This window comes from Microbacterium sp. GXF6406, assembly GCF_054798215.1.
This window is the reverse complement of sequence record NZ_JBSJZH010000005.1, coordinates 1-57101: the sequence shown is the minus strand read 5'-3', so window position 1 is coordinate 57101 and position 57101 is coordinate 1. Positions and strand designations below refer to the sequence as shown.

Here is a 57101-nt window from a genome sequence, read left to right as displayed (position 1 = left end):
CGGGGGCACCGCCTGGATCGGCCCCTACGAGGGGTCCTTCATCGTCGACGTGACGCTGCCCTGGCAGGAGCGTGTCGCAGGCTCCTCGTCCGGGGCGAACTGAGCGATGCCTGTCGAGGCCCGCGTGGTAGTCTTGGCCCACTACATCCCCCACGCCTCTCGGAGAAGCGCACTTGGGGGATTTTTTCGTATCCGGAGTTTGGGAGCGCTGGCGCGATGAACCGACCGGAGCGCGTGCCTCGTCCGCGCGGAGTACGGCACTACGACAAGCCGGCGCTCGAGCCCACGGCGCTCCTGGACCGATTCGTCGCACGCGGCATGAGCATTGCGGATCGAGATCGTGCACTCCGTTACCTTCGGCACATCGGCTACTACCGGCTCTCGCCCTACGCGATTCCCTTCCAGCGCAGTCACTCGGATCAGCTGATGCGGGAAGGTACATCGTTCGACGATGTTCTCGACCTCTATGTATTCGATCGCGCGCTCCGATTACTGGTGATCGATGCTCTGGAACGGGTCGAAGTCGCCGTGCGAGCCGCTCTCACCGACCACATGGCGACGACATACGAGGATCCGCATTGGTACGCAGACGCCTCGCATTTCTCGGATGCTCGCCAGCATCACGGCCTGGTGAGGATTGTCCGAGCAACGTCGGAGAGTCGACTTCTCGCTGTTGCCGAGCCTGCTCGGACGGAGAATGCGGGCTCCGCGACCATCACCCACAGATCAGCGCTCGAGCACTATCTCACGACCTATGGGAGGCCCGAGCTGCCACCGTCGTGGGTGATGGTCGAGGGGCTCACGATTGGGCAGTTGGCCAGCGCCTACCGCAATCTCATGCGCCGCTCTGACCGGACGGCCGTGGCTGCGAGCCTCGGCGTGACTGGTCCGGTGCTCGAGTCATGGATGCAGACATATGTGCGGGTGCGCAACGTGTGCGCGCACCATGGCCGCCTATGGAACCTCGGGCTGGGGGTGTATCCGATGATTCCGACTTCGCGGAGCATCGCGTGGTTGCGCGCGTCGGATTCGCTCCCGGAACGTTCGCAAAAACGGCTGTATCCGGTGCTCGTCTCGTTGCAATCGATTCTGAGCACCGTGTCGCCGGGGAGCGGATGGGCTGTTCGTCTGCATGAGCTCATGGAGACGCGACCGCTCATGAACCTTGCCGGCATGGGGATGCCATCGGACTGGTCTCGCGACGAGTTCTGGCGCAGGCGCCTGGAGTGAAGTGGTCGACGTGACGTTGCTCTGGCAGGAGCGTGTCGCAGGCTCCCTCTAGGCTCAGGACGTGGACTCCTCTCTCGAACAGAACCAGCCGCCCGTGCGTGTGCTGATCGTCGATGACGAGCAGCTCGTCCGGTTCGCGCTGCGCGCCATCCTCACGTCGGATCCATCCATCGAGGTGATCGGTGAAGCATCCGATGGGGCGGCCGCCATCGAGCAGGTACGGATGCACCGTCCGGACGTCGTGCTCATGGATGTGAGCATGCCGGGGGTTGCGGGTCCGCAGGCCACCGAGGCGATCATCGCCCAGTCGTCGGCGAAGGTTCTGGCGATGACCGGCCTGCGGGCGGAGGAGCACATGCTGCAGATGCTCCGCGTCGGCGCGAGCGGGTACCTCCTCAAAGACGAGCCTCCGCAGCGGATCATCGAGGCGGTGCGGCGCACGGCCGCCGGTGAACCCGTGCTGTCGGCGGTCAACGCGGCACAGCTCGTCCGGCTCGTCGTCGCGGACGAGGGCGGTACCGAGCGCGGGGCGGCTCTCGCTCGGATCGAGGGTCTCACCGAGCGGGAGCGCGACGTCGCGCTCGGAGTGGCCGCTGGCGCGACGAACCAGGAGATCGGTGCGCGACTGCACATCGCTCCGGGAACGGTCAAGACGCATCTCGAGCAGGTCTTCGTCAAGCTCGGAGTGCGCGGGCGGCTGCAGGTCGGCATGCTGGTGGAGCGTGCGGGACTCGGGCCGGTCGATATCTGAGCCATCCGGATGAACGGGTATAGTCCCGTGGGGTCCTGAGGGCTTCATCCACTCCGAGCGCTGCAGCGCTCAGCGAAAGGCCGCACAGCAATGATCGAACAGGCTTCCGGAGCATCCGCTCCTGCCGTCCCGCAGAACCCGTGGCCGGCGCTGTGGGCGCTCGTCATCGGGTTCTTCATGATCCTCGTCGACACGACGATCGTCTCGGTCGCGAACCCGGCGATCAAGGCGGCGCTCGACCCGGCGTCGAACAACCTCGACAACGTCGTGTGGGTGACGAGCGCGTATCTGCTCACGTATGCGGTGCCGCTTTTGATCACGGGCCGTCTCGGCGACCGCTTCGGCCCGAAGAACATCTACCTCATCGGCCTGACGATCTTCACGCTGTCGTCACTGTGGTGCGGCCTGTCGGATTCGCTCGGGATGCTGATCGCCGCCCGTGCCGCGCAGGGACTGGGCGCGGCGCTCATGACGCCGCAGACGATGGCGGTCATCACGCGGATGTTCCCGCCGCAGCACCGTGGTGCGGCGATGGGCTTGTGGGGTGCGACGGCCGGTGTCGCGACGCTGGTCGGGCCGCTCGCGGGCGGTTTCCTCGTCGACGGCCTCGGCTGGGAGTGGATCTTCTTCGTGAACATCCCCGTCGGCATCATCGCCTTCGTCGCGGCGTGGATCCTCGTGCCGCAGCTCGAGACCCACAAGCACCGCTTCGACGTGCTCGGGGTCCTGCTCAGCGCGCTGGCGATCTTCCTCATCGTGTTCGGTCTGCAGGAGGGTGAGACGTACGACTGGGGTGCCATCTGGGGGCCGATCTCGGTGTGGGGTCTGATCATCGCCGGCGTCGTGGTGCTCGCGCTGTTCATCGTGCAGCAGGCGCGCACGAAGAGCGAGCCGCTCGTGCCGCTCGGGCTGTTCCGCGACCGCAACTTCTCGGCCTCGAACATCGCGATCGCCGGCGTCGGGTTCACGATCACGGCGCAGACGTTGCCGCTGATGTTCTTCCTGCAGACGGCGCGTGGGCTTACGCCCACCGAGTCGGCACTGCTGATGATCCCGATGGCGGTGATCTCGGGCGTGCTCGCGCAGCCGGTCGGCAAGCTGCTCGACCGCGTCGACCCGCGCGTGATCCTCGTGCCGGGGCTCGTCCTCGTCTCGGCGTCGCTGTTCTGGTACGCGGCGCTGTCGAACGTGGACACCCCGATCTGGATGTTCCTGCTGCCCTCCGCTGTCATGGGCATCGGCAGCGCGGGTATGTGGGGTCCGCTCGCGACGACGGCGACGCGCCGGCTGTCGCCGCGGGATGCCGGTGCCGGATCGGGCATCTACAACACGACCCGCACGGTCGGGTCGGTGCTCGGCTCCGCCGCGATCGCGGTGTTCATGCAGGCGCGTCTCGAGGCGAATCTTCCGGGGTCGGCGGATGCCGCGGGATCGATCAGCGGCGGCACGCTGCCCGACGTCGTCGCGACCGGTTTCGCCGCGGCCATGGGGCAGGCGATCCTGCTGCCCGCCTGCGCGATCCTGCTGTCGCTCGTCGCGTGCCTGTTCCTTCGAGGCAACCCCGCGAAGCAGCGGGCCTGACCCGGATTTGGGTGGCGGAAGCCGGTGGCGGAAAGATGGGCGGATGAGTGTTCGTCTGATCCGTCCCACCGCTGAGCTCTTCGACTCCTGGTCATCCGCCGTCACCGAATTCGACGGCGTGCACATCGACGGATCGGGTACGACGGCGCCGGTCGCCGGCGATCGCGAGACGCTGGACGCACTCATCGCGAAGGCCGAGCAGATGGCCGATACGAGCATCCCCGCGCCGGAGGGGTACGTGCACAACGACCTCTACTGGATCGTCGATGCCGATGAGGTCGTGGGCTTCGTGTCATTCCGGCACGAGTTGAACGACTGGCTGCGCCGCATCGGCGGGCACATCGGCTACGCGGTGCGCCCGACCCGTCGCCGGCAGGGATACGCGCGCACGGGCCTCGCCCTGGCGCTCGACCGTGCTCGCGAGCTCGGGCTCGAGCGGGTCATGCTCACCTGCGACGACGACAACCCCGGATCGTTCCGCACGATCGAGGGCGCCGGCGGGGTGCTGGAGGACAAGCTCGAGATGCCCGAGGAGGGCCACGCGCTGCTGCGCCGCTACTGGATCACCCTGTAGCGGCGGCCCGCTTCATCACCCGACCCACCGTCGTGACTGACACTTGTCCGTCTGAATGACGGTTGTCGGCGCATCCGCCCGTTCTGGACTGACATGTGTCGAATCCGCTGACAACTGTCAGCCAGCCCGTCCGAAAACGCCGACGGCCCGCCCCGGACAGTGCCGGGGCGGGCCGTCGAACGATGCGCGCTTACTTCGCGACGCGCGCCGCGATGTCGGTGCGGAAGTGCCCGCCGTCGAGGTCGATGAGGCCCATGGCTTCATAGGCCCGTGCCCGGGCGGAGGCGAAGTCGGTCCCCGTCGCGACGACGTTGAGGACGCGGCCGCCGGTCGCCAGCAGGTCGCCGCCCGGGGCGTCGGGGCCCGCGGTCGCGGCGTGCACGAGGCGCACGCCATCGATGGCGGCAGCGGCGGCGAGGCCGGCGATCTGGCGTCCGGTCTGCGGTGCTTCCGGGTAGCCCTCGCTGGCGAGCACGACGGTGATCGCGACGTCGTCGGAGAAATCGGGCTGCGGCTGGTCCTCGAGGTTTCCGGATGCTGCGGCGAGGAGCAGCTCCGAGAGGGGCGTGCGCAGACGCGGCAGCACGACCTGGGTCTCGGGGTCGCCGAAGCGGGCGTTGAACTCGATGACCTTGATGCCTGCGGGGGTGAGGATGAGCCCCGCGTAGAGGAGGCCGATGAAGGGGGTGCCCTCAGCATCCATCTGGCGGATGACGGGGAGCGCGACGGTCTCGGTGACCTCTGCGACGAACTCCTGCTCGCTGCCGAACTGGTCGGCAAGCCACGGCAGGGGCGAGTAGGCGCCCATGCCGCCCGTGTTGGGGCCCGCGTCGCCGTCGTAGGCGCGTTTGAAGTCCTGCGCGGGGCTGAGCGGGCGGACCGTGTCGCCGTCGGAGAGGAAGAACAGGGAGACCTCGGGGCCGGAGAGGAACTCCTCGACGAGAACGGGGCCTGCGGGCAGGTACTGCTCGGCGTGCGCGAGGGCTGCGGCGCGGTCGTCGGTCACGATGACGCCCTTGCCGGCGGCGAGGCCATCGGCCTTGACGACGTAGGGGGAGCCGAGGTCGTCGAAGGCGGCTTCGACGTCGGCGATGGATGCTGCGCGCACCGCGCGTCCGGTCGGCACTCCCGCGGCATCCATGATCCGCTTCGCGTAGGCCTTCGAGCCCTCGAGCTGGGCGGCGGCCTTGCCGGGGCCGAACACGGGGATGCCGCGTTCGCGGAGCGCATCGGCGACACCGGCGACGAGAGGGGCCTCGGGGCCGATCATGACGAGGTCGATGCCGTTCTCGTTGGCGAACGTCGTGACGGCGCCGCCATCGAGCTGATCGAGGGCGACGAGCGTCGCGTCCTGCGCGATGCCGGCGTTGCCGGGGGCGGCGAAGATCTCGTGCTGAGTGTCTTCCGCCCGCAGGGCGAGGATGATCGCGTGCTCACGGGCACCGGAACCGAGGACCAGAATCTTCACGGCTCCAGACTACCGACGCGCGCGCGGCCCGCGTACCCTCGTTGCCCCGATGAACGGGTATGCGTCACAGCATATTGATAGGCTCGCGACACGTGGGGGTGCGCTCCGGATGCCACGCCCGGAGGGAGCATCGATGTCCGACCAGCAGCCGTACGAGCCGCCGCAGCCGCACCAGCCGACGCCGACTTATCAGCCGCCCGCATCCGCCGGTGCAGAGAATTCGACGGATGCCTCGCCCGCAGCCGCGGTGCCCGCATACCCGTCGGCACCCGCCTCTGTACCTGCCCCAGCACCCGGTTTCGGCGCGGCGCCCGCAACCCCGACCGCGCCGACGTATCCGGGAGCCCCGCAGGCATTCCCCGGTGCGCAGCCGACCCATCCGGGTGCGCAGCCCGGGTACGCCGCACCCCAGCAGGCCTACGCGGGGGCGCAGCCCGGTTACCCCGCCGCCCACCCCGGCTACCAGGGGCACGCGGCGGCCGGGTACGGCGCCCCCGGTTATCTGGGTTATGTGCCTGCTGCGCCGCGCGGTGCGAGCCACCCCGATGATCTGACTCTGCCGCTGTACGGTGCGACGTTCGGTCAGGCGCTCAGCCGCTTCTTCAAGAAGTACGCCACTTTCTCGGGCCGTGCATCGCGCAGCGAGTACTGGTTCGTGCAGCTGTTCGTCGTGCTGGTGTCGGCGGTCGCGGTCGTTCTCGGTTCCATTCTCCTCGGCACCTCCGCCGCGCAGGAGTACAACGGAGGTGGCAGCGGCGTGACTGCCGGCATCGCGGTCATCATCTTCATCGCCATGGGGATGTTCAGCCTGGCGATCATCGTTCCGAGCCTCGCGATCAGTTGGCGCAGACTGCACGACGCGAACTTCGCCGGCCCGTTCTGGTTCCTGTCGCTGACCTCGGCCGGCGCCCTGGTCGTGCTCGTGTTCACGATCCTGCCGTCCAACCCGCAGGGGGAGCGCTTCGACCGCTGAGTCGACCGCGACGTGAGAGGACGGATGCCGCACGGCGTCCGTCCTCTCATGTCTTCGGATGTCGCGCTCTCAGCGCGTGATCGGACGCTCCACGCTCTCGTCCCACGGCACGGACCACCCGCATGCGTCGAAGATGCGATCGAGCACCATGGCGGTGAATCCCCACACGATGGTGCCGTCGAGATCGAACGCGGGTCCGCGGAAGGCGATGGCCCCGCGGCGGGTGACCGAGCGGAACCGGTTCGCGGGATCGAGGAGTTGCGCGACGGGCGCGCGGAAGACGTCCACGGTCTCGGCATGATCGACGGCGGCGACCTTCGAGGGGCGCGTCCACCAGCCGAGCACGGGTGTGACCCGGTGGTTGCTCGCGGCGAGGGGTAGTTCGGGGAGCCGCGCGAGGATCTCGACGCCGGTCGGGTCGAGTCCGGTCTCCTCTTCGGCTTCGCGCAGGGCGGTGGCGATGGCATCCGAGTCTTCCGCATCGCGTCCCCCGCCTGGGAAGGACACCTGTCCCGGATGCGACGACAGGGTCGGCGAGCGGCGCTGCAGCAGCACGTCGAGGTCTTTCGCGACGGGTGTGTGGCGGGTGCCGGCCGGGATGCTGTCGAGCACACCGAACAGGATGAGCACCGCGGATTCGCGGGCGGCGGTCCCCTGAGGGATCTGCGGGAGGATCCGTGGCGTCCAGTCGCCGGTCGCCACGGCGTGCAGCAGATCGTCGCGCGCTCCGTGCGAGTCAGGACGCATGCTCATGCTCCGAGGCTAGCCCGCTCTGCAGGATTGCGGCCCGAATCGGAGCGGACGCTTGCCGCCTACGCGTCCGAATGACGAGGCGACGTACTCTGGGCTGATGGCCAAGAAGATCGACATCGCCGACGGACGCGCGGCACTGGACGCTGTGCGCACCGCGACGGCGGCGGGCGAGAAGCCGGCCCGCACGGCGTCGGCGACCGCGGTGCGGTATCTGCTGCAGCTGCTCGATGAGAAGGCGCCGGGCAACAGTGTTGAGGTTCGGGTGCCGCCGTTCGGTGCGGTGCAGGTCGTGCAGGGGCCGCGGCATACTCGCGGGACGCCTCCGAACGTCGTCGAGATGGATGCTCCCACCTGGGTCGCGCTCGCGACGGGCGCCGAGGCGTGGGCGGATGCCGTCGCCGCCGGCCGCGTGATCGCCTCGGGCGTGCGCGCGGATCTGTCGGACCTGCTGCCGCTGCGGCCGTAGGGCCGGCGTCGACTCCTAGCGGCGCGGAACCACCAGGGGCACGCCCGTGAGCGGGTGCGGGAAGGCGTCGACGGGTTGGCCGTAGACCTGCTCGATCCGCTCGGCGGTGAGCACCTCGGCGGGGGTGCCCGAAGCGATGACCCGGCCGAAGGCGAGGAGGGTGAGCCGGTCGGCGTGCGCCAGTGCGGCATTCAGGTCGTGGAGGACGACGGCGACGGTGGCCCCGGCATCCGCGGTCGCGCGCACGATCCGCATGACGTCCTCGTGGTGCTTGAGGTCGAGCGCCGCGGTGGGCTCGTCGAGCAGCATGATCGGGGCCTTCTGCGCGAGCACCCGGGCGAGGGCGACGCGGGCGCGCTCGCCGCCTGACAGTGAGGAGACGGAGCGGTGCGCGAGGCCGTCGACCTCTGTGGCGCGCATGGCCTCGAAGACGATGGCGTCGTCGTGCTCTTCGTGTTCGGTGCGCGCCCAGGGGGCGCGCCCCATGCGCACGACCTCCTCGGCCGAGAAGGGGAACGACACGGCATTCTCCTGCAGAAGCACGGCGCGCAGGCGTGCGAGGTCGCGCGGGCGGATGTCCGAAACGCGGCGCCCGTCGAGAAGGACGTCGCCGGATTCGGGGGTGAGGTCACCGGAGAGAACGCTGAACAGCGTCGATTTTCCGGCACCGTTGGGGCCGACGAGGGCATGGATCTCGCCCGGATTGACCTCGATCGAGGCATCCTCGAGGATCGCGCGTCCGGCGGATGCCGGGCGCACGGTGATGGCGGATGCTGTCAGGCGAGCGGTCATGCCCATCCTCCCGAACGACGACGCGTGCGAACGAGCAGCCACAGGAAGAACGGCCCTCCCACGAGCGAGGTGATCATGCCGATCGGCATATCCGCCAGCGGCACCGCGGTGCGCGCGACGAGGTCGGCGAGCGCGATCAGCAGTGCGCCGCCCACGGTCGAGGAGATGATCAGCGGCAGGTGCGCGGGGCCGATCGTCATGCGCATGAGGTGCGGGATGACGAGACCCACGAATCCGATGATGCCCGCGAAGGCGACGGCCGCGCAGACGAGCACCGCGACGGTGACGATCACCACGATGCGCAGTGCTTCGACGTTGACGCCGAGGTGTCGGGCGGTGCGCTCGCCGAGGGCGAAGAGGTCGAGGCGGTGTGCGACGGCGATCGCTGCGATGATGCCGACGACGGTCAGCGGGGCGACGATCGCGATGTTCTGCCAGAGGGCGCCGTTGAGGGAGCCGAGCTGCCAGAACACGATCTGCTCGCGCGTGGAGGTCGTTCCGAGGAAGGTCAGGAATGCCATGCCGGCGCCGCCGATCGCGTTGATCGCGATACCGGTCAGCAGGAGTGTGACGACTTCGGTGCGGCCTCCGGATCGGCTGATGAAGTAGACGGAGAAGACGGCGACGAGGCCGCCGATGAAAGCCATGCCGGGTGTCGTCCACATCCCGAACGTCGACAGCCCGAAGGTCAGGCTCGCGGCGGCTCCGAGGGCGGCTCCCGATGAGACGCCCACAACGCTGGCATCCGCCAGCGGGTTGCCGAAGATGGCCTGCATGAGCACGCCCGACACGGCCAGGGCGGCGCCGACGAGCACGCCGAGCACGAGCCGCGGCAGGCGGATGTTGAAGATCACACCGGTCGCGGGCGGGTCATCGGAGTTCCCCAGCAGGATGCCGATGATCTCGCCCGGGGATAGCTGGTACTGCCCGCTGCCGAGGGATACGAGGCACGTGATGACCAGTGCCGCTGTCAGCACGATCGTGACGACCGTGAATCGCAGCCATCTGTGCCGAGCGGGAGTCGGTGTGACGACCTCGCCGCTCATTCGGCGGGCTCGGCAGCGGTGGTCTCGCCGGAGGCGGGGGCGTACAGGGCGCGGGCGATCGCACGCACGACCTCGGGCGATCGGGGCCCGAAGCTGAGGATCTCAGCATCCGCCATGTCGATCACGCGCTGGTTCCGACCGGCCGGCGTCTCGGCGACGGCCGGCACGCGCTCGATGAGACCGGTCAGGCCGCCGACGGATTCGAGGCCGTCGGTCATCATGACGAGCACGTCGGGCTGCGCGGCGGCGAGGGCCTCGGCGGTCATGGGCTTGTTCCCCTCCCAGCCGATCTCGGTGGCGACGTCGATGCCGCCGACCGCGTCGATGAGGGAGTCGGCGCCGGAGTCCTTGCCGAAGATGTAGTAGACGTTGGCGTTGCCGCGCACGTAGAGGAACAGCATGCGGGCCCGGTCGTCCTCGTCGGCGGGGATGACCTCGGCGATCTCGGCGAGGGCCGCGTCGAGCTGCGTGTCGACCTGCTCGATGAGCGCGGCGCCGCGGGTGGGGATGCCGAGCGCGGTGGAGACCTCGGTGACGAGCTGGTCGGTGTTGTCCAGGCGCAGGTCGTCGGAGATCACCACGATGGGGATGCCGGCGTCGCGCAGCTGCTGGCGGACCTCCTTCGGGCCGATCGTCGTGTCGGTGAGGATGACGGTCGGGGCGAGCTCGAGGATGGCCTCGGGGTTCAGCGAGTGCCCGGTCTTCGTGACGACGGGCAGATCTTCAGTGCCGTCGAAGGCCGTCGATGAATCGCGACCGACGACGTTGTCGCCCATGCCGAGGGCGAAGACGGTCGAGGCGATCGTGCCCGAGATGTCGATCGCGAGGATGCGGCTGACGTCGGTGACCTCGACCTCGCGGTCTTCGGCATCGATGACGGTCACGGGAAGTTCGGGCGCGGTGGTGTCGGAGACCGGGTCGATGGCGTGCGCGGGCAGGCAGGCGGTGGAGCCGCCGGTCGCCGCGCGCACGTCGTCGACGAGATCGAGCTCGGAGAGCTGGAGGGCAGCCGCAGGGCAGAAATCGGATGCTTCGCCCTCTGCTCCGGCGTTCGCCGCAGGGGACGCGCACCCGGCGAGGCCGATCACGAGCGCGGCGGCGACGAGCAGGGGGAGCGGAGAGCGCATAGGGAAGCCTGTCCTAATCTTTGACGCGACAGTCTCGAGCAGGATAAAGTTCGAGATGGAGGTTAGCTAAGCCTAACCAATTTTACCCATTGCATCGGCCCGGAAGGGTCTCATCGGCTGTGCGCCCGAGCGCAGCCGTATGCCAGGAGGCATCCGTGAATCACACCGAGTCCCGAGCGATACAGCATCGCTCACGCGCAGCAGTGGCGGCTCTCATCGCCGTGCTCATGGCGCTGTTCACCACGATCACCGCGCCGACGGCGATGGCCGCCGATGGCGCGAGCATCGCGACCAGCGTGAGCGCATCCGAGAGCGGCCTCGAGATCGCGGTGAACGCCACGGGGCTTCCCGAGGTCGCGGGTCTCTATGGTGCTTTCATCGAGCAGGGCAACGACGCGGCGCTGAACGAGCAGTCGTACGTCGCCTTCGCGCTGCCGTTCCCCTCGGTGAAGGATGGTGCCGCCTCGTTCGTGCTGAACGCCCCGGCCGAGAAGCTGGACCGTGAGCGCTCCTACGAGGTCGTGCTCTGGAAGCAGCACAGCGCTTTCACTCCCGAAAACCTCTATGGCCGTGCGACCGTCGGGATCACGGCGGCGCAGTGGGATGCCGTATTCCCCCCGGCTGAGCCGGAGCCGACTCCCGAGCCGACCGCGCCGGTCGACCCGGAGCCCACGGACCCGGAGCCCACGGAACCGGAACCTACAGACCCGACGACCCCGGTCGAGCCGGAGCCGGCGGTTCCTGCGCTGAGCGTTTCGAAGACGGAGGGTTTGAACCCGGCCGGTGAGTCGATCACGGTCACGGCGGAGAACTACGACGGTTCGGCGGATGGCAAGTACACGCCGGGTAAGGCCGGTTTCTACCTGCAGGTCGGGTGGCTTGCTGAGGATTGGCGTCCGTCTGAGGGTGCTGCGTCGGCGAATCGTGCGAATGCGTTCTCGACGTGGGTGTCGGATGAGGCGGCGACGGCCGCTCCGACGAAGTGGACGGTGAACGCGGACGGCACGGTGAGTGCTTCGTGGACGGTCGAGATCGATCAGGCGTCGTTGGATGAGGCGTTGGCGGCGAAGCCGATTCCGGGTGCGAGGCTTGCGGTGTTCTCGATTGCTGCGGGTGGTGCGACGGTCGCGGGTAATGAGCTGGCTGTTCCGATCGCGTTCGCGGATGAGGCTGTTCCGTCGTTGACGGTGTCGAAGACCGAGGGGCTGAACCCGGCCGGTGAGTCGATCACGGTCACGGCGGAGAACTACGACGGTTCGGCGGATGGCAAGTACACGCCGGGTAAGGCCGGTTTCTACCTGCAGGTCGGGTGGCTTGCTGAGGATTGGCGTCCGTCTGAGGGTGCTGCGTCGGCGAATCGTGCGAATGCGTTCTCGACGTGGGTGTCGGATGAGGCGGCGACGGCCGCTCCGACGAAGTGGACGGTGAACGCGGACGGCACGGTGAGTGCTTCGTGGACGGTCGAGATCGATCAGGCGTCGTTGGATGAGGCGTTGGCGGCGAAGCCGATTCCGGGTGCGAGGCTTGCGGTGTTCTCGATTGCTGCGGGTGGTGCGACGGTCGCGGGTAATGAGCTGGCTGTTCCGATCGCGTTCGGCAACGGTGGCGGCGAGGACCCCAACGGCCCCGACAAGCCCGAGGTGCCGAACAAGCCCGAAACCCCGGCGAAGCCGACCACCCCGCCGGCTTCTGTCGCGGGCGGTTCGATGCGCTGGGCGATCTCGTCGTCGTTCGTGAGCTACATCACGGGTCGCATCGCGCAGGGCGAGATCAGCGTCTTCAACGGCGCGACGCGCTCCGGCGGACTCTTCCAGTTCGGCCAGGCCGCGGGCAGCACGTACAACGTGAAGACGGGTCTCGGATCGGTCGGATACACCGGATCGGTGCGCTTCACCGGACACCACGGTGTGCTCGACGTCACGGTGTCGAACCCGCGGATCGAGATCACCTCGGCATCCAACGCGACGCTCTACGTCACGCACGGCGGATCCCGCGTCGCCTTCGCGACGGTCAACCTGGCCGCCGCGACCAAGACGACGGCGAACGGTGCGGTGACCTACACCGCCGCACCGACCGCGCTCACGGCCGCAGGCCAGAGCAGCGTCCTCAACGGCTACAGCACGGTGCTCGACCCGGTGACCTTCACCGTCGGCACTCCCGCAGCAGCACCGGGCGGCACGGTCGGCACGGTGGCCGCGGCATCCGTCGCGCCGAAGGCGACGCTGCCGGCAGCACCGCCGGCGAGCCAGGGCGTCATGATCGACGCCGAGAACCTCGAAGCGCTGCAGACGGGCGAGAAGGCGACGGTCTCGGCCGATGGCTTCCAGGCCGGCGAGCAGGGCATCAAGGTCGTCGTCTACCCGACGCCCGTGCTGCTCGACACGGTGACCGCCGATGCGAACGGCGTTGCGAGCTGGACGGGCACGCTGCCCGCCACGCTCGAGAACGGTGCGCACACGATCACCTTCCAGGGGTCGGTCGACCGCGGGCTCGAGTTCACGCTCGAGCGCGAGACGGCGGCCGTCATCGGCCAGTGCACGGTCGAGGGCGCCACGCTCAACTGGGGTTACAAGGAGAGCTTCCGCAACTACATCGAGGGCATCGCCCACGGTGGGTGGGAGCTCGAGGGCCTCGAGTACCGCTACCCGGAGTTCGTGTGGGGCGACGGCACCGGTTCATACGATGACGAGACCGGCAACGGCCTGGTCGACTTCGGTGGAACGATCGTCTTCAACGGTCACGACGGCGCGCTGAACACGCACCTGTCGAATGCGCGAGTCGAACTCGCCGGCGACACGGGGTACCTCGTATTCGACATCACGGGCACGACCCAGGGCGGCGAGGCGGTCGATCAGAAGAGCGTTCGCTTCGTGGAGTTCTCGATGGCGGATGCCGTCACTGAGAACGGTGTCATCACACTCTCGGGTGCGGAGTCCGTGCTGACGGAGAGCGGCTCGGCAGCCTTCGGCACCTACGCCGCCGGTGAAGCGTTCGACCCGGTGTCGTTCAGCATCCCCGTCGGGGAGGAGTGCGGCATCGCCCCCGTCGCGGAAGAGGAGGCGTCCGAGCCGGAGGCCGCTGCGGTGACCACTGCCCAGATCGAGCCGATCTCCGCCGAGGCCGGGTTCCCGCTGTGGGCCTGGATCCTCATCGGCGTACTGGTGGCCGGCGCGGGAGTCGGTGGCGGAATGCTGATTCAGCGCCGCCGCACCCCGGCATCCGCGTCCATCAGTCAGGATTGATCCAACCGCACATTGCACGGTCCGAGGTCCGCGTCCGGTTCTGCCGGTTCGCGGGCCTCGGGCCTGCGTGCTTGTGCTCATGAGCGAAGGAGACAGAATGACTGCCCCCGAACGTCCCGCCCGCGGAGGGCGCCGCCCCGAGCGTCCGCAGATCGTGCTCGAGGTGATCGAGCGGATCCGGTTGACCCCGCACCTCGTGCGCATCGTCGCCGGAGGCCCCGGCATCGCGGCCGTCGCCGACAACGGGTTCACCGACGCCTACACGAAGATGCTCTTCGCGCCGGCCGAGGCGAATCTGACGCCGCCCTACGACATGGAGGCGCTGCGCGAGAAGCTTCCCGTGGAGCTGATGCCCACGCGGCGCACGTACACGATCCGCCGTTTCGATCTGGAGAACGGCCAGATCTGGATCGACTTCGTCACGCACGGCGACGAGGGGGTCGCGGGTCCGTGGGCGGCCTCCGCCGAACCGGGCGATGCGGTCGTCCTCGGAGGCATCGGCGGCGGTTATGCGCCTGATCCGGAGGCCGACTGGCATCTGCTGGCCGGCGACGAGTCGGCGATCCCGGCGATCGCCGCAGCTCTGGAAAGGATGCCGGCGGATGCCGTCGGCGTCGCCTTCGTCGAGGTGCAGAACGCCGACGAGCAGCTCGAACTGGTGCATCCGGCCGGGATCGATGTGCAGTGGCTGCACCGCGGCGACGCTGAGGCGGGCACCACGACGCTGCTCGCCGATGCGATCCTGGCCATGCCCTGGCGTGAGGGGCGCGTGCAGGTCTTCGCGCACGGCGAGCGCGGTGAGATGAAGCAGCTGCGTCCGTATCTGACGGATGAGCGGGGTCTGGATCGTACGCAGATGTCGCTGTCGGCGTACTGGGCGCACGGGCGTCGTGAGGATGCCTTCCAGGCGGAGAAGCGCGAGGAGATCGGTCAGATCTGATCGCTGGGACGGGAGCGGATGCCTCTCACAGAGGGTGATGGGACAATAGGCATATGTCTGCCCCCGAATCCTCCGCTCCCGTCGAAGCGACCGTCCGGCGTGTGCCGCGCTATGGCGTATTCATGGCGCTGGGCGCCGTGCTGGGGATCATCGCGGCCGGCATCATCACGATGACCGGCAGCTATGAGCCGTCGACGGCGCTGAACGTCGTCTACCCTCCCGGGCAGGTCTTCGGCTTCGCGCTGCTGTGGATGGTGCCGATCGGCATCGGGCTGGGCGGTCTCGTCGCGATTCTGCTCGAGCGCATCGCGCGCCGCCATGACCGGGTGGTTCGGGTCGACCGCGAGACGATCGTCGCCGAGGACTGAGCGCCGGCCGTGCTCCGAGCCGGCTCGTTCAGGCGAGTTCGGCGATGATGGGGCGGATCGCTGAATCGAAGGCGACCACGTCACGGCGCATGCCGTCGGTGACGGCGACCGTGAGATCTCCGATCCACCAGATGCCGCGCTGCGAGAACGGCAGCACTTGCACATTCAGCTCGAACGAGTGCGCGCGGCGCCCGATGTCCCGCTCGAATTCGGCGATCGCGCTGGCGTAGGCGCGGTAGGCGCCGCCTCCGGTCGCGGTCTTCATCGTCTCGAAGTAGCGCTTGCGGGCCGCGTCGGCGTACTGCTCTGCGGCCGCGGCGAGCGGTGCGATCGCGGTGCGCAGCTCTTCCGCGCCGGTTTGGGGCAGTGCGAGATGCGATTCGAAGCCGTCGATGAGCTCGAGCGGCACATCGGAATGATGGGAGCGCGGTTCGACCGTCATGTTCCAGTAGCGCAGCCACTGCTTCTCGAGCCGCTCGGAAGCATCGATCGCGTCGGGCGCGCGCACGGGCAGATCGCGTAGCGTCGGCAGCCCGGAGGGCTCGCGGATTCCGAGCTTCTGGCGCAGGGCGAGCGCGACGAGCACCGGAACCCCGGCATCTTCGCGGATGAGCCACTGCGGCTTGTCGGCCATGGCCCCATCCTAGGGAGGAAGCGCACCGGAGTGGCGGAAGCGGATTTCCCATCGCCTGACGACCGGTAGTCTTATCGCGTGGCTGCCTCTCCCACCAACCCCTATTCCGATGCCGGTGTCGATACTGCTGCGGGTGACCGTGCTGTCGAGCTGATGAAGTCTTCCGTGCGCGCGACGCACGGACCGGAAGTGCTGGGAGGTGTGGGCGGCTTCGCCGGTCTCTTCGACGCGAGCGCGCTGCTGGGCTATACGAAGCCCCTGCTGGCGACGAGCACGGATGGCGTGGGTACGAAGGTTGCGATCGCGCAGGCCATCGACAAGCACGACACGATCGGCCAGGATCTCGTCGGCATGGTCGTCGACGACATCGTCGTGGTGGGGGCGAAGCCCCTGTTCATGACCGATTACATCGCGTGCGGCAAGGTCTTCCCCGAGCGCATCGCCGACATCGTGCGCGGCATCGCCGATGCCTGCTCGGCGACGGGCACGGCCCTCGTCGGCGGTGAGACGGCCGAGCATCCGGGTCTTCTGGGCGTCGACGACTACGACGTCGCGGGTGCCGCGACGGGCATCGTCGAGGCGGATGCCGTTCTCGGCGCCGACCGCGTGAAGGACGGCGATGTGGTGCTGGCGCTGGCTTCCAGCGGTCTGCACTCCAACGGCTATTCGCTCGTTCGTCACATCATCGCGGGTGCGGGGATCGGTTACGGTGACGCCGCGGCAGAGTTCGGCACGACGTGGGGCGAGACGCTCCTCGAGCCGACCCGCCTCTACACGCTTCCCCTGCTCCGCCTGATCGAGAAGCTGGCCGAGGGGTCGGTGCACTCGCTCAGCCATGTCACGGGTGGCGGTATCGCCGCGAACCTCGCCCGCGTGCTGCCGGTCGGCAGCTGGGCCGAGGTCGACCGGTCGACGTGGGCGCCGAGCCCGGTCTTCCAGGTGCTCAGCGACATCTCGGGCACGAAGCTGACCGAGACCGAGGGCACGTGGAACCTGGGCATCGGTTTCCTCGCGGTCATCGATCAGAGCCAGAAGGATGCCGCGATCGCGGCGTTGGCGGCTGAGGGCATCGATGCCTGGCAGGTCGCGACGGTCGGCATGGGTGCACGCCCGGCCGGAGAGTTCGAAGAGAGCGCCAAGGGCGTCGATGGTGGAGCTGTGCGCCTGATCGGCGCATATGCGGACGGAGTGAAGTAACACCCCATGTGCGGAATCGTCGGAGCGGTCGCAGGCGGCCCGGTCAACCAGGACATCTACGACGCACTGCTGCTTCTGCAGCATCGGGGGCAGGATGCCACGGGCATCGCGACCGCCGAGCCGAGCGGCGTCATGCACGTCACGAAGGCCGAGGGCATGGTGCGCGAGGCCTTCCGCACGCGCGACATGCGCTCGCTGCTCGGAAACGTGGGTCTCGGTCACGTGCGCTACGCCACGAAGGGCACGGCCTCCAGCGAGGAGGAGATGCAGCCGTTCTATGTGAACGCGCCCTACGGCATCGTCCTCATCCACAACGGCAACCTCACCAACACGCGTGAGCTCACGGCAGACATGGCCAAGGAGTACCGTCGCCACCTGAACTCCTCGAGCGACACCGAGCTGCTGCTCAATGTTCTCGCCGGTGAGCTGCAGCGCACGACGAGCGATGTCGACCTCGACCCCGAGCGCATCTTCGAGGCCGTCGCGGGCACGAACGAGCGCATCGAGGGCGCCTATGCCGTGATCGCCGTGATCGCCGGCTACGGTCTGCTCGCGTTCCGCGACCCGCACGGCATCCGTCCTCTGATCCTCGGCCGCCGTGACGGCGCCGCGGGCAAGGACGAGTGGATCGTGGCGAGCGAGTCGCTCGTGCTCGAGAACGGCGACTACGAGGTCGTGCGCGAGGTTGCTCCCGGTGAGGCGATCTTCATCACCGATGAGGGCGAGCTGCACACCCGTCAGTGCGCGAAGGACGCGCAGCTGTTCCCGTGCGCCTTCGAGTACGTCTACCTGGCTCGTCCCGACTCGACCATGAACGGCATCGCCGTGTACGAGTCGCGTCTGCGCATGGGGGAGCGCCTGGCCGACACGATCGCGAAGCACGTTCCGCGCGAGAAGATCGACGTCGTCATGCCGATCCCCGACTCGGCGCGCCCTTCGGCCATGGAGGTCGCCCGCAAGCTCGGCATCGAGTACCGCGAGGGCTTCTACAAGAACCGCTATGTCGGCCGCACCTTCATCATGCCCGGACAGGCCGTTCGCAAGAAGAGCGTTCGTCAGAAGCTCAATGCGATGTCGACCGAGTTCCAGGGCAAGAACGTGCTGCTGATCGACGACTCGATCGTGCGCGGCACGACGAGCAAGCAGATCATCCAGATGGCGCGGGATGCCGGTGCGAAGTCGGTCACGTTCGCCTCTGCCGCACCGCCCGTGCGCTACCCGCACGTCTACGGCATCAACATGCCCTCGAAGCATGAGCTGATCGCCCACGGCCGCACGCTCCCGGAGATCGCCGAGGAGCTGGGCGTCGACCACCTCGTCTACCAGGAGGTCGAAGACCTCAAGGCGGCGATCATCGACGGCTCGGATGTCACCGACCTCGACATGAGCTGCTTCGACGGTCGCTATGTGACCGGAACCATCACTCAGGAGTACCTCGACTGGGTGGAGAGCACGCAGACGTCGTGACGGCTCCGCGGCCGCTGGCGAGAGGACGCATCCTCGCACTGCTGGGAATCCTGCTGTGCGCGTTCTCCCTGCGCTCGGCGGTCGCGTCGCTGTCGCCGCTGCTCGATTACGTCGCGGCGGACTTCGCCGTCTCGGCGGTCGTGCTGGGCCTCATCGGCACGGCGCCGCCGGTGTGCTTCGCGATCTTCGGCCTGTGCACGCCCCTGCTGGAGCGCCGGTTCGGCCTCGAACGGGTCACGGTTCTCGCGCTCACCGCTATCGCTGCGGGGCTCGTGCTGCGCGGTTTCGCCGGTGGCTCGCTGTCATTGCTGTTCACGACCGCGCTGATCTTCGCCGGTGTGGGTATGGGCAATATCCTTGTGCCGCCGCTCGTGAAGAAGTACTTCGCCGATCGCATCGGCGTGATGCTGACGCTGTACACGACGGCCATGGCCGTCTCGACGGTGCTGCCGCCGCTGGTCGCGGTGCCGGTGGCGGATGCTGCGGGCTGGCGGGTTTCGCTGGGGCTGTGGGGCGTGTTCGCCCTGGCGGGGATCGTGCCGTGGGTGCTCATGCTCGCAACGGGTCGGACGGCGGGCCTCCCGGCGGGGGCCGCTGCTCGCGGGACTGAGGCTGCCGATGCTGACCCCGCGGTGCTGTCGACCGGCCCGATCGCGGTCGCGCCGACGAGCTCGCGCCTCTTCGCGCGTCTGCTGCGCCTGCCGCTCGCCTGGTCGATCGCGGTCGTGTTCAGCACGTCGTCGATCATGGCCTATGTCGCATTCGCGTGGCTGCCGTCGATGGTGTCGGAGATCGCGGGCGTCTCGGCGGTGGAGGCGGGTCTTCTGCTGTCGCTCTTCGCCGTGATGGGACTTCCGGCGTCGTTGCTCGTGCCGGTGCTCGTCGTGCGGTTCCAGGCCACCCGCCCCGTCTACGCGGTGGGGTCGATCGCCGGCCTCCTGGGCGTTCTGGGACTGCTGCTCTGGTCGAATCCGGTCACCGTGTGGTTGTGGACGGGGCTCTTCGGCATCGTCGGCGTCATGTTCCCGCTCGCGCTCGTGCTCATCAGCATCCGTTCACGCACGCCCGAGAGCGCCGTCGTGCTGAGCAGTTTCGTGCAGAGCGTCGGTTACGTGATCGCGGCGGGCTTCCCGCTTGTCGTGGGCGTGCTCCATGAGACGACGGGGAGCTGGCGGGTGCCCCTGCTGGTGATTCTGGGCGTCCTGATCGTCGCGATCCCGTTCGGTTTCATTGCCGGCAGTCGGCGCACGGTCGAGGAGGAGTGGGAGCGGCGTCACGGACGCTGGTGAACGACATGTCCGTTCCGGGGCACGACAAAGACCCCGCTACCGAAGTGGCGGGGTCAACGGTCGAGAAAGGACTAGGCCTTCTCGAGCTCGTCTTCGTCTTCGTCTGCGTACTGATCCGCCCACTTGTCGACGTAGGCGTCTTCGTCGTCGGACGGATTCGCCAGTTCGCGCTCCAGTGCGGAGTAGTTCACCGACGGGCTATATGCCTTGAGTTCCCGGGCGATCTTTGTGTGTTTCGCCTTCTGACGGCCACGGCCCATGCGCGAGACCCCCTAACGAGTTGAGCTGTCGAACGGGCTGGCGTTCGCAGCGTTTCACGACACCGGCGTGCGGCCGGTAAGAGTAGCATTCAGGATAGCACGAGGGCCAGGTCCTCTGGCCTTCACCGGCACGTGAAAGGACTGATTCTCATGGTGGACACGAGCTCTCCGAATCCGGATGAAGCGGCCGAGAATGCGGTTCTGCAGAAAGCCGTGATCGTGGGTCTGCAGCCCGGGCAGGCGCCTCATGTGCTGTCCGAGGCGGCGCGCTTCGCTCGCCTGCTCAGCGCCCCCCTGGTCATCGTGCACGTCGACGTGACGCGATTCGTCACCTATGAGGATCCCGACGGCTATGTGCACTCCGCGCCGATCGATCTGAACCGCGAGGCGGGCGTCGCCGATTTCGACGATGTGCGCGCCGCGGCTGCGGCCGCACTGGACGGCTCCGGGCTCACCTGGACTGCTCGTCAGCTCGTGGGAGACCCGGCTCTGGCGATGAAGCAGCTGGCGAACACGCTCGATGCGCAGCTCATCGTCGTGGGCACGCGCAAGCGGGGCCTGGGCGAGTCGATCCGCGAGTTCTTCACCGGCTCGGTCGCCGCTCGTCTGGCGCACCGGCAGCACCGGTCGGTGCTCGTCGTGCCTCTGGAGGAGTCGGTGCCCGATGAGCAGAGCGAGATCTGGACGGACTAACGCCGCGGTTCGACCGCTGGCGCCGGGCTCGCGGCGAGCAGCATTAGCGCGCACGCGGCGATCAGAGCGAGGCTGATGAGTCCCAGCAGGACCGGCTCGGTGGGCACCTCGCTGCTGAAGCGCAGCCGGTGGAACAGCGCCGACAGGCTTGCGCTGGTGCCGAGGAGGCCGGCCAGGACCCCCGCGGCGGCGCCGGTGACCCTCGTCCAGGGGATACGGGTGAGGATGCCGGCGAGCAGGAGGCCGATCGTGGCGAGCAGGAGCAGCGCGAGGCCGGGCGAATCGCCCGCCGAGGCCTGCGTGCTGCGCAGCTCGAAGCCCGCAGCGGGCTGGCGGACGGTCGCTCCGGGCAGGAACAGGCAGATGAGCATCAGGGAGGCGGCCGCGGGGGCGAGGTAGGCGCATGCTGCGACGATTCTGGCGAACGGCGGAATCGGAGCGGCGGGAACGGCGGACTGCTGCGGCACGCCCAGGGAGGGGAGATGCCGCCGGATGTGCGCGCTCAGGGCGGGGTAGCAGTTCGGGTGCGCGAGGATCATCGCCCACAGGTCGGGGCGAGCGGTGGCGAGCACGCCGAGCGTCGCGCTGGGGATGCGCGGGTCGAGAAGATCCGCGGCGGTGCAGGTGGACGGTTCAGGCGTGCTCATGGTCATCCCTCGAGGTCGCCCGGCGGCCCTCGCCGGCGCCGCTGGTCACCTTAGCGATTCAGCGGGCACCGCCGCGGAGGGCCTGTGCAAACTCGGATGCCGCGGCATCCAATGCCTGTTCGAGAGCTGTGACCGTCTCTCCGGTGAGCGTCCCGCCGTGCGCGACATGCGTGCGCATGTCGGTGCGCACGCGCGCGCGGAAGGCGTTGACCGCGACGTCCGCGCGCTGCAGCTGTTCACGGCTGATGATCTTCGCCGAGCTCGCGGGGGCGGCCGTCGAAGCGGGTCGGGTGGTCGCCTGGATGCGCTCCTCGTGCGCTGCCGCGGCGAGATCCGCGCGGAGCGTCTTCATCGCATCCTGAACGCTCTGGCGCACCTCGCTGGCGATGAGGCGCACCGAGTCGGCGATACCGGATTCGATGCCGGCGATGTCTCCCTCGCGGGCGGCGAGCTCGGCGCGTCCGGCATCCGTGATCGCGTAGATGCTCGTGCGGCCTTCTGCCGTCTTCGTGACGAGTCCCTCCTCTTCGAGCTTCGCCAGGCGGGGATAGATCGTGCCGGCGCTGGGGGTGTACGTGCCGCCGGTGCGCTCGGTCAGCGCCTGGATGATGCCGTAGCCGTGCTGCGGGGACTCGGCGAGCAGCGACAGCAGGTACAGGCGCAGATCGCCGTGCGAGAAGACCGCGGGGCTCATGATTCCCACTCCGCGTCATCGGCGACGGTCTGCAGGGGGCGTCGCAGCACCGTGGTGTCTCCGGACACCGAGTTGCTGCGGATGTCGACGAACGAGCCGGCGAGCTCTCCGGCCGAACCCGCATAGCTGACCGGCTTCGAGCCGCCGCGGTCGATGCCGTCGATCACGACGCCGCCGCTCATCGAGCGGATCACGTAGTTTGCCGGCAGGGTCTCCTCGAGACGGATCGTGCTGTCGCCGGAGATGGTGTTCAGGGTGATGGCGTTCACGGCGCCGACGGCGTCGACCCAAATGCCGCCGGAGACGGTGTCGACGATCGCCCTGCGCACGGAGCCGGTCAGCGAGACGTCGCCGGAGACGCTGTTGGCGGTGGTCGAGCCGGTCAGTGCTCGCACCTGGACGTCGCCGGAGACGGAGTTGAGTGTGAGGTCGCCCTGGTGGGTGTCGACGATGATCTCGCCGGAGACCGTGTTGAGCCGGGCGTCGTTCGCGAGGCCGGAGACGAGCGCCCCGGCGCTGACCACGCCGAGGGTGAGGGCGATGGACCGGGGGACCGCGATGCTGACTTCGGCGCGCGGGCCGCCGGCGCCGAAGTTGCGGAAGACCTCGAGGAAGTTGTCCCAGCCGAGCTGGGGATGGTCGATCTCGATCTGGGTGCCGTCGGATTCGATGCGCAGGTCCTTGACCGTCACACCGTGCACCTCGATGCGGATCCCGGGTTCGTCGCGCGCGATGATGTCGACCTGTCCGCCGACGAGGCCGACCTTGAGCCGGGCGGCCTGAGCGATGTCGATGACGCGTTCCTCGCCGGGGGCGATGAGCCATTTCTCGGGCATGGTGCTCTCCTCGATCGGGCGATATCGAGATATATCGCGTTTGGGCACAATAACACGATATATCTCGAGTCTGTCAAGGGGTGTGCGCCTCCGCGCCGAGGGCATAGGGTCGACGCATGATCCGGCACCGCTGCCCGAGGAGCGCCGCGCCGCTGTTCGCGGCAGCGGCCGGCGCCTACGCCGCAAACTGCGCGCTGGGCGCCTCCGTCGCCGCCCGCATCATCGACACGAGCGGTTTCCGGTGGATGCACCATGCGCTCTACATCGCCACGTGCGCGACGTCGGCCGCAGCCGTCGTCACGGGTCTCGTATCCCCGGCACCCGCCGCACGGAATGCGGCCCTGCTGCTCATGCCGGCGGCCGTGCCGCTGACGGTGATCGCCCGGGTCGGCGCCCGGACACGGCGTCACCCCCTCATCGCGCTGGGCGCCGCCCCCTTCCTCCTCGCGGCCGTGATCCGGTCGCGCCGACCAGATCGGAAGTGAATCGCATGGAACTGCTCGACGCCATCCGCCGCCGCAAGACAACCAACGGGGCATTTCTGCCCGATGCGGTCTCCGAGGAGATCAGCGCATCCTGCTCGAGGCGGCGGGCCGCGCGCCCTCGCAGCTGAACAGTCAGCCGTGGCGATTCGTCGTGATCGAGGACCGCGAAACGATCGCCGACATCGCCCGCATCTCGGGCGAGAGCATGACCGAGGTGATGTCGAACGGCGCGTTCTTCGAGAGGTACAAGCCCTACTTCCGGTTCTCGCAGGCCGAGATGGATGAGAAGCGCAGCGGGATGCTGTTCGACAAGCTGCCCGCAGCGCTGCGACCCTTCACCGGCCAGGTCTTCACCAAGCGGGGGCAGAAGCTCATGAACGCGTTGGGCGTGCCGAAGACCCTCGGCGCGGAGAACCGCAAGCTCGTGGCCGGTTCGCCTCTGCTGCTGGGCGTGATGCTCGACCGCGGCGAATACCGACCGGGCCAGCTCTCGTCGTTCTACTCCGTGTTCAGCATGGGAGCCGCCATGGAGAACATCTGGTTGACGACGGTGGAGCTCGGCATGGGGATCCAGTTCATCTCGTTCCCCATGGAGTCGCCGGGACGCTGGGAGGAGATCGTCCGGATGCTGGGCGTGCCCGACGACCTGGAACTCATGGCCGTCTACCGACTCGGATATCTGCCGCCCGAGCAGCGCCGGCCCGCGATCGACTGGACCAGCAGTCAGCGCCGACTCGCCTCGCAGTACGTGTTCCGCGAGACGTGCGCGACGCCGCAGCAGGGGTGGGACGCACCGCTCGGGGGCTGACCTCACTCGTCCGGGGTCCGGGGGATCTGAGGCAGATCCTTCACCGCAGGGCCCTCGATCCGGGTGCCGTCCGCGGCGAATCGCGACGCGTGCAGAGGGCAGTCCCACGTGCACTCGGCGTCGTTCCAGGACAGCACGCCGCCCAGGTGCGGACAGATCGCGTCGACCCCGCGCGTGACCCCATCGACGGTCGAGATCCCCACCGGGCGGACACCCGAGCGGGCCACGACGCCCTCGCCCTCGGCCGGACGCGCGACGGGAACCGGGCGCGCGGCATCCGCCCACCCGGACGCCATCCGGGCCGCGACCCTTCCGCCCTCGGCGATGCCGCGGCCGATGTCGGAGGGCACCGTGAGACGGGTGCCGATCGTCTGCATCCACGGCGCTCGGTCGTCGCGCGGATCACCGAGGATCTCGGCGGTCAGCCGCAGCGCCGCCGCGGGTGCGTTCGACAGGCCCCACTTGGCGTAGCCGGTCGCGAGACGGATGCGGCCGAGGCCGCGCGGCAGCGCCCCGACGAAGGGGATGAGATTGTGCGATTCGTAGTCCTGGGCCGACCAGCGCTGCGTCTCCTCCGCGCCGGGGAATTGCCGCCTGGTCCAGTGCGCCAGCTCGTCGAGGCCGGCGGCCTCATGCGGTTCCCGGCCGACCGGATGCCCGTTGCCGCCGACGATCAGGTTCGCGGCGTCGGCGGGGCCGTCGCCGGGCGAGACCGGGCGGATCGAGCGCGTCCCGCCGTCGACAGAGATGTAGGTCTGCGCGGGGACGTCGCCCGGGACTCGGAACGAGACGCACCAGGAGCGCATCCCGCGCACCTTCGTGAAGTACAGCCCGCGATCGAGGATCGGCGTCCCGGTGGCCAGCACGATGTGCGGGGCGAACAGCGGTCCCTGTGCTGTCTCGATGCGCGACTCTGGCAGCGCGCGTGCGCCGGTCACCCGGACGCCCGTGTGGAGTCGCCCACCCGCCGCGATGAGCTCCTGGGCCAGGGCCGCCACGAGCGCCATCGGATCGATCGTCACCTGGTCATCGAGCGCGACCGCGCCCGCCACGGGGAACGGCAGCTCCCGGACGTCGCTGCCCGCCAGCATCCGCGCCGGCAGACCCGCCTCGCGGGCCGCCTCATAGGTGCGGCGGATGCTGTCGAGCCCGGACCTGCCCGCCGCGTAGGCGTGATCGCGGCGCCGGGTGAACGGGGCCCCGGCCTGCTCGGCGAAGGCGAGCAGCCACCGCATGCCGGCCCGGTTCGCGTCGACATAGGCGCGCACGAGATCCGCCGGATGCTGACGGCGGATCTCGCCGAGGCGGTCGCCCTGCAGGAGGGAGAGCTTGCCGGTGTTCGAGCCCGATGCCAGCTCTCCGGGGGATCCGGCCTCGATGACTGCGACGTCGAGGCCGCGGCGTGCGAGCATCACGGCGGTGCTGAGACCGGTGAGGCCGGCGCCGACGACGATCGCATCGTGGCGTCCGCCGGACACGAACGGCGAACCGGCGGGAGCGGACGGGGCGATCTTCCACAGCGATGACATGCGCCCACTCAACGTGCTCCGCCCCGATGGGCCCAGTGCCTTGACAGCGCGCGCGGGCATCGTCACTCGGATGCCGCGACTACAGTGGCGACGTGACCCTCCGCCGCTTGCTGCTCGTGATGTGCGGCGGGATGCTGGGAACCGCCGCGCGTCTGGGCATCGCACTCCTCGTCCCGGATATCGGCGGGATGCCGCTGGCGACGCTGCTCGTCAACGTGCTCGGCGCTCTGCTGATCGGCGTGCTCGCCGCACGGCTGCCCAGTTCCTCCGATGCGCGGACATTCCTCGGCGCCGGGGCGCTCGGCGGCTTCACGACCTACAGCGCGTTCGCGGTCGGTACTGCCGCCCTCGATCTCCTCCCGGCGATCGCGTACGCGGCGCTCACCCTGGCGCTCGGCATCGTCGCGGCCGCGACGGGACTGCGCCTCGGTCGAACCGGCGAACGGGGGAGCGGGGGATGAACGTCGTCACCTTCCTGCTCGCCTGCGTCGCCGGCGGGTTCGGAGCGGGCCTGCGATACCTCGCCGACGTCGGCGTGACGGCGCTCACCCGCGGCCGGTTCCCCTGGGGGATCATCGTCGTCAACATCACCGGGTCCTTCGCGCTCGGAGTCGTGACGGCGTCCCTCCCGGAAGCCGCGTTCATCGTCGGCGCGGGTCTTCTCGGCGGCTACACGACCTTCAGCACGTCGGCGCTCGACGCCGTCGACCTCTGGCGTGAGGGCGAGCGTCCCGCATCCATCCTGCAGATCGTCGTGACATTCGCGGCATCCGTCGTCGCAGCGCTCGCAGGACTCGCCCTCGGCAGCATGCTCTGACGTTCCCAGCCCGCTGAACGCCCGCTGTGAAAGACTGAGCCCGACCCCTTAAGCGCCCTCACGATCGAGAGTCTCCCCGTGTCGAAACTCGCTGTCCTCAGCCTCCGCAATCGCGCGCTGATCGCCCTCATCACGATCGTCGCCGCCGTTTTCGGCGGCCTCGCGCTGACGAACCTCAAGCAGGAGCTCATCCCCTCGCTCGAGCTGCCTGCGCTGATCGTCATGTCGACCTACCCCGGAGCATCCCCCGAGGTCGTCGAGAACGACGTCTCCACGCCGGTCGAAGGGGCCATCCAGGGCGTGCCCGGGCTCGAATCCACGAGCGCCACGAGCACGACGAACGCATCGATCATCCAGGCGACCTTCGCCTATGGCGAGAACCTCGCCACCGCCGAGCAGAAGATGCAGCAGGCGATCAACCGCATCTCCTCGACCCTGCCCGATGGCGTGGAGCCCCAGGTGCTCGCCCTTTCGCTCGATGACCTGCCCGTCATCCAGATCGCCGTCAGCGGACTCGGAGACGCCGAAGCCTCCCAGACCGATCTCGATAACGTCGTGCTCCCCACGATCGAGGACGTCGACGGCGTGAACGCCGCCCAGGTCATCGGCGGCATCGCACAGCGCATCACGATCACCCCCGACACGGTCGCGCTCGCCGCGATCGGACAGAGCACGCAGGCCATCAACTCGGCCCTGCAGCAGAACGGCACGCTCTTCCCCGGTGGCGACATCACCGAGAACGGCGAGACGCTCACGGTCCAGACCGGCGAGAAGATCACCTCGATCGACGCGATCGCCGCCCTCCCGATCGTCGGGACGGATGCCACGATCGGTGAGGTCGCGACGGTGGAGCTCGACACCGACCCGACCTCATCGATCTCGCGCGTGAACGGCGAGGACGCGCTGTCCGTGTCGATCACGAAGCTCCCCGCGGCGAACACCGTCGAGGTCTCCGACGGCATCCTCGCCGCCCTCGACGAGCTGCGCGAGACGTTCCCGGATGCCGAGTTCACGGTCGTCTTCGACCAGGCGCCGTTCATCGTGCAGTCGATCGAGACGCTCGCCACCGAGGGCCTGCTCGGCCTCGTCTTCGCGGTGATCGTCATCCTCGTCTTCCTCATGTCGATCCGCTCGACGATCGTCACGGCGATCTCGATCCCGACGAGCGTGCTCATCACCTTCATCGGCCTGCAGGCCTTCGGCTACTCGCTGAACATCCTGACCCTCGGCGCGCTCACCATCGCGATCGGCCGCGTCGTCGACGACTCGATCGTCGTGATCGAGAACATCAAGCGCCACTACGTCGGCGGCGCCGACAAGGGAGACGCGATCCGTCTCGCCGTGCGCGAGGTTGCCGCCGCCATCACCGCGTCGACCATCACCACGGTCGCGGTGTTCCTGCCGATCGTGTTCGTCGGCGACATGGTCGGCGAGCTGTTCCGCCCGTTCGCGATGACCGTCACGATCGCGATGGTCGCCTCCCTCCTCGTGTCGCTCACGATCGTTCCGGTGCTCGCGTACTGGTTCCTCAAGCCCGGTGCCGAACTCGTCGGCGCCGATGGCGCGGTCATCGACCCGGAGCATCCGGACGCCCCGCCGACCAAGCTGCAGCGCGCCTACCGGCCGATCCTCGCCTGGACCCTCAAGCACTCCGCACTCACGGTCGTGCTCTCGGTGCTCGTGCTGGTCGCGACCGGCGGTGCGGCGACGTTCATGAAGGTTAACTTCCTCAGCGACACCGGCCAGAACACCATGACCGTCACGCAGGACCTCGGCCCGACCGCGAGCCTCGAGACGAAGGACGCCGCAGCTCTCGTCGTCGAAGAGGCGCTCGCCGACCTCGACGGCATCGAGACCATGCAGGTGTCGGTCGGATCCAGCGGCTCCGCGCTCATGGACTCCTTCTCCGGCGGCGCCGGGGTGACGTACTCGATCACGACCTCCGCCGACGTCGACCAGGAGCAGCTGCGCGCCGATGTCCTCGACGCCGTCTCCGACCTCGAGAACGTCGGTGAGATCGGCGTCAGCGCCGCGGCCGGATTCGGATCCACCGACATCGAGGTCAACATCACGGCCCCGAACGGCGACGCGCTCGACGAGGCGACCGCCGCGGTCGTGGCGGAGCTCGAGGGCCGCGACGGCATCGGTCAGGTCACCGACAACCTCGCCGCATCCCTGCCCTACATCGCCGTCGCCGTCGACCGCGACGAAGCGGCTCTGCGCGGACTGTCGGAGGTCGCCGTCGGGCAGCTCGTCTCGAGCACGATGCGTCCGCAGCAGATCGGCTCGATCGAGATCGACGACAGCGCGCTGACGGTGTACCTGGCAGCATCCGAGCCGCCGACGACCATCGCGGAACTGCGCGAACTCGCCGTCCCGACGCCCCAGGGCATCATCCGACTCGCCGACATCGCCACGGTCGAGGAGCGCGAGGGGCCGACCTCGATCACGACCCAGCAGGGCCGACGCACCGCGACGGTGACCGTGCCCCCGGCATCCGACAACCTGGCCACCGCCACGGTCTCGGTCACCGCAGCGCTGGAAGCCGTCGACCTCCCCGATGGCGCCAGCGCCGAGATCGGCGGCGTCGCCACCCAGCAGGCCGACTCGTTCTCGCAGCTCGGACTCGCGATGCTCGCCGCGATCCTCATCGTCTACATCGTCATGGTCGCGACCTTCAAATCGCTGCGCCAGCCGCTGCTGCTGCTCGTGTCGGTGCCGTTCGCCGCGACCGGTGCGGTGCTGCTGCAGCTCGTCACGGGCCTGCCGCTGGGCGTCGCATCCCTCATCGGCGTGCTGATGCTCATCGGCATCGTCGTGACCAACGCGATCGTGCTCGTCGACCTCGTCAACCAGTACCGCGAGAAGGGGCTGTCGACCATCGACGCGGTCAAGGCCGGTGGTGAGAAGCGTCTGCGCCCGATCCTCATGACGGCACTCGCGACGATCTTCGCCCTCGCACCGATGGGGCTCGGCATCACCGGGCACGGCGGGTTTATCTCGCAGCCGCTCGCGATCGTCGTGATCGGCGGTCTCGTGTCGTCGACCGTGCTCACGCTCGTCGTGCTGCCGACGCTGTACAACCTCGTCGAGGGCGCCAAGGAGCGTCGCGCCGCACGCAACCAGGGCGCGGATGCTGGGGACGAGGCCCCGGTCCAGGAGCACCCCGAACATGCGTTGACCCGCCGCGAGCTGCGCGAGCAGCAGGACTGATCACGTCGGCGCTCCGCCATGCGGGGCGCCGACGAAACCGGCCTCAGGCCAGTTCGATGCCCCAGCTGAGGGTCCACGTCTCGCCGGGGGTGAGACGGCGGATGCCGAGGCCACTGTTGAGACCATCGGCCGGCGCCGTCATCGGCTCGATCGCGATCGCGAGCTGCTGCCCGGGATAACCGGTCGTCGTGTAGACCTGCACGAAGTCGAACGCCTTGCCCTGCCACAGGGCGACCGTGCGGCCATCCGGCGCCGTGAGGGTGCTGCGCACGCGGCCGTCGGCATCACGGCGCAGATCGGCGAAGCCGGTGTCGAGCGTGACATCGCCGAGGCGGATGCCGTCGCGCAGGTGCTGCGGAGCGGGAGACGTGCCCGTCGGAAGCAGCCGCTCATCGACATCGAAGAGGGTGTCGGCCGGAACGGTCAGCACGAGATCGTGCGGATCGACGTCGCCGATCGTGACGAACGGGTGGGTTCCGAGGGCGACGGCGGCCGGAGCATCCGACCGGTTCGTCAGCGTGTGCGTGACCTCGATGCCCGCGTCCGTCAGCGCATAGGTCACGGTCGTCGCGATCTCGTACGGGTAGCCGGACTGGGGGTGGATCGTCGCGCTCAGCGTGGCCGCGGCATCCGTCTGCTCGATCTCATAGGCGGTGAAGCGCAGCAATCCGTGGCTGGCGTTGTTCATGGCCGGCTCCGTGACGGCGAGCTGGCGGCTCGCTCCGGCGTCATCCCAGATGCCGTCTCGCACCCGGTTCGGCCAGGGCGCGAGCACGACGCCTGAGCACGACGGAGTCGGCATGTTCTCGGGGTAGCGGGCGACGAGGTCGACGCCGTCGACCGCGAGGGCGCGCAGGGATGCTCCGACCTGAGCGATCTGCGCCGTGACGGCGCCGCGGGAGAGGTGGATCTGGGTACCGGTGGGGGAGAGCGAGGTCACCCCGCAATCGTACGGGGGTCTTTCCCAGGTGAGTGCCCTAAACTCGTCGGGTCGGCTTCGGGCACCCGCGATCGCGCGGGCGTTTGATACTCAGTGTGAGCCCAGGGGCCGATGGTTCATAAACCATCACATGAATGGCCCCGGCCGACGATTGTCCGGGTATGTCTGCCCTGCGCTGATCTCTGCGCGCCGGAGCGGGCGCTGTTCTCGTGTCAGAGACAGTCAGGAATACCCATGCCTAAGAGTGGCAAGCCCAAGGGCGGACGTCCGTCCCAGAACTTCGAACCGCGCTACGCGAAGAAGACGTCGTTTCACGACCGTCACAACGGTGGCCGTCCCGCTTCGCGCGGCGACAGCGCCGACGCGGGCGAGCGCAGCTTCGACCGCCGTCCGGGCAGCAAGAGCCCGAACCATCGCGGATACCGTCCCGCTGAAGCCGACAACCGCGCCCCCAAGCAGCGCTGGAGCAACGAGCAGCGCGCCGGCCGCGACGAGGCCCGCGGCATCCGTGGGGAGCGTCCCCGCTACAACAACGAGCGTCCGTCGTTCAACCGCGACGACCGCGGTGGCGACCGTCGCTTCGACGACCGCCCCCGTCGCGATGAGCGCGGTGGTGACCGTCCCCGGTACAACAGTGAGCGTCCGTCGTTCAACCGTGATGACCGTGGCGGCGACCGTCCCCGCTACAACAGCGACCGCAACGACCGCCCGCGGTACAACAACGACCGTCCGTCGTTCAACCGTGACGACCGCGGTGGCGAGCGTCCCCGCTACAACAGCGACCGTCCGTCGTTCAACCGTGACGATCGTGGCGGTGACCGTCCCCGTTTCAACCGTGATGACCGTGGCGGCGACCGTCCTCGGTACAACAGCGACCGCAATGAGCGCCCGCGGTACAACAACGACCGTCCGTCCTTCAACCGTGACGACCGCGGTGGCGACCGGCCTCGCTACAACAGCGACCGTCCGTCGTTCAACCGTGATGACCGTGGCGGTGACCGCCCCCGCTACAACAACGACCGTCCGGCCCGTGACGAGCGTCCCCGGTACAGCAGTGACCGGAACGAGCGTCCTCGTTTCACCCGCGACGAGCGTCCGTCCCGCGACGACCGCCCCCGCCGCGACGACCGCGCGCAGCGCCCGAACCGCAGCGACTGGAATGCGAAGCCCGCGAAGTCGTACGAGCCGACCGAGGACGTCGTCCACGAGAAGCTGAAGGCGAACGTCATCGCCGCCCCCGAGGTCGAGGGCACCACCTTCGGCGATCTGGGCCTCGGCTCGAACATCGTCGAGACGCTGGCGAACATGGGCGCGGCGGCGCCGTTCCCCATCCAGGCTGCGACCATCCCGTCGATTCTCGCGGGCCGCGACGTGCTCGGCCGCGGTCGCACGGGCTCCGGCAAGACCATCGCCTTCGGTTCGCCGCTCGTCGAGCGCATCCTGAAGGAGCAGAAGGGCAAGCGTCGCGAGTTCGGCCGCAAGCCGCAGGCGATCATCCTTGCGCCGACGCGTGAGCTCGCGCTGCAGATCGACCGCACCGTGCAGCCGATCGCGCGCAGCGTGGGCCTGTTCACCACGCAGATCTACGGCGGCGTCCCCCAGGGGCGTCAGGTCGGTGCGCTGAAGAAGGGCGTCGACATCATCATCGGCACCCCCGGCCGCGTCGAGGACCTCATCAACCAGGGCAAGCTCGACCTCTCGGACTGCCGCATCGCGGTGCTCGACGAGGCCGACCACATGTGCGAGCTCGGCTTCGTCGAGCCGGTGCAGCGCATCCTCCGTCACACGGCCGAGGGCAGCCAGAAGCTGCTCTTCTCGGCGACCCTCGACCGTGAGGTCGCGGCTCTCGTCGACGAATTCCTCGTCGACCCGGCCGTTTACGAGGTCGCCGGTGAGGACCAGGACTCTTCCACGATCGAGCACCGTGTGCTCGTGATCGAGCACCGCGACAAGGCCGAGATCCTGAACACCCTCGTCGACCGCGAGGGCAAGACGCTCGTCTTCGCCCGTACCCGTGCGTACGCGGAGATGCTGGCCGAGCAGTTCGAGGACGCCGGCATCCCCGCGGTCGCCCTGCACGGAGACCTCAACCAGGCCAAGCGCACGCGCAACCTGCAGAAGATGACCGCGGGCCGCGTGAACGTGCTCGTCGCCACGGATGTCGCCGCCCGCGGTATCCACGTCGACGACATCGACCTGGTGATCCAGGCCGATGCCCCGGACGAGTACAAGACGTACATGCACCGCTCGGGCCGTACGGGCCGAGCGGGCCGCACCGGTCGCGTCGTGACGCTGATCACGCGTCAGCGTCAGCGCCGCACGAGCGATCTGCTCGAGCGCGCTGAGATCGATGCGCCGTTCGAACAGGCGCGTCTCGGCGACGACATCCTCGCCGAGATCGCCGGCAGTATGCCGACGGTCGAGGAACTCACCGCCTGAGAGCACGCGTAACTCAGGAGAATTCTTGAGAAAGGGGCCCGGAAGAATCTTCCGGGCCCCTTTTGCGTCGTTTCTCCGAGCTGTGCGCCCGGGGCCGGGTCAATCCGAGCCCTGCCGGTCAGCCCTGGGCGGGCCGGCGGTGCAGGGCGGAGCTCAGATTGGTGCCGTTGATGTCGAGGTAGAGCTGGCCCTCGGCGACGGTGAGCATCACGGTGCTGCGGCGGTCGAGCTGTTCGACGGCGGCGTCGATGAAACCGGGGTCGAAGCTGAACACGTCGATCGTCTCGACCCTGTGGATGCGCTTGCCAGCCCAGGCTGCGACGACCTTCTCCGGGTCGCGGTGGGTGTAGACGGCGACGCGGTCGGCGAGCTTGCTCGCATAGTGCAGTCGCTCGGCGTCGGGGGCTCCGACTTCGATCCAAGCGGTGACGGCGCCGGTGAGGTCGCGGGCGATGACGGCGGGTTCTTCGGTGGCGGAGACGTTTCCGCCGAAGGCGATGCCCTCGGTCTGCTCGAGCAGGTGGGCGAGCAGTCGGGTGACCATGTAGGCCCCGGTCTCGGAGGGGTGCTGCGCGACGCGCAGCGAGAGGTCTTCGTAGACGCCGCGGTCGGTGTCGGCGAGCTGGATTGCGAATGTGTGAATCGTCGAACCGATGGCCATGATCATCGAGCCTATCCGGCGTCATGAGAAGGCGACGGATGCTGTGCTAACGGCCTCGGGTGGCGATCACGGGTTAATTTCTAAACTTTCTTAACTTTTTCATTGAAGTGCGCCCACGGCATCGGTAATGTTCCTGGACATCCGATGTCTTCTGTCGGATGACTCTGTTCCTGCGGCGCAGTCGCCGCGAAACACGTGAAAGAAAGAGCCTATGACGTCTCGTTTTCTCAGAGCATGCACCGCGGGCGCGGTGGCGGTAGCCTTTGTGGCGCCGTTGTCCGTCACCGCCGCCCATGGCGTAACCATTGACTACAGCGAGCAGGCGCTCGGAGCCGGCGCCGCGACGGCATCCAGCGGCGCGACGGCAGGGGGTGAGAACGCGGATCACGGCGTGCGCACCTGCCTCGACGGGCTGACGGATCCGGCCGCGGATGCTCCGACTGCTCTCAACAAGGTCGCGAACTGCTCCTTCGAGGCGCGTGACTTCATCTCATCGGCGCGCGACTGGGAGTGGTTCGGCGATGACGGCACCTCGCACCCGGCGACCGAGACTCTCGCGGACGGCACGGAGAACACCTTCGCGCTGATCGATACGGGCGCGATCGACAACCACATCTGGCAGTCCGTGCCGACGGTTCCGGGCCGCACCTATGTGGTCTCCGCCGACATCAAGGTCGGTGTCACCGACGGGTACATCCCCAGCGCCGTGTTCCTCACGGCGAAGGGCATGAAGCCGGATGGAACGCAGAACCAGGGGGCGACGACGCAGCTCACCACGGGCGAGCTGACGGATTCGGCCGATTGGAGCCGCAAGACGTTCACGTTCACCGCCGTGAACTGGAACACCTTCGTCGGCACCGTGAAGTGGGCGGCGCAGGATTCCGAGGGGCACGTCTCGAACACGACGATCGCGATGGACAACCTGACGGTCTACGAGCAGGAGTCCTACGACCTCATCTGGAGCGATGAGTTTGACGGCGACTCCCTCGATGAGGACACCTGGGGCTATGAGCTGGGCAATGTGCGCGGCAACGAGCAGCAGCACTACTCGTCGAGCAGCGACAACGTCGATGTCGTCGACGGCAACCTGGTGCTGTCCGCCACCGACCGTCCCGAGGTCGACCAGTACCGCAACACGGCACGCCACGGCGACAACGCGCGTCTGGTGAAGTACAACTCCGGGTCGGTGCGCACCGAGGGTCGCGAGGAGTTCCTCTACGGTCGCGTCGAGGCGCGCATGCAGCTTCCCGAGGGCAAGGGTGCGTTCCCGGCCTTCTGGATGCTGGGCGCGGACTTCCACATGGACGGCCGCATCAACATGGAGCAGGGCTACTCGTGGCCGTCGACCGGTGAGCTCGACATCATGGAGATCATCGGGTCGCCGACCGCTGAGCGCGCGGCGCAGGGCGAGGTCGGCAAGAACGGCAATTCCAACGCGGTCGCCTACGGCACCCCGCACTTCTATTACACGCAGGGCGATGCCGACGGCGATGGTTCGTACGCGCCGAAGGCGCTGGGCGGCAACCTGACGGCTGCGGAGAACTTCTCCGAGGGCTACCACGTGTTCGGCATCGACTGGAACCCGGAGTACATCGCCTGGTACGTCGACGGCGTCGTCTACAACGTCATGTATTTCCCGACGGATTCGACGACGACGGCCGGCAATGAGGCGTTCGTGAAGAGTGAGGTGGAGCGCTTCCAGGCCGCCGCCGACTCGATGAACCGTCCGCAGTACCTGCAGTTCAACCTCGCGACCGGCGGCAACTGGGCGGGTGACGCGGGCGACCACCTGGCCGAGGACGGCGCGAGCTTCGCGATCGACTGGGTGCGTTACTACCGCAGTGCTTCGCAGCAGGCGGCGGCGGATGCCTACTACGCGGATCAGCCGACCATCACGGGTGCGGGCGACCGTGTCATGCACGCCGGTGAGGCCGCGGATCTGCTCGCGGGCATCAGCACGGACGACGGCTTCCACGTCGACTACTCGATCAACGATGAGCACATGTTCGTCAACGGCGGTGTCGAGGGCGGCCGCAACGAGGTGCGTCTTGTCGTGACGGGTGCGGATGACACGGCTGCGCTGCAGGCGTTGGAGCCGGGCGTCTATTCGCTGCACTACAGCGCTCTCGAGGATGGCGCCGTGTACAGCGGCGGCATCACCCCCGAGGCGCGCGTCGCCCGCCAGACGGTGCGGCTGACGGTGCTGCCCGAGGTCGAGGCGGCAGCCGGCGATGCGCTCGCCGATGTGGCGATGCCGGCCAGTTGGTCGTGGGTGGATGAGAGCGAGACGGTCGGCTCGGTCGAGGCGCACGGCGTCCGGTTCAGCCAGGCGGCCGATACGGTCACGGCTCCGGAGGCCCGCCGGTCGACCGTTGTCTCGATCCCGGGATCGATGCTGGCGGATGACGTCGAGCAGGGCGGCGGTGGTTCGCAGCCCGGTGGTGAGAGCGGTTCGGGTGCGGGAGGCGGGAACGGTTCGGATGCCGCGGCCGACGGTTCGGGCGCGAATGCGCTCGCGGCGACCGGTGCCGATTCGACGCCGTTCATCGCGGGTGCTCTGCTCCTGCTGGCGCTGGGCGCCGCACTGCTGGCGCGTGTGCGTCGTCGGGGCGCGCTGACCGAGAACTGAGATCGGGGGAGCGGGGTCGTCGGGCGTGAGCTCGGCGGCCCCGCTTCTGCGTGCCGGCTCAGAACAGCATTGGTTGCGGGGCGGGTTCGCGCGGCGTCGGGGTGAGCACCTTCGGCCGGGTGAGCCGGCGCATCGGCTGCGCCTCTTCGTCGCGGACGTTCAACCGATGGGCCCGGATGAGCGGCCGCATGCGTTGGGCGAGCCACTGCCGATAGCCCGAAGGGGCGACGGCTGCGGCGCCGGGGTAGAGCCCGCGATACGATCCCGCCAGCTCGGGGTGCTCGCGCTCGAGCCACTGCAGGAACCACGGCTTGACGCCGGGGCGCAGGTGCAGGGCGCCGTAGACGACATGATCGGCGCCGGTGGCGCTGATGCGATGAAGGGCCTGATCGATGGCCGCGACCGAATCGGTCAGGTGCGGCAGGATCGGCATGAGGAAAACCCCGACGCGGAAGCCCGCCTCGGTGAGAGCCTGCACGGTGTCGAGTCGCGCCTGCGTGGAAGGGGTGCCCGGTTCGATCGAGCGCTGCAGGTCGTCGTCGTACATGGCGATCGACATCTGGATGTCGACGGGGACGCGCTTCGCCGCTTCGGCGAGCAGCGGGATGTCCCGGCGGATCAGCGTGCCCTTGGTGAGGACGGAGATCGGCGTGCCGGATTCGGCCAGCGTGCCGATGATGTCGGGCATGAGCCGGTAGCGGCCCTCGGCGCGCTGATAGGGGTCGGTGTTGGTTCCCAGAGCGACGGTCTCGTGCTGCCAGGAGCCGCGGGCCAGCTCACGGCGCAGAACTTCGGCGATGTTCGTCTTCACGATGATCTGGGAGTCGAAGTCGCCGCCGCCGTCGAGGTCGAGGTACTCGTGCGTGCCGCGGGCGAAGCAGTAGGTGCAGGCGTGCGAGCAGCCGCGGTAGGGGTTGATCGTCCAGGCGAACGGCATGCGCGAGCCGCCGGGAACGCGGTTCAGGGCCGACTTGGCGAGCACCTCGTGGAAGGTCATGCCCGCGAACTCGGGCGTCGTCACCGAGCGGACGACACCGGTGCGGCTCTCGAGCCCGGGCAGCGCCGCAGCATCCGCCTCATCGATCATTTGTCCCTGCCATCGCATGCATTCATTCGAACAAAGAAGCGATGTTAAGTCAATCGAGGTTCGAATATCTCTTCTTCCGTCCGGTGTCCGAGGCACCCGTTTCTCGGTTCCCAGCCGGAAGCGCCACAATGGAATGATGACCGACGCTCTGCACCCCCGGCACGCGTCGCGCCCCTCCCACGTGCTCCCGATCGCCTTGCCGATCGGTCTTCTGGTGACGGTGCTCGGCTCGCTGTGGGCCCTGTCCGAGACGCCCGCGGCGATCGAGGCGGTCCTGCCCCCGGCGCCGGCCATCGCCGCGCAGCTGCCGGGCGTCGCCCTCGAGGGCAGGGTGGCGGCGGACCCCTGCTCCGAGCCGACGGTCATCGAGGCTCTCGGCGCGGGCGACTCGGAGGCGGCGATCGCCGGATTCGGTGGGGGAGGGGCCTTCCGCGATGCGGTCGTCAGCGGCAACGCGCCCTGCATCTCCCTCTCCGACCCCGAGCATCCGTGGGTCGTCGTCAACAAGGCCCGCCCGCTCGATCCCGTCGACCATGTACCGGGCGCCCTCGCCGGGGTGTCGGTGCCGTCGACCACCTCGTCGAACAGCATGCGCGCGGACACCGCCGCGGCGCTCGACGCCATGGGAACTGCACTGCGCGATGCCGGTGCGGGGGCGCTGGGGGTCAACAACGGCTACCGCTCCTACGACCTGCAGATGCGCAACTATCGCGGGTATGTGAACTCCAGCGGCCAGGCGGGGGCGGATGCCTCCTCCGCACGCCCCGGGCACAGCGAGCACCAGACGGGGCTGGCGGTCGACGTCGTCTCGTGCAGCGGAGGCTGTGGCGGGATCGAGGCCTTCGGGGGCACGCAGGAGGCGATCTGGATCGCCGAGAACGCCTGGCGCTACGGATTCATCGTCCGTTACGAGGACGGCGAGACCGCCGTCACCGGCTACATCCCTGAGCCGTGGCATCTGCGCTACATCGGCCCGGCGCTCGCCGCGGCCTATCACGAGGGCGGCTATCACTCGCTCGAGGACTTCTTCGGTCTGCCCGCCGCCCCCGACTACGATCACTGATCCGCCGCGCTGTTCTGTGGCTTCCCACAAACGCGCGCGGCGCTGTGGCGCGCGCCGGGGAGCCATTCGCACAACCGTCCGCCGAGGCATCCGCTCTCGGTCGTAGACTCGCGGCAGCAAAGACGCACGACACGTTCGGGAGGACGGCATGGAACGCGATATCTACGACGAGGACCACGAGGCATTCCGCGATCTGGTGAAGGATTTCGTCAAGCGCCACGTGAGCACCGAGAGCATCGAGAAGTGGGATGCCGCGGGTGAGATCGACCGCGAGACGATGCTCGCCGCGGGTGAGGCCGGCATCATCGGGCTCTCGGTTCCCGAGGAGTTCGGGGGTGCGGGAATGCTGCAGGATTACCGCTTCCGCACGATCGTGAACGAAGAGGTCATCGGCGCGGGTGCGGGCTCCCTCGCGGGTGCGTTCGGCATCCAGGATGACCTGGCGGTTCCCTATCTCGTGCACATGGGCACGCAGGCGCAGAAGGAGAAGTGGCTGCCGCGCATGGCGACCGGTGAGATCCTCGGTGCGCTGGCGATGACCGAGCCGGGTGCGGGTTCCGACCTGCGCGGCATCAAGACCACGGCGAAGAAGGTCGATGGCGGTTATATCGTCAACGGCGCGAAGACGTTCATCTCTTCGGGCAAGACGGCCGACATCGTCGTCACGTTCGTCAAGACGGGCGAGGGCAATCGTCCCGACGCGTTCAGCCTCGTGATCATCGAGAGCGGCATGGAGGGCTTCGACCACGGCAAGAAGCTCAACAAGATGGGTTCGCACGGCCATGACACCGCCGAGCTGTCGTTCAGCGATGTGTTCGTCCCCGAGGAGAACCTCGTCAGCGGGCAGGAGGGACAGGGCTTCATCCAGCTGATGATGAACCTGCCGCTGGAGCGCCTGTCGATCGGCATCGCGGCGGCTGCGGCCTCCCAGGCGGCGCTGAAGTGGACCGTCGAGTACACGAAGGACCGCGAGGCGTTCGGCGAGCGGATCATCGACTTCCAGAACACGCGTTTCAAGCTGGCCGACGTCGCCACGACCGTCGATGTCATGTGGGCGTACCTCGACAAGGCCCTCCTGGCGTACAAGGACAAGAAGCTCACCGGCGAAGAGGCCGCGAAGGTGAAGTTCTGGACGACCGACCGCGAGTGGGAGATCCTCGACACCTGCGTGCAGCTGCACGGCGGCTACGGATACATCACCGAGTACCCGATCGCGCGCGCCTTCCTCGATGCGCGCGTGCACCGCATCTACGGCGGCACGAACGAGATCATGCGCGACATCGTGTCGCGTCAGATCGCGGGCAAGCGCTGATCATGTGCTCCGGTGGCAGGATTCCTGCCACCGGGGCGCACCGCGTCAGCGGGAAGAGCTCAGCGGAACAGGTACGTGCTCGCGCACGTGCCGAAGCCCACGACGAACGCGGCGAAGACCAGGAGTGTCAGCCACGTGCTCGGCGGGAGCTTCTCGGGGGATTCCTCGGTGGGGGCCTCGGCGGAAGCGCCGTCATCGTCGATGTGCGGAGTGGTCATCATGCCCCTACGATCCGGGCGATGTCGGCGACCATCGCGATGGCGAGCACCACGAAGACGAACGCGATGAACCAGGTGTACATCCAGCGTGCGCGGTGGTCGGAGAGCCAGAAGCGCCGCACGCTGACCACGCCGTTGACCGCGGCGATGAGGCACAGCGCGATGCCGATGGGCGCCGCGACGATCCCCGCGAACCCGATGATGGGCACGAGGATCGGCACGAGCAGGTAGGTGATGAGGCAGCGCACACCCGACACGATCATCGAGGTGCGGAAGCCGCGGTGCGCTTCCCGCTCGGTCTTCACCGACTTCTGGATCGTGGTGATGCGCAGCAGTCGGCGCATGAATCGGTCGGCGGGGGAGTCCGAAACCGCGGTCGGTGAGGAGATCGTCGTGCTCACCGGTACTGCATCCGTCGTCGTCATCGCCTGATCAGGGTATCAAAGCCGCCTGCGGTGCCGGGATGAGTCCGGGCAGCAGCGGGAGGGTGAAGATCGCGGCGGATGCTGCGAGCACGAGCACGATGAAGACGATGTCGCGCGCCCGGAAGGGCACGAGGTAGCGCTCTGTGCGGGAGGGGTGCGCGCCGAAGGCGCGGGCGTCCATCGCGAGGGCGACGCGTTCGGCATGGCGGATGGCACCGGCCAGCAGCGGCACGATGTACCCCCAGCCGCGGGCGATGCGCGCGAGGGGGCCGCGTCCGCCGTGGGTTCCGCGCACGCGGTGGGCGGCGCGGATGACGCTGAGCTCGTAGCCGAAGCGCGGGACGAACCGGTAGGCGGCGAGCGCCGTGTATCCGATCCGGTAGGGCACTCGCAGCTGCTGGATGCTGGAGCGCACCAGGTCGGGGCCGGTCGTGGTGAGCCCGCCGATGAGTGCGAGGGAGAGGATCGCGGCGAGGCGCAGCGCGGTCGCGAGGCCGATCCGCAGGGCGCCGGTGTGCAGCGTCCATCCGCCGATCCGCAGCAGCGGTGCGGTTTCGGCGACGCCGGAGGCATCGACCCAGATCGAGAATCCGAGGGCGAGCACGGCGATGCCGGCGGGGACGGCGATCAGGAGGAGGGCGAGCGAGCGGGCTGTGAGTCGCGCGCCGGTCAGCAGGAGGGCGTACGACAGGGCGATGAAGCACAGCGGCGTCGTGATGTCGCGCACGAAGATCAGCAGGATCATCGCCGGCAGCACCGAGGCGACTTTCGACAGCGGGTTGAGGTGGTGCAGGTAGTGCCGGGCGGATGCTGCGGCACCGGGCGAGTACGGATCGATGGTGTTCGTCGGGGACGTGATCGTGGTCATCGGGCGGCCTCCGCGAGGACGCGGCGCAGGTCGGGGCTCAACGCCCGGTGCAGGGCCGGCAGCCGCAGGCCCGCGGATTCGAACAGGCCCGGTGTCGCGAACAGCTCGGGGGTGGGGCCTGCGGCGTGCACGCGGCCGTCGGCGAGGACCACGGTGTGGGTCGTGCGGTCGGCGACGAGCTGGAGGTCGTGGGTGACGATGAGGATCGTCGTGCCCTCATCGCGAAGGCCGGCGAGCAGGCGCAGCAGCGCGTCGGCGCGGGCGCGATCCTGCCCGAAGGTCGGCTCGTCCAGAGCGAGGACCCGGGGGCGGGTGATGAGGGCCGTGCCGACCGAGAGGCGCCGCTTCTCTCCGCCGGAGAGGAGGAAGGGGTGCACGTCGGCCTTGTGCTCGAGGCCGAAGCGGTGGAGCATCGCGCCGACGCGTTCGGTGGTCTCGGCATCGGAGGTTCCGCGCAGTCGCAGGCCGTGCGCGAGCTCGTCGAAGACGGTGTGCGCGATGAACTGGTGCTCGGGGTTCTGGAACACGAAGCCGATGCGGTCGGCGAGATCGCGCGGAGAGGCCCGGCCCGGGTCGAGGCCGTCGACCGTCGTCTGGCCGCGCGGGGGCGGCACCACTCCTGCCAGTGACTGGATGAGCGTGGTCTTGCCGGCGCCGTTCGCGCCGACGATGGCCGTGAGAGAGCCCGCATCGACGTCCAGGTCGACTCCGTGCAGGATCTCGGCCCGGCCGCGACGGACCGTGAGGTTCCGGGTGCGGATGAGCGGGGCGCTCTCGAGCATCCGTGTCCGCTCGGGCTGCGGCGTCCCATCGCGCTCGCTCGACGAGGGGGCGTGCGCGACGGCATCCGCGAGCTCCTCCGGGGTCAGCGGCAGCGGTGAATCTGCGGGGAGCAGCCCCTTCTCGCGCAGCGTCCGCCCGGCGAGCGTCGCCGCCGGAAGCCACACGCCCATATCGATCAGCGCATCGGTATTGCTGCGCAGCACGTCGGCGACCGGTCCGTCGAAGGCGAGGCGTCCCTGCTGGTCGAGCACGATCGCGCGGGTCGCGAAGCGCATGGCGGCGTCGAGGTTGTGCTCGACGAGGATGATGGCGCGCTCGCCGCCGGAGACGAGGTCCTCGAGTGCGTCGTAGACGTCGTCGATGCCCTGCGGGTCGAGGTTCGCGGTCGGTTCGTCGAGCACGATGAGGGGCGAGCCCATGGCGATCGCGCAGGCGATCGCCAGGCGCTGGCGGCCGCCACCGGAGAGCCGGTCGGGGTTCCAGGAGCGGCGCTCCCACAGGCCGACCCGGCTCAGCGCCTCTTCGGTGCGCCGGAGCACCTCCTCGACCGGGAGCAGCATGTTCTCGAGGGCGAAAGCGACCTCATCGAGCAGGGTTCCGGTGACGAGCTGCGCGTCCGGGTCCTGGAAGACCATGGCGACATCGGCGCTGAGCTCGGCGACGGGTGCGTCGGCGGTGCTGCGCCCGCCGACGATGACGGTGCCGGCGATATCGGCCGGAACGGCCTGGGGGATGAGCCCGTTCAGCGCGAGCGTCAGGGTCGACTTGCCGGAGCCGCTGGGGCCGAGCAGGAGCACGACCTCGCCGCGGCGCACCTCGAGACTCACGCCCTCGGGCGAGGGGCGGTGCGCTCCGGCATGCGTGAGCGAGAGATCGCGGACGCGCAGCAGGGACTCGGACTCGGGCACGTCTACAGGTTAGCCGAGCCTTACCTGGTGACGACTCCTGCGCGTCGCAATGCGTTGCCGATGCGCACACCGACGAAGGTCCACACGACCGGGCCGATCACGAACATGGCCAGGTAGACGACGCGCGCCCAGGGGGCGAACTGGCCGAGGTCGACGGCGAAGCCGATCGGCACGGCGAGGATCACGCCGATGATGACGGCCGAGGTCAGGAAGCGCCCCATGCCCCAGTGCTTGTAGCGGCCGAGGGCGGTGATGCCCTCCTGGATGGCGCCGATGAGCAGGGCCGTGCCGATGTAGCGCATGACCCAGGCCGGGGCGAAGGCGCTGGAGACGAGGGCGGCGAGCACGTGCGAGATGATCGCGACGCCGGGCACGCGCAACAGCGACTGGGCGATGATGCCGGGCAGCACGTGGGATCCGAGGACCAGGCCGTAGAGCACCGGAACACCGGCGGAGACCGGGATGCTGAGATAACCGGCGGCGGCGAGGACGAGGCCGGTCGCGACGCCGACGGCGGCGCAGATCAACAGCACGCGGGTCGACAGCACACGGTTCTTCGGCACCTCTTCAGCCTAGTGTCGCCGGATGCCGTGATGCCGATGCCCGACCGGAGAAAACCGCCGTTCGTCGCCCGGGGCATGCCGCTCGTCGCATCCGGCATCCGTTCGTCTCCTCCCGGAGACCGCCCCCTCCTAACGTAAGTCAACGCAATGACGCGCACACAAGGAGCCCCCATGTCATCCACGGACGACCCCGAGGTCATCACCGATCCGAAACTTCCCCCGGTCGCGCTCACCGACGAGCAGCTGGCCAAGAGCAGCCGTTGGACGCTGCCGAAGATCCTCATCTGGGCCGCGATCGCCGTCCTCGGCGGCATCGCCTGGGTCATGCTCGCGATCGTGCGCGGTGAGACCGTCAACGCGATCTGGTTCGTGTTCGCCGCGGTGTGCACCTACCTCATCGGCTACCGCTTCTACTCGAAGGTGATCGAGCGCTACATCACCCGACCCGATGACCGGCGCGCGACGCCGGCCGAGGTCAAGCAGGACGGCAAGGACTACGTCCCCACCGATCGACGCGTTCTCTACGGCCACCACTTCGCCGCGATCGCCGGTGCCGGCCCGCTCGTCGGTCCCGTGCTCGCCGCGCAGATGGGTTATCTGCCGGGCACCATCTGGATCATCGTCGGCGTCGTGCTCGCCGGGGCCGTGCAGGACTACACGGTGCTGTTCTTCTCGATGCGCCGCGGCGGCCGCACGATCGGGCAGATGGCCCGCCAGGAGCTCGGCAAGATCGGCGGGGCGGCGGCGATGCTCGCGGCGCTGCTCATCATGATCATCATCGTCGCGATCCTCGCGCTCGTCGTCGTCAATGCGCTCGGCGAGAGCCCGTGGGGCGTCTTCTCGGTCTCGATGACGATCCCGATCGCCCTGTTCATGGGCGTCTACCTGCGCTACCTGCGCCCCGGCAAGGTCACCGAGATCTCGATCATCGGATTCGTGCTGCTGCTGGCGGCGATCATCGGCGGCGGCTGGGTCGCCGGCACCGAGTGGGGTGCGACGTTCTTCCACCTCGATCGCGAGGTCATCGCGTGGGGCATCATCATCTACGGCTTCATCGCCGCGATCCTTCCCGTGTGGCTGCTGCTCGCGCCGCGCGACTACCTGTCGACGTTCATGAAGATCGGCGTCATCGTGATGCTCGCCGGTGCGATCGTGATCGTGCGTCCGGAGATCTCGGTTCCCGCGATCACGGTGTTCGGTGAGAACGGCAACGGCCCGGTGTTCTCGGGGGCGCTGTTCCCCTTCCTGTTCGTCACGATCGCCTGTGGTGCGCTATCGGGCTTCCATGCCCTGATCTCGTCGGGCACGACGCCGAAGCTCATCGAGAAGGAGCGTCAGACGCGCTTCATCGGTTACGGCGGAATGCTCATGGAGTCGTTCGTCGCGATTATGGCGCTCGTCGCCGCGATCTCGATCGACCAGGGCATCTACTTCGCGATGAACTCGCCGGCGGCGCTCACGGGCGGCACGGTGGAGGGGGCGGTCGCCTTCGTGAACTCGCTGGGCCTGACGGGTGTGCAGATCACTCCGGAGATGCTCACGGGCACCGCGGCCGATGTCGGTGAACCCTCGATCGTCTCGCGCACCGGTGGCGCGCCGACGCTCGCGCTGGGCCTCGCGCACATCATGCAGCAGGCCCTCGGCGGCCAGGCTCTGATGGCGTTCTGGTACCACTTCGCGATCATGTTCGAGGCGCTCTTCATCCTCACCGCGGTGGATGCCGGCACGCGTGTCGCCCGCTTCATGCTGCAGGACACGATCGGCGCCTGGGTGCCGAAGTTCCGCGACGTCTCCTGGCGTCCGGGCGTGTGGATCACGACGGCGATCATGGTCGCGGGCTGGGGATACATCCTGATCCTCGGCGTGACGGATCCGCTCGGCGGCATCAACACGTTCTTCCCGCTGTTCGGCATCGCGAACCAGCTGCTGGCGGCCATCGCGCTCGCCGTGGTCATGGCGATCGTCGCGAAGCGCGGCAAGAACTACCTGCGCTGGCTGTGGATCGTCGCCCTGCCGCTCGCGTTCACGGCGGTCATCACGATCACCGCGTCCATGTACAAGATCTTCTCGCCCGACCCTTCGGTCGGCTACTGGGCGAACAATTTCAAGTACCGGGCGGCGCTCGAAGCGGGCGATGGCAGCCTGGGCGAGACGATCACGGTCGAGGCGGTCATCCGCAACACGGCCGTGCAGGGAACGCTGTCGATCATCTTCGTCGTGCTGGCGATCATCGTCATGATCGTGGCGGTCATCGTCACGATCCAGGCGGTCATCCGCGGCGGCGGGGAGAACACCGAGGACGAGCCGGTCGCTTCGCGCCGCTACGCTCCTGCGGGTTTCCTGGCCACTCCTGCCGAGCGCGAGCTCGAGAAGCAGTGGGAGCCGATCCTCGAGGAAGAGCGCCGTTCTCCGGCGCAGCACTGAGAGGATCATCGTGACGAACCAGTCGGATGCCGCATCCACGCCCCTGCGTGCGATCGGGGGGTTGCTCGCCCGGGTCGGGCGCGGCATCCGCTGGTACGTCCACAACCTGATGGGCGACAGCGCCTATGAGACGTATGTCGCCCATCAGCGTCGTCAGCATCCGGATCAGGCGCCGATGACGGAGCGCGAGTTCTGGCGCGATCGGATGGATGAGCAGGACCGCAACCCCGGTGCTCGTTGCTGCTGAGCTCTAGGCTGACGCCATGAACGATGTCGTCGTCGCTGCCGTGCTCGGGGTGCTCGGCGGGATCGTGCTGGTCGTCCTGCTGATCCTGGCGCGTCGCCTGGCACGGGGAAGCACCCATTTGGGCGACGCGGCGGATCTCGCGGCCCATCGGGCGCTGCATCAGGCGAGTCTCGCCGCCCGGCATCTGCGGGGCGGGTTGAGCGGGCCGGATGTGGCGCGGGCGGCCCGGCATCTGCGTGTGCTGCTGGGCAGCACGGCGGTGGCGATCGTCGGTGCGGATGATGCGGTCGCGGTCGACGGCACGGTCGATGGGCTCGAGTCGGCGGCGGTGCGCATCGCCGAGCGGGTGCGCGGCTCGCGAAAGCCCCAGGTCTTCCCGCATCCGGAGGGCGAGGAGCTCGAGGCGGTCGGGGCGCCGATCCTCGTCGATGGTCAGGTCGTCGGCGTGGTCGTGGCGTTCGCGACGCCGGTGCGTGCGGCGCTCGTGCGTGCGACGGGGGAGGTGGCGGAGTGGTGCGCGGCGCAGGTGGAGCTGAGCGGTCTGGATGCTTCGCGCACGGCGCTCGCCGAGGCCGAGTTGCGGTCGCTGCGCGCGCAGATCTCGCCGCATTTCATCTACAACGCGCTGACGGCGATCGCTTCGTTCATCCATGCCGACCCGGAACGGGCGCGTGATCTGGTGCTGGATTTCGCGGACTTCACGCGGTATTCGTTCCGGCGGCAGGGGGAGTTCACGACGCTCGCGGAGGAGCTGCAGAGCATCCACTCCTACCTCACGCTCGAGCGGGCCCGCTTCGGCGACCGGCTCGAGGTGACGCTGCAGATCGCGCCGGAGACCCTGTCGACGGTGATCCCGTTCCTGTCGGTGCAGCCGTTGGTCGAGAATGCGGTGCGGCACGGGCTGGAACCGGGGGAGGGCGGCGGCAGCATCCGCATCATCGCGAATGATGATGCGACGCACACCGAGATCACGGTCGAGGACGATGGTGTGGGGATGGACCCGGAGTCGTTGCGCGCCCTGTTGACGGTGGGTGACGACGGCGCGCACGTGGGGCTGCGCAACGTGGATACGCGGTTGCGGCAGATGTACGGGGCGGAGGGCGGTCTGGTCGTCGAGACGAACACGGGCGCGGGTACCCTGGTGCGCATGCGGGTGCCGAAGTCGCAGCCGCAGCACGATCTCGGGCATGAGTGAGCGGAGGGTTTCGTGATCGATGTGCTCGTCGCGGATGATGAGCGTCCGGCGCTGGATGAGCTCGTGCATCTGCTGCGCCGCGATGAGCGGATCGCCGAGATCCTGACGGCGGGTTCGGGGGCGGAGGCGCTGCGGGTGCTGTCGGAGCGGGCTGTGGCGATCGCGTTCCTCGACATCCACATGCCGGGTTTGTCGGGCATGGATCTCGCCCGTTCGATGACCTCACTGGCCGAGCCCCCGGCGGTCGTCTTCGTGACGGCGGATGATGCGCGGGCGGTGGATGCTTTCGATCTGCGAGCGGCGGACTATCTGCTCAAGCCGGTGCGCACCGATCGCCTGCGGCGTGCGGTCGATCGGGTGCTCGAGCTGGGCGGCACGGCCGCGCCGACGGAGGACGAGGTGCTGACGGTCACGGTCGGGTCGAGCGTGCGTTTCGTGAATCGCAGCGAGGTGCGCTGGGTGCAGGCGCAGGGCGATTATTCGCGGTTGCATGCGGCTGATGGGGTGGGTCATCTGGTTCGTATTCCGATCTCGGAATTGGAGCAGCGCTGGGCGGATGCGGGTTTCGTGCGGGTGCATCGTTCATACCTGGTGGCGGTGGCTGCGGTCGATGAGGCGCGGCTGTCGGGTACGGAGCCGGTGGTGTCGGTCGGAGCCGTGGCGTTGCCGGTGAGTCGGCGCCTGCTGCCGGGCGTGCGCGAGGCGCTGGTGCGCGTCGAGTCGCGGGCCGGGGGCAGGGCGGAGCGATGAGCGATGGTGCGGTGTCCGGGGCGGCGCAGCGTCCGCCGCGGCGGGTGCGGGTGACGTCGGATGCCGCGACGAGTGTTGCGGGAACGCGGGGGATCGCGCTGCCGGGGTCGCCGGCGGACGACGCGGATGCCGTGTTCGCGCGCGCTCTGCGCCGGAGCCAGTTGCGGTTGGCGCTCGGCACGGTGGCGGGGTTCGTGGTCGTCACGGCGACGCTGACGCTCGTGATCGCGCTCATTCCGCAGATCGATCGGGTGGTGATCGTGGGGCTGCCGCTGTCGTGGGTCCTGCATGCGTTCGCGTTCTATCCGGTGATCATCGTTTTCGCGCTGCTGTACGCGCGGGGAGCGGCTCGGAACGAGCGCGCCTATCGGGATCTGCGGGAGCTCGGATGAACGTCGTCCTCGACATCATCGGCATCGCGCTGGTGATCGTGGCGACGCTGCTGATCGGCGTCTACGGTCTGCGCATCTCGCGCACGACGGGCGACTTCTTCGTCGCGTCGCGCACGGTGCGCCCGGTGTGGAACGCTTCGGCGATCAGTGGCGAGTACCTGTCGGCGGGGACGTTCCTCGGACTCTCGGGGCTCGTGCTGCTGGAGGGGGCGCGCGGTTTCTGGTTTCCGATCGGTTATGCGGCCGGATATCTGTTGGTGCTGGTCTTCGTCGCCGCACCTCTGCGGCGCAGCGGCGTCTATACGATCCCGGATTTCATCGAGGCGCGGTTGGAGTCGTTGCGAGCACGGCGGGTGACGAGTCTGGCGGTGCTCATCATCGGCTGGTTGTACATCGTGCCGCAGCTGCACGGGGCGGGCATCACCCTGATGGTGGTGGCGGGGCTTCCGCAGTGGGTCGGCGAGGTGGCGATCGCGGTGCTGGTCGCGGCATCCGTCGCCGCCGGAGGCATGCGGGCGATCACGTACGTGCAGGCGTTCCAGTACTGGTTGAAACTGTTCGCCCTGCTCGTGCCGTTGTTCTGCATCGTGTTCGCCCTGTCCGGTGGATCGCATGACGTCGATGCCGCCGTGATCTTCCCGGCCGAGGCGGGGCCTGCGGGGCTCGACCTCTATCAGACGGCGTCGCTCATGCTGGCCCTGGTGCTCGGCACGATGGGTCTGCCGCATGTTCTCGTGCGCTTCTACACGAGTCCGACGGGGGTGTCCGCACGTCAGACGACGGTGCTCGTCATCGTGATGGTGAGCGCGTTCTATGCGGTCTCGAGCGGGATGGGGTTGGTGTCGCGGAGCGTCGCGCCGGATCTGGCGAATCCGGATGCTGCGGACACGGTCGCCCTGGTGCTGCCCTCGCGGGTGTTCCCCGGGTTGTTCGGCGAGCTGTTGACGGCGCTGATCGCAGCGGGTGCGTTCGCGGCGTTCCTGGCGACCTCGGCGGGGTTGATCGTGTCGTTGGCGGGTGTGGTCAGCCAGGATGTCTTCTCGGGGTCGGTGCGTTCGTTCCGCCTGTCGGCGGTGCTGTGCACGCTGGTGCCGTTGGTGATCGCGGTGATCACGGCTCCTGCGGGGCTGGGGTCGAGCGTCGGGATGGTGTTCGTGTTCGCCGCGTCGATGCTCTCGCCCGTGGTGCTGCTGGGGGTGTGGTGGCGGGGTTTGACGGCGCGGGGAGCCGTGGCCGGGATGATCACGGGCGGCGCAGCCACCGCGCTTGCGCTGCTCGTCTATACGGCGGTGGGCGGTGTGGGGTTGGCGGCACCGTTCCTCGCCCAGCCCGCGGCGTGGACCATTCCGCTCGCGACCGCGATCACCGTCGCGGTCTCGAAGCTCGATGCCCATGGAGCGCCGCTGCGCGCGGAGCGCTACCTGGGTCGCTTGCACACGCCGGAGCGCTGAGAACACAGCGCTGAGAACGCCGCCCTGAGAACACCGCGCTGACAACGCGGCGCTGCGCGAGCCCGCGCTGCACGGGAGGGGTTCTCAGACGAACATCACGCGCAGTGGTGGTTCGTCGGTGTAGGTTCGCCCGAGCGGACTCGTCCAGAGGATGACGCCGTCGTCGAGCTGTTTCGCCGTCCACCTGTCTCGGTCGTCGACGTCGGGATGTTTGAGCGGATGGTGGCTCGTGCAGAAGTGCGCGAGGTTGTCGATCGCCGTTCTTCCGCCCTGGGCATGATCGTGGTTGTGGTCGATCTGGCAGCGGCTCACGGCCGTGCGGCATCCGGGGAAGCGGCAGTGCTGGTCGCGCGCCCGAAGGAACTTCTTCATCGATGCGATCGGTACATAGTTGTCGGTTTCGACGACCATTCCGCGCGGGTCGAGGAAGATTCGTTCCCAGCTGCTGGTCGTGCCGGCGAGGATGCGGGCCATGTCGGCGGCCATCGGCCCCTGCCCGTCGAGTTCGGCGAGGTCGTCGTCGCCACCGCGCAGCGCGGAGGCGGGGATCGTGACCTGAACCCGCGCCTGCACCGATTCGAGGGAGGTCTGCGTGATGCTCGTGGGCGTCGCGGCCAGCAGCATGTCGGCGAGGATGTCGGCGCGAAGCTGGGCGACCGTGCGGGTGTCGTGCATCTGCACGCCGTAGCCGTCGTGCATCGGCGTCGAGTCGTGGAACGTCGCCTCGGTGGGGAGTTCGGGGTCGAGGAGGTCGAACTCGGAGATCTCCTGTTCGGTGTCGGCCTCGGTGAAGACGCGGGCGGCCTGCGCCGCGGCCGCATCGGCGGCCCGGGCATCGGGTTCTGGGGCGAGCACCGGCGAATCCCACGGAGCGGGCTCGTCGAACTGCCGGGCGAAGCGCTCTTCGAGGTCGACGGGTTCTTCGGGCGTGCTCGGTGACTGCTCGGCGAGTGCCGCATCGCGTTCGGCGCGGATCTTCTCGAGCGTGGAACGCCGGGGACGCCGCTGACCCTTCGGCCGTGCGGTGATGACCGCCTCGCTCATCGACGTCAGACGGTCGTGGATCGCGTAGGCGAGCACTTCGGGAAGGATCGCGGTGAGCACCGCCATGCCGTCGCCGTCGGCGCGCACCGTCACCGCACGATCGCCCCGGGCTCGCCGATGGGCTGCGGCCGTGCCCTCGGGGAACACCGCCGCCGCGACGGCTCGGGCATGCGCCCTCGTTCGCGCCACGGTCGAGGACTCCGCGAAGGGAAGAACCTTGTTCTCGTACTCGTTGCGCAGAGCGACGGCATCGGGGTGGGAGGAAGCCTGCGGGGCTTCGGCGACGATGGCATCGGCGTGACGGCGACTGATGGCCCCGGACGACAGGGCGGCCAACGATGCCGGGAACATGCGCACCAGCATCCATGCCGAGGAAATGTGTTCGGCGAACGTCGAAGGAGAAACGTGCCCGGCCGCCGCGTACTCGGCGCACATCGACCGGAACGCCATCTCATCGGAGGCGAGACGGCTCTGCGCGAGCAGGTCGAGGCGCTCGGCCAGCAGCTCGGCGCGGCGTGCTTCGAGGGCGCCGATCTCAGCGCCCAGGGCGACCCACTCGTCGAGCAGCTCGCCCTGGCGAGTGAGGGAATCCTCTATCGCCGGGAGTTCAGGAAGCTGCGTCGCCATGCCTCCAGATTAGAACAAATCTTCGAAACAAGCAATGCTTTTCCGAAACTCTCCCAAGCGGCTGATCAGACCTCGGTCGGGTCCTTGGGCAGCTCCGGCCACCGGATGTTCGCACCGGCGACGTCATGCTTCTTCAGGTATCCGGCGATGTAGGGGCAGTAGGGAACGATCGTGGAGCCGGCTGTCACAGCATCCGTCAGCGCCTGCGCCGCGAGCACGCTCGCCAGCCCCTTGCCCTGGAAAGCAGGATCGATCTCCGTGTGGATGAACTGGATCTCATCGCCGCGCATCCGGAACTGCGCGAACCCGGCGAGCGTCTCGCCCAGGTGGATCTCGAAGCGGGATTCTTCGTCGTTTCGGGTGACAGTGGTTTCGTCGGTCATGATGCTCCTTCGCGTCTCCTCCACCCTAGGTCGACGCGGGCGTCGTCGGCGCTGGCTACGCTGGAGGGATGCAGCAGATTCCTGGTGACCCGTATGCGGATCTGCCCTGGGACGACGTTCCTCCGCCCGAGGACTGGGAGTACGCCCCGCCGCCTGAGCCGATGGATTGGGAACCGCAGGGGTCGGGCTTCGAGCCGCCGCTCGATTGGGGTCCGGGGCCGGTGACACCCGTGGCATCCGCTGTGCGCGCGGCGACGCCGTCGCGCTTCGCGAGCGCACAGGAGGCGCTGCACACGGTCTTCGGCTATGACGCGTTCCGCGGTGATCAGCAGGCGATCGTCGATCAGGTGATCGGCGGCGGGGATGCTGTCGTGCTCATGCCGACCGGTGGGGGAAAGAGCATCACCTACCAGGTGCCCGCGCTCGTGCGCGAGGGTACGGGGCTCGTGATCAGCCCACTCATCGCGCTCATGCACGACCAGGTCGATGCGCTGCGCGCCAATGGCGTCAATGCGGCCTATCTGAACTCGACGCAGGCGCCCGCCGAGCGCGCGGAGGTCGAGAGGGCCTACGTCGCCGGCGAGCTCGATCTCATCTATGTGGCTCCCGAGCGGCTGTCGTCGCCGGCGACGACGCGGCTGCTGCAGCGCGGTACCCTCAGCGTCATCGCGATCGATGAAGCGCACTGCGTGTCGCAGTGGGGTCACGACTTCCGGCCCGATTACCTCGCGCTCGGAGATCTCGCCGAGCGGTTCCCGGGCGTTCCGCGCATGGCGCTCACAGCGACCGCGACGCGCGCCACGCACAAGGAGCTCACCGAGCGCCTGCACCTCGACGTCGCCAAGCACTTCGTGGCGAGCTTCGATCGCCCCAACATCCAGTACCGGATCGTGCCGAAGGTCGATCCGCGCAAGCAGCTGGTGCAGTTCCTGCGCTCGCAGCCCGAGGGGGCTGCCGGCATCGTCTACGCGCTCAGCCGCAAGTCGGTCGAGCAGACGGCCACCTATCTCGCGGCGCAGGGCTTCGATGCTCTGCCGTACCACGCGGGTCTTCCTGCCGAGGTGCGGGCGGCGAACCAGTCGCGGTTCCTGCGCGAGGACGGCGTTGTCATGGTCGCGACGATCGCTTTTGGCATGGGCATCGATAAGCCGGATGTGCGGTTCGTGGCGCACATCGATCTGCCGAAGTCCGTCGAGGGGTACTACCAGGAGACGGGGCGTGCGGGGCGTGACGGCGAAGCATCCATCGCCTGGATGGCATATGGCCTCGGTGACGTCGTGCAGCAGCGTCGACTCATCGACCGCAGCCCCGGCGATCGCACGTTCAAGATGCGCATGGGGCAGCACCTCGATGCGATGCTCGCGCTGTGCGAGACCGTTGAATGCCGCAGGCAGAATCTGCTCAACTACTTCGGGCAGTCATCGCAGCCGTGCGGCAACTGCGACACGTGTCTCGAGAAGCCGGAGACCTTCGACGGGTTGATTCCGGCGCAGAAGCTCTTGTCGACCATCGTCAGGCTCAAGCGCGAGCGCCGGCAGGAGTTCGGCGCCGGTCACCTCATCGATATTCTGCGCGGGGCGTCGAATGAGCGCATCCGCCAGCAGGGGCATGATGCGCTCGCCACCTACGGCATCGGCGCTGATCTGTCTGACCAGGACTGGCGCAGCGTCGTGCGGCAGCTTCTGGCTCGCGGCATCCTCGTCGCTCAGGGTGATTACGGAACCCTCGCGCCCGGCGACGCGGCCGCCGGAGTGCTGGCGGGAACATCGCCGGTCCCTCTGCGCAAAGACACCATGGGGCGCGTCGGTTCTGGTGGGGGCAGTCGGGCGCGCAAGGCGTCGGCTGCATCGGATGCTGTCGCCGAGGGTGATCGTGCACTGTTCGAGGCCCTGCGTGTCTGGCGTGCCGAGACGGCGCGGGAGATCGGCAAGCCGGCGTACATCGTCTTCGGCGATGCGACGCTGCGTGCTCTCGCCGAGCTGCGGCCGGCGTCGCTGGCGCAGCTCGACGGCATCACCGGCATCGGCGAGAAGAAGCGCGAGGCCTACGGCGAGGCCGTCATCTCTGTCATCAACGGCAACTGACGGTAACTTTTCGGTCACGACCGGGAGCTTCGTCCTGGGTGACATCCGCGAAAACACGCGGTGAACAGCATGCAAACGCATGCGTCGTTCCTGAGATTTTGCTGGACACGCCGGAAGAAACTGGCAATACTGTCTGCGACACGAGCTCTGTCGGTCGTGTGCCGACGCCTGGGGAGGGTCTTGTGACGCGAACGTAGTCCGCATCACGGGAGGGGCAGTAAGTGGTTAGAAAGAGAAAGACTCTGCGAACAAGCAGAGCGCTGACGGTGGGTGCCGTAGGTGCACTCGTCGTCGGTCAAGCCCTGGTAGCGAACGCTGCGTTCGCTTTGCCAGATGCCAGCCAGGACGATCCGTCCGCGGCCAGCGGGCAGATCCTTGGCCTCGACACCGCCCTTCTCGGCGGTCTCGAGGTAGCCGCTCTGGGGAACACGTTCACCAGCAACCCGGGTGCGCCCGGCGCGGAGACCGGTGGTCTCAACATCTCGGCGATCAACGAGAACGTTTTTCTCGGTCTCGGCGATCTGAACCTTCCGTTGCTGAGCAATGGGACGAATGATGGCCTGCTCGACCTGGGCGACCTCGGTGCGGCAGCGAGCTACAGCTCGTCGCCGTCGGTCACTGATTCAGTAGCCGCGTCCGGCCTGATCACGGAAGACGGCGCCATTGACACCGGAGCCATCGGCTCCAGCACTGACCCTGCATACCTCGATCTGACGGATCTGCTCGATCAGCTCGGCGTCGCTGGGCTTACCGACCAGATCATCGACCAGGCGAGCATCGAGCTCGGAGCTCTCGCCGCCCGAGCATCGGGCGAATCTGGCGTCATCGATGACTCGTATGCGATCGCCGATCTCAACGTCGCGCTTCACAGCGAGCTCGTGAGCACCCTGTCGACCACGCTCGCCGGCACGGTTCAGGGCGTACTCGGCCCGGTGAGCGACTTGGTTGGCCCGACGGGGCCACTGTCAGCACTGGTGACGACAGTAGTCGACGTTGTGAACGCTCTTCCCGCTGTGCCGCTGGTTGCTGGTTTTGAGGCAACTGGTGGAACAGCAGCGATCACGGGTCTCGACGATGTTGGAGAGACCGTTGTCGACGAACTTCTGCTGACGCCGGTTGAGAACCAGACGGGATCTGTCCTCGTCGATCTCTCGACGGGAACCATTTCGGTCGATCTGGCAAAGGTGCTGGTGGAGAACGGTGTCGGCGCCGATCTCAACTCTTTGGACCCCAACACCTCAGTGCTGACGGATCCGGTGATCCAGTCGATCGTGCAGGGCCTCACGTCTGCGCTGACGGGCACGCATGAGAACAGCTTGAACGGGAAGCTCTCGACGATCCTGTCGTCAACGCTCGATAACCTCGGCGTCACGATCGAGGTCGGGGTCAACCTCGTGACCCCGCTGACGGGGAGTGTCATTCTGGGTGGCGGTGTCGAGATCGATGGAACCCTCGCTCAGTTCGCTGGCACAGACACGACGTCCCCGACGGTGACGACCGACCTGGAGCTGATCGGCCTGAATATCGGGCTCCTGCTGAACCCGGTTACTGAAGCTGTCGTGGATGGCATCACTGACACGACGGGACCGCTCGTCAAGGCAGTTCTCGAAGATGTTCTGCCTGGGCTGCAGACCGGCGTGACCGGCCTGACCGGCCCGCTGCTGACCACGCTGACTCCTGTGCTTGAAGGCGTGCTCGATGAGATCGTCGATATTACGATCAATGAGCAGCCGACCGAAGCCGGCGAATCGGGCGACCTCGGTGCGGGGAGCTTCACGGTTCGCGCACTTAGCCTGAGCCTGTTGCCATCTATCGATGCAGTGAAGGTTGATCTCGCGTCGGCAACGGTGAAGTCTTCGGAGCTTGTTGCGGCGGACATCGAAATTACTTCGCCGAACGTTGACCAGGACTTCCCGGTCGAAACCGAAGATGGCACCGAGAGCATCACCGTCACCGGAACCGGCGAGCCGGGTGCGACCGTTGAGGTCACGATCCCGGGCGTCGACGGTGCGCAGACCGCCACGGTCGATGAGGACGGCAACTGGACGGTCACGTTCCCGGCTGTTCCTGTCGGCGACCACACTATCACCGCGACCCAGACCGTTGAGGGCGAAGATCCGACGACGGCCACGGTCAACGTGAGCGTCATCGTCGAGCCTGTGACCGATCCGGACGCGGACGCGGACGCAGATGTGGACGCAGATGTGGACGCAGATGTGGACGCTGACGTCGATGCAGATGTGGACGCTGACGTGGACGCTGACGTGGACGCTGATGTGGACGCTGATGTGGACGCTGATGTGGACGCTGATGTGGACGCTGATGTGGACGCTGACGTGGACGCTGACGTGGACGCAGATGTGGACGCTGATGTGGACGCTGACGTGGACGCTGACGTCGATGCAGATGTAGACGCTGACGTGGACGCAGATGTGGACGCTGATGTGGACGCTGACGTGGATGCAGATGTGGACGCTGATGTGGATGCAGATGTGGACGCTGATGTGGACGCAGATGTGGACGCTGACGTGGACGCTGACGTCGATGCAGATGTAGACGCTGACGTCGATGCAGATGTGGACGCAGACGTGGATGCTGATGTGGACGCTGACGTGGACGCTGATGTGGACGCTGATGTGGATGCTGATGTGGACGCTGACGTGGACGCAGATGTGGACGCTGACGTGGACGCTGACGTCGATGCAGATGTAGACGCTGACGTGGACGC

At 68.1% G+C, this 57101-nt stretch carries 51 protein-coding genes and 1 pseudogene (1 of these 52 running past the window's edge); 31 read left to right on the top strand and 21 right to left on the bottom strand.

All coding sequences use genetic code 11. The features are described 5' to 3' along the window. The 5 genes from ACWAUG_RS04730 to ACWAUG_RS04710 all read left to right on the top strand — a co-directional run. Positions 1 to 103 carry the 3' portion of a sensor histidine kinase gene (locus tag ACWAUG_RS04730; protein WP_460801603.1) on the top strand. 1151 nt of this gene lie to the left of the window's left edge, so the window shows 103 of its 1254 coding nt (coding positions 1152–1254); the start codon falls outside the window, past its left edge; it ends in the stop codon at positions 101 to 103. Positions 104 to 234: 131 nt separating this feature from the next. Beyond that, the gene (locus ACWAUG_RS04725) at positions 235 to 1230 is read left to right on the top strand and encodes an Abi family protein (protein WP_460801602.1); all 996 of its coding nucleotides are present in this window, start codon (positions 235 to 237) and stop codon (positions 1228 to 1230) included. Between the two features lie 61 nt (positions 1231 to 1291). Then, complete coding sequence (locus tag ACWAUG_RS04720; protein ID WP_298039220.1) at positions 1292 to 1981, top strand: response regulator; 690 nt, start codon at positions 1292 to 1294, stop codon at positions 1979 to 1981. 90 nt (positions 1982 to 2071) lie between these two features. Beyond that, entirely contained in the window at positions 2072 to 3562 is a 1491-nt protein-coding gene (locus tag ACWAUG_RS04715) for a DHA2 family efflux MFS transporter permease subunit (RefSeq protein ID WP_460801600.1), read from the top strand. A gap of 43 nt (positions 3563 to 3605) precedes the next feature. Beyond that, complete coding sequence (locus ACWAUG_RS04710) at positions 3606 to 4136, top strand: GNAT family N-acetyltransferase (protein WP_460801598.1); 531 nt, start codon at positions 3606 to 3608, stop codon at positions 4134 to 4136. A gap of 190 nt (positions 4137 to 4326) precedes the next feature. On the opposite strand, the gene purD is transcribed toward ACWAUG_RS04710, so the two are convergent. Then, a complete protein-coding gene (gene purD / locus ACWAUG_RS04705; RefSeq protein WP_460801597.1) occupies positions 4327 to 5604 on the bottom strand; it encodes a phosphoribosylamine--glycine ligase in 1278 nt (425 codons plus the stop codon). Positions 5605 to 5737: 133 nt separating this feature from the next. Between purD and ACWAUG_RS04700 the strand changes: the two genes are divergently transcribed. Then, positions 5738 to 6577 (top strand): DUF805 domain-containing protein, encoded by an 840-nt coding sequence (locus ACWAUG_RS04700; RefSeq protein ID WP_460801594.1) that lies wholly within the window; start codon positions 5738 to 5740, stop codon positions 6575 to 6577. Positions 6578 to 6646: 69 nt separating this feature from the next. Here the strand turns inward: ACWAUG_RS04700 and ACWAUG_RS04695 are convergent, their stop codons facing one another. Continuing rightward, positions 6647 to 7330 (bottom strand): NUDIX hydrolase, encoded by a 684-nt coding sequence (locus tag ACWAUG_RS04695; protein WP_460801592.1) that lies wholly within the window; start codon positions 7328 to 7330, stop codon positions 6647 to 6649. Positions 7331 to 7427: 97 nt separating this feature from the next. Between ACWAUG_RS04695 and ACWAUG_RS04690 the strand changes: the two genes are divergently transcribed. Beyond that, positions 7428 to 7796 carry a sterol carrier family protein gene (locus tag ACWAUG_RS04690; RefSeq protein WP_460801590.1) on the top strand — a complete coding sequence of 123 codons (369 nt, stop codon included), beginning with the start codon at positions 7428 to 7430 and terminating at the stop codon, positions 7794 to 7796. A 15-nt stretch (positions 7797 to 7811) separates the two neighbouring features. Here ACWAUG_RS04690 and ACWAUG_RS04685 read toward each other — a convergent pair whose 3' ends face one another. From ACWAUG_RS04685 to ACWAUG_RS04675, 3 genes are read right to left on the bottom strand one after another with little or no spacing between them, the layout of a single operon-like run. Then, positions 7812 to 8588: a heme ABC transporter ATP-binding protein gene (locus ACWAUG_RS04685; protein WP_460801589.1), complete on the bottom strand. Its 777-nt coding sequence runs from the start codon at positions 8586 to 8588 to the stop codon at positions 7812 to 7814. Next, positions 8585 to 9634, bottom strand: a complete 1050-nt coding sequence (locus tag ACWAUG_RS04680; protein WP_460801587.1) for a FecCD family ABC transporter permease — start codon at positions 9632 to 9634, stop codon at positions 8585 to 8587. Before ACWAUG_RS04680 ends, ACWAUG_RS04685 begins: the two co-directional genes overlap by 4 nt. Continuing rightward, a complete protein-coding gene (locus ACWAUG_RS04675) occupies positions 9631 to 10761 on the bottom strand; it encodes a heme/hemin ABC transporter substrate-binding protein (protein ID WP_460801586.1) in 1131 nt (376 codons plus the stop codon). The genes ACWAUG_RS04680 and ACWAUG_RS04675 overlap by 4 nt, the downstream gene beginning before the upstream one ends. Before the next feature lie 155 nt (positions 10762 to 10916). Between ACWAUG_RS04675 and ACWAUG_RS04670 the strand changes: the two genes are divergently transcribed. From ACWAUG_RS04670 to ACWAUG_RS04660, 3 genes are all read left to right on the top strand, one after another. Next, positions 10917 to 14003: an HtaA domain-containing protein gene (locus tag ACWAUG_RS04670; protein ID WP_460801584.1), complete on the top strand. Its 3087-nt coding sequence runs from the start codon at positions 10917 to 10919 to the stop codon at positions 14001 to 14003. A 97-nt stretch (positions 14004 to 14100) separates the two neighbouring features. Beyond that, positions 14101 to 14943 (top strand): siderophore-interacting protein, encoded by an 843-nt coding sequence (locus ACWAUG_RS04665; RefSeq protein ID WP_460801582.1) that lies wholly within the window; start codon positions 14101 to 14103, stop codon positions 14941 to 14943. Positions 14944 to 14996: 53 nt separating this feature from the next. Continuing rightward, on the top strand, positions 14997 to 15311 hold the full coding sequence (locus ACWAUG_RS04660) for a potassium transporter Trk (protein ID WP_460801580.1): 315 nt from the start codon (positions 14997 to 14999) through the stop codon (positions 15309 to 15311). A 28-nt stretch (positions 15312 to 15339) separates the two neighbouring features. Here the strand turns inward: ACWAUG_RS04660 and ACWAUG_RS04655 are convergent, their stop codons facing one another. Then, positions 15340 to 15945 (bottom strand): zinc-binding alcohol dehydrogenase, encoded by a 606-nt coding sequence (locus ACWAUG_RS04655; RefSeq protein WP_298039173.1) that lies wholly within the window; start codon positions 15943 to 15945, stop codon positions 15340 to 15342. A gap of 78 nt (positions 15946 to 16023) precedes the next feature. Between ACWAUG_RS04655 and purM the strand changes: the two genes are divergently transcribed. The 3 genes from purM to ACWAUG_RS04640 are packed head-to-tail and all read left to right on the top strand — an operon-like array spanning position 16024 to position 19898. Beyond that, a complete protein-coding gene (gene purM, locus ACWAUG_RS04650; RefSeq protein ID WP_460801579.1) occupies positions 16024 to 17142 on the top strand; it encodes a phosphoribosylformylglycinamidine cyclo-ligase in 1119 nt (372 codons plus the stop codon). A gap of 6 nt (positions 17143 to 17148) precedes the next feature. Beyond that, entirely contained in the window at positions 17149 to 18609 is a 1461-nt protein-coding gene (gene purF, locus ACWAUG_RS04645; protein ID WP_460801577.1) for an amidophosphoribosyltransferase, read from the top strand. Beyond that, on the top strand, positions 18606 to 19898 hold the full coding sequence (locus ACWAUG_RS04640) for an MFS transporter (RefSeq protein ID WP_460801575.1): 1293 nt from the start codon (positions 18606 to 18608) through the stop codon (positions 19896 to 19898). Before purF ends, ACWAUG_RS04640 begins: the two co-directional genes overlap by 4 nt. A 71-nt stretch (positions 19899 to 19969) precedes the next feature. On the opposite strand, the gene ACWAUG_RS04635 is transcribed toward ACWAUG_RS04640, so the two are convergent. Further along, entirely contained in the window at positions 19970 to 20158 is a 189-nt protein-coding gene (locus ACWAUG_RS04635; protein WP_298039164.1) for a DUF3073 domain-containing protein, read from the bottom strand. A gap of 150 nt (positions 20159 to 20308) precedes the next feature. Here ACWAUG_RS04635 and ACWAUG_RS04630 point away from each other — a divergent pair, with 150 nt between their 5' ends. Continuing rightward, a complete protein-coding gene (locus ACWAUG_RS04630; protein WP_460801574.1) occupies positions 20309 to 20851 on the top strand; it encodes a universal stress protein in 543 nt (180 codons plus the stop codon). Here the strand turns inward: ACWAUG_RS04630 and ACWAUG_RS04625 are convergent. The 3 genes from ACWAUG_RS04625 to ACWAUG_RS04615 are packed head-to-tail and all read right to left on the bottom strand — an operon-like array spanning position 20848 to position 23028. Then, entirely contained in the window at positions 20848 to 21498 is a 651-nt protein-coding gene (locus tag ACWAUG_RS04625; RefSeq protein ID WP_460801572.1) for a variant leucine-rich repeat-containing protein, read from the bottom strand. The two genes, ACWAUG_RS04630 and ACWAUG_RS04625, sit on opposite strands and share 4 nt — an antisense overlap. A gap of 58 nt (positions 21499 to 21556) precedes the next feature. After that, the gene (locus tag ACWAUG_RS04620; protein ID WP_460801570.1) at positions 21557 to 22192 is read right to left on the bottom strand and encodes a PadR family transcriptional regulator; all 636 of its coding nucleotides are present in this window, start codon (positions 22190 to 22192) and stop codon (positions 21557 to 21559) included. Beyond that, positions 22189 to 23028: a DUF4097 family beta strand repeat-containing protein gene (locus ACWAUG_RS04615; protein WP_460801568.1), complete on the bottom strand. Its 840-nt coding sequence runs from the start codon at positions 23026 to 23028 to the stop codon at positions 22189 to 22191. Before ACWAUG_RS04615 ends, ACWAUG_RS04620 begins: the two co-directional genes overlap by 4 nt. Before the next feature lie 116 nt (positions 23029 to 23144). Here ACWAUG_RS04615 and ACWAUG_RS04610 point away from each other — a divergent pair, with 116 nt between their 5' ends. Next, positions 23145 to 23513, top strand: a complete 369-nt coding sequence (locus ACWAUG_RS04610) for a hypothetical protein (RefSeq protein WP_460801567.1) — start codon at positions 23145 to 23147, stop codon at positions 23511 to 23513. 5 nt (positions 23514 to 23518) lie between these two features. After that, positions 23519 to 24321, top strand: a pseudogene (locus ACWAUG_RS04605) (nitroreductase family protein). Between the two features lie 2 nt (positions 24322 to 24323). On the opposite strand, the gene ACWAUG_RS04600 reads toward ACWAUG_RS04605, so the two are convergent. Continuing rightward, positions 24324 to 25850: an FAD-dependent oxidoreductase gene (locus tag ACWAUG_RS04600; RefSeq protein ID WP_460801566.1), complete on the bottom strand. Its 1527-nt coding sequence runs from the start codon at positions 25848 to 25850 to the stop codon at positions 24324 to 24326. Between the two features lie 92 nt (positions 25851 to 25942). Between ACWAUG_RS04600 and ACWAUG_RS04595 the strand changes: the two genes are divergently transcribed. The 3 genes from ACWAUG_RS04595 (at position 25943) to ACWAUG_RS04585 (ending at position 29880) form a co-directional block, all read left to right on the top strand. Continuing rightward, positions 25943 to 26311, top strand: coding sequence for a fluoride efflux transporter FluC (locus tag ACWAUG_RS04595; RefSeq protein WP_460801564.1), 369 nt, complete (start codon positions 25943 to 25945; stop codon positions 26309 to 26311). Then, positions 26308 to 26667, top strand: coding sequence for a fluoride efflux transporter FluC (locus ACWAUG_RS04590; RefSeq protein WP_460801562.1), 360 nt, complete (start codon positions 26308 to 26310; stop codon positions 26665 to 26667). Before ACWAUG_RS04595 ends, ACWAUG_RS04590 begins: the two co-directional genes overlap by 4 nt. A gap of 78 nt (positions 26668 to 26745) precedes the next feature. Beyond that, the gene (locus tag ACWAUG_RS04585) at positions 26746 to 29880 is read left to right on the top strand and encodes an efflux RND transporter permease subunit (protein ID WP_460801560.1); all 3135 of its coding nucleotides are present in this window, start codon (positions 26746 to 26748) and stop codon (positions 29878 to 29880) included. 43 nt (positions 29881 to 29923) lie between these two features. On the opposite strand, the gene ACWAUG_RS04580 is transcribed toward ACWAUG_RS04585, so the two are convergent. Further along, entirely contained in the window at positions 29924 to 30820 is an 897-nt protein-coding gene (locus tag ACWAUG_RS04580) for an aldose 1-epimerase family protein (RefSeq protein WP_460801559.1), read from the bottom strand. 234 nt (positions 30821 to 31054) lie between these two features. On the opposite strand from ACWAUG_RS04580, the gene ACWAUG_RS04575 reads away from it, so the two are divergent. Further along, positions 31055 to 33259 (top strand): DEAD/DEAH box helicase, encoded by a 2205-nt coding sequence (locus tag ACWAUG_RS04575; RefSeq protein WP_460801557.1) that lies wholly within the window; start codon positions 31055 to 31057, stop codon positions 33257 to 33259. A 118-nt stretch (positions 33260 to 33377) separates the two neighbouring features. On the opposite strand, the gene ACWAUG_RS04570 is transcribed toward ACWAUG_RS04575, so the two are convergent. After that, positions 33378 to 33920, bottom strand: a complete 543-nt coding sequence (locus tag ACWAUG_RS04570) for a YaeQ family protein (RefSeq protein WP_460801556.1) — start codon at positions 33918 to 33920, stop codon at positions 33378 to 33380. A 274-nt stretch (positions 33921 to 34194) separates the two neighbouring features. On the opposite strand from ACWAUG_RS04570, the gene ACWAUG_RS04565 reads away from it, so the two are divergent. Then, positions 34195 to 36549, top strand: coding sequence for a glycoside hydrolase family 16 protein (locus tag ACWAUG_RS04565; protein WP_460801554.1), 2355 nt, complete (start codon positions 34195 to 34197; stop codon positions 36547 to 36549). Between the two features lie 58 nt (positions 36550 to 36607). Here ACWAUG_RS04565 and ACWAUG_RS04560 read toward each other — a convergent pair whose 3' ends face one another. Further along, positions 36608 to 37654 (bottom strand): Rv2578c family radical SAM protein, encoded by a 1047-nt coding sequence (locus tag ACWAUG_RS04560; protein ID WP_460801553.1) that lies wholly within the window; start codon positions 37652 to 37654, stop codon positions 36608 to 36610. Positions 37655 to 37772: 118 nt separating this feature from the next. Between ACWAUG_RS04560 and ACWAUG_RS04555 the strand changes: the two genes are divergently transcribed. Continuing rightward, positions 37773 to 38699, top strand: a complete 927-nt coding sequence (locus ACWAUG_RS04555) for a M15 family metallopeptidase (protein ID WP_460801552.1) — start codon at positions 37773 to 37775, stop codon at positions 38697 to 38699. Positions 38700 to 38847: 148 nt separating this feature from the next. Next, the gene (locus tag ACWAUG_RS04550; RefSeq protein ID WP_460801550.1) at positions 38848 to 40011 is read left to right on the top strand and encodes an acyl-CoA dehydrogenase family protein; all 1164 of its coding nucleotides are present in this window, start codon (positions 38848 to 38850) and stop codon (positions 40009 to 40011) included. A 59-nt stretch (positions 40012 to 40070) separates the two neighbouring features. On the opposite strand, the gene ACWAUG_RS04545 is transcribed toward ACWAUG_RS04550, so the two are convergent. From ACWAUG_RS04545 to ACWAUG_RS04525, 5 genes are read right to left on the bottom strand one after another with little or no spacing between them, the layout of a single operon-like run. Further along, positions 40071 to 40229, bottom strand: coding sequence for a hypothetical protein (locus ACWAUG_RS04545; RefSeq protein ID WP_298041053.1), 159 nt, complete (start codon positions 40227 to 40229; stop codon positions 40071 to 40073). Continuing rightward, positions 40229 to 40630, bottom strand: a complete 402-nt coding sequence (locus ACWAUG_RS04540; protein WP_460801549.1) for a hypothetical protein — start codon at positions 40628 to 40630, stop codon at positions 40229 to 40231. Before ACWAUG_RS04540 ends, ACWAUG_RS04545 begins: the two co-directional genes overlap by 1 nt. 31 nt (positions 40631 to 40661) lie before the next feature. Continuing rightward, positions 40662 to 41522, bottom strand: coding sequence for an energy-coupling factor transporter transmembrane component T (locus ACWAUG_RS04535; RefSeq protein WP_460801547.1), 861 nt, complete (start codon positions 41520 to 41522; stop codon positions 40662 to 40664). Continuing rightward, on the bottom strand, positions 41519 to 43213 hold the full coding sequence (locus ACWAUG_RS04530) for an ABC transporter ATP-binding protein (protein WP_460801545.1): 1695 nt from the start codon (positions 43211 to 43213) through the stop codon (positions 41519 to 41521). The genes ACWAUG_RS04535 and ACWAUG_RS04530 overlap by 4 nt, the downstream gene beginning before the upstream one ends. A gap of 20 nt (positions 43214 to 43233) precedes the next feature. Then, positions 43234 to 43776 carry an ECF transporter S component gene (locus ACWAUG_RS04525; RefSeq protein WP_460801544.1) on the bottom strand — a complete coding sequence of 181 codons (543 nt, stop codon included), beginning with the start codon at positions 43774 to 43776 and terminating at the stop codon, positions 43234 to 43236. A gap of 171 nt (positions 43777 to 43947) precedes the next feature. Between ACWAUG_RS04525 and ACWAUG_RS04520 the strand changes: the two genes are divergently transcribed. The 6 genes from ACWAUG_RS04520 to ACWAUG_RS04495 are packed head-to-tail and all read left to right on the top strand — an operon-like array spanning position 43948 to position 50235. After that, positions 43948 to 46200: a carbon starvation CstA family protein gene (locus tag ACWAUG_RS04520; RefSeq protein ID WP_460801542.1), complete on the top strand. Its 2253-nt coding sequence runs from the start codon at positions 43948 to 43950 to the stop codon at positions 46198 to 46200. 10 nt (positions 46201 to 46210) lie between these two features. Further along, positions 46211 to 46447: a YbdD/YjiX family protein gene (locus tag ACWAUG_RS04515; RefSeq protein ID WP_460801541.1), complete on the top strand. Its 237-nt coding sequence runs from the start codon at positions 46211 to 46213 to the stop codon at positions 46445 to 46447. A gap of 16 nt (positions 46448 to 46463) precedes the next feature. Then, entirely contained in the window at positions 46464 to 47642 is a 1179-nt protein-coding gene (locus tag ACWAUG_RS04510; protein ID WP_460801540.1) for a sensor histidine kinase, read from the top strand. Between the two features lie 12 nt (positions 47643 to 47654). Beyond that, positions 47655 to 48392: a LytR/AlgR family response regulator transcription factor gene (locus ACWAUG_RS04505; RefSeq protein ID WP_460801538.1), complete on the top strand. Its 738-nt coding sequence runs from the start codon at positions 47655 to 47657 to the stop codon at positions 48390 to 48392. After that, positions 48389 to 48784, top strand: coding sequence for a heavy metal transporter (locus ACWAUG_RS04500; RefSeq protein ID WP_460801537.1), 396 nt, complete (start codon positions 48389 to 48391; stop codon positions 48782 to 48784). The genes ACWAUG_RS04505 and ACWAUG_RS04500 overlap by 4 nt, the downstream gene beginning before the upstream one ends. Continuing rightward, positions 48781 to 50235, top strand: coding sequence for a sodium/solute symporter (locus tag ACWAUG_RS04495; protein WP_460801535.1), 1455 nt, complete (start codon positions 48781 to 48783; stop codon positions 50233 to 50235). Before ACWAUG_RS04500 ends, ACWAUG_RS04495 begins: the two co-directional genes overlap by 4 nt. Before the next feature lie 84 nt (positions 50236 to 50319). On the opposite strand, the gene ACWAUG_RS04490 is transcribed toward ACWAUG_RS04495, so the two are convergent. Beyond that, positions 50320 to 51906, bottom strand: a complete 1587-nt coding sequence (locus ACWAUG_RS04490; RefSeq protein ID WP_460801534.1) for an HNH endonuclease signature motif containing protein — start codon at positions 51904 to 51906, stop codon at positions 50320 to 50322. Positions 51907 to 51971: 65 nt separating this feature from the next. After that, complete coding sequence (locus ACWAUG_RS04485) at positions 51972 to 52289, bottom strand: GNAT family N-acetyltransferase (RefSeq protein WP_460801532.1); 318 nt, start codon at positions 52287 to 52289, stop codon at positions 51972 to 51974. A gap of 68 nt (positions 52290 to 52357) precedes the next feature. On the opposite strand from ACWAUG_RS04485, the gene recQ reads away from it, so the two are divergent. After that, complete coding sequence (gene recQ / locus ACWAUG_RS04480) at positions 52358 to 54373, top strand: DNA helicase RecQ (protein WP_460801530.1); 2016 nt, start codon at positions 52358 to 52360, stop codon at positions 54371 to 54373. A 326-nt stretch (positions 54374 to 54699) separates the two neighbouring features. Next, the coding region (locus ACWAUG_RS04475) for a choice-of-anchor G family protein (protein WP_460801529.1) at positions 54700 to 57101 on the top strand (2402 nt) is incomplete at its 3' end.

Coding starts and splice junctions, on each gene's coding strand:
- ACWAUG_RS04715 (WP_460801600.1), top strand. CDS start 2,072: ATGATCGAACAGGCTTCCGGAGCATCCGCTCCTGCCGTCCCGCAGAAC.
- ACWAUG_RS04710 (WP_460801598.1), top strand. CDS start 3,606: ATGAGTGTTCGTCTGATCCGTCCCACCGCTGAGCTCTTCGACTCCTGG.
- ACWAUG_RS04700 (WP_460801594.1), top strand. CDS start 5,738: ATGTCCGACCAGCAGCCGTACGAGCCGCCGCAGCCGCACCAGCCGACG.
- ACWAUG_RS04695 (WP_460801592.1), bottom strand. CDS start 7,330: ATGAGCATGCGTCCTGACTCGCACGGAGCGCGCGACGATCTGCTGCAC.
- ACWAUG_RS04690 (WP_460801590.1), top strand. CDS start 7,428: ATGGCCAAGAAGATCGACATCGCCGACGGACGCGCGGCACTGGACGCT.
- ACWAUG_RS04685 (WP_460801589.1), bottom strand. CDS start 8,588: ATGACCGCTCGCCTGACAGCATCCGCCATCACCGTGCGCCCGGCATCC.
- ACWAUG_RS04680 (WP_460801587.1), bottom strand. CDS start 9,634: ATGAGCGGCGAGGTCGTCACACCGACTCCCGCTCGGCACAGATGGCTG.
- ACWAUG_RS04675 (WP_460801586.1), bottom strand. CDS start 10,761: ATGCGCTCTCCGCTCCCCCTGCTCGTCGCCGCCGCGCTCGTGATCGGC.
- ACWAUG_RS04665 (WP_460801582.1), top strand. CDS start 14,101: ATGACTGCCCCCGAACGTCCCGCCCGCGGAGGGCGCCGCCCCGAGCGT.
- ACWAUG_RS04660 (WP_460801580.1), top strand. CDS start 14,997: ATGTCTGCCCCCGAATCCTCCGCTCCCGTCGAAGCGACCGTCCGGCGT.
- ACWAUG_RS04655 (WP_298039173.1), bottom strand. CDS start 15,945: ATGGCCGACAAGCCGCAGTGGCTCATCCGCGAAGATGCCGGGGTTCCG.
- purF (WP_460801577.1), top strand. CDS start 17,149: ATGTGCGGAATCGTCGGAGCGGTCGCAGGCGGCCCGGTCAACCAGGAC.
- ACWAUG_RS04635 (WP_298039164.1), bottom strand. CDS start 20,158: ATGGGCCGTGGCCGTCAGAAGGCGAAACACACAAAGATCGCCCGGGAA.
- ACWAUG_RS04630 (WP_460801574.1), top strand. CDS start 20,309: ATGGTGGACACGAGCTCTCCGAATCCGGATGAAGCGGCCGAGAATGCG.
- ACWAUG_RS04625 (WP_460801572.1), bottom strand. CDS start 21,498: ATGAGCACGCCTGAACCGTCCACCTGCACCGCCGCGGATCTTCTCGAC.
- ACWAUG_RS04620 (WP_460801570.1), bottom strand. CDS start 22,192: ATGAGCCCCGCGGTCTTCTCGCACGGCGATCTGCGCCTGTACCTGCTG.
- ACWAUG_RS04615 (WP_460801568.1), bottom strand. CDS start 23,028: ATGCCCGAGAAATGGCTCATCGCCCCCGGCGAGGAACGCGTCATCGAC.
- ACWAUG_RS04610 (WP_460801567.1), top strand. CDS start 23,145: ATGATCCGGCACCGCTGCCCGAGGAGCGCCGCGCCGCTGTTCGCGGCA.
- ACWAUG_RS04600 (WP_460801566.1), bottom strand. CDS start 25,850: ATGTCATCGCTGTGGAAGATCGCCCCGTCCGCTCCCGCCGGTTCGCCG.
- ACWAUG_RS04590 (WP_460801562.1), top strand. CDS start 26,308: ATGAACGTCGTCACCTTCCTGCTCGCCTGCGTCGCCGGCGGGTTCGGA.
- ACWAUG_RS04575 (WP_460801557.1), top strand. CDS start 31,055: ATGCCTAAGAGTGGCAAGCCCAAGGGCGGACGTCCGTCCCAGAACTTC.
- ACWAUG_RS04570 (WP_460801556.1), bottom strand. CDS start 33,920: ATGGCCATCGGTTCGACGATTCACACATTCGCAATCCAGCTCGCCGAC.
- ACWAUG_RS04560 (WP_460801553.1), bottom strand. CDS start 37,654: ATGCGATGGCAGGGACAAATGATCGATGAGGCGGATGCTGCGGCGCTG.
- ACWAUG_RS04555 (WP_460801552.1), top strand. CDS start 37,773: ATGACCGACGCTCTGCACCCCCGGCACGCGTCGCGCCCCTCCCACGTG.
- ACWAUG_RS04550 (WP_460801550.1), top strand. CDS start 38,848: ATGGAACGCGATATCTACGACGAGGACCACGAGGCATTCCGCGATCTG.
- ACWAUG_RS04545 (WP_298041053.1), bottom strand. CDS start 40,229: ATGACCACTCCGCACATCGACGATGACGGCGCTTCCGCCGAGGCCCCC.
- ACWAUG_RS04535 (WP_460801547.1), bottom strand. CDS start 41,522: ATGACCACGATCACGTCCCCGACGAACACCATCGATCCGTACTCGCCC.
- ACWAUG_RS04520 (WP_460801542.1), top strand. CDS start 43,948: ATGTCATCCACGGACGACCCCGAGGTCATCACCGATCCGAAACTTCCC.
- ACWAUG_RS04510 (WP_460801540.1), top strand. CDS start 46,464: ATGAACGATGTCGTCGTCGCTGCCGTGCTCGGGGTGCTCGGCGGGATC.
- ACWAUG_RS04500 (WP_460801537.1), top strand. CDS start 48,389: ATGAGCGATGGTGCGGTGTCCGGGGCGGCGCAGCGTCCGCCGCGGCGG.
- ACWAUG_RS04495 (WP_460801535.1), top strand. CDS start 48,781: ATGAACGTCGTCCTCGACATCATCGGCATCGCGCTGGTGATCGTGGCG.
- ACWAUG_RS04490 (WP_460801534.1), bottom strand. CDS start 51,906: ATGGCGACGCAGCTTCCTGAACTCCCGGCGATAGAGGATTCCCTCACT.
- ACWAUG_RS04485 (WP_460801532.1), bottom strand. CDS start 52,289: ATGACCGACGAAACCACTGTCACCCGAAACGACGAAGAATCCCGCTTC.
- recQ (WP_460801530.1), top strand. CDS start 52,358: ATGCAGCAGATTCCTGGTGACCCGTATGCGGATCTGCCCTGGGACGAC.